We start from the raw sequence: 55,893 nt of genomic DNA, 5'->3' as shown, positions 1-55,893 counted from the left end.
CCGTACGCGCGGTACCCCTCAGGTGCTCAGACCTCGTAGACCGCGCCCGCGTACGCCAGCTCCGACGGCCCGTCGTACACCGCCCGCGCGTCCGCCAGGTTCTGCCGGCCGTCCGTCCACGGCGGGATGTGCGTGAGCACCAGCCGGCCCACCGAGGAGCGGGCCGCCTCCGCGCCCGCCTCGCGGCCGTTGAGGTGGAGGGCCGGGATGTCCTCCTTGCCGTGCGTGAAGGACGCCTCGCACAGGAAGAGGTCCGCACCGTCCGCGAGTTGGTGCAGGGATTCGCAGACCCCCGTGTCGCCGGAGTACGTGAGCGTCCGGCCGCCGTGCTCGATGCGGATGCCGTACGCCTCCACCGGGTGGCACACCTTCTCCGTACGGACGGAGAACGGGCCCAGCTCGAAGGTCCCGGACCTCAGGGTCTGGAAGTCGAACACCTCGCTCATCGACTTGTCCGAGGGGGTGTCGGCGTACGCCGTGGTCAGGCGCTGTTCGGCGCCCTCCGGGGCGAAGACCGGGATCGCGTCGCAGCGTCCGCCCTCGTGGCGGTAGTAGCGGGCCACGAAGTATCCGCACATGTCGATGCAGTGGTCGGCGTGGAGGTGGCTGAGGAAGATGGCGTCGAGGTCGTACAGACCGATGTGGCGCTGCAGCTCGCCGAGGGCGCCGTTGCCCATGTCGAGGAGCAGCCGGAAGCCGTCGGCCTCTACGAGGTAGCTCGAACAGGCCGAGTCCGCGGACGGGAACGACCCGGAGCAGCCGACGACGGTGAGCTTCATGGAGCGTGAACCTCCGAGGGCGGAGAGCGGCGGGGGAGGTCTTGCGATGCGTCGAGCGTAAGGCGCGTCGCGCTCCGTCGCTCCTCCGTGGCGGCCCGTTGTGGGCGAACTCACGGGCTCTGTCACCGGTTCGGATGGACCTGGGGCGAGAGAGCGCGGGGTACGTGCGGACGGTAACGTCGTGGGCTATGGACACGTCCTGGTGGCCGGCGCTCGTCGCGGTCGTGGTGATCGCGCTGGTCGCGGCGGTGGTGGACGGCCGGAAGCGCTCGGGCAGGCGGCGGCCCGGCGGCCGTACGGACGCGACGGGAGGCCGGAGCCGTACGCCGGGAGGCCGCGGTCGCGCACCGGGAGGCCGAACGCGGCCGCCCGCGCGGCCGGGCGCGCCCGCGAAAGCACCGTCGAAGGCGCCCGCGCGGCTCCCCCGTGCGGGCGAGATCTGGTGGGCGGACGTGCCCTACGAGGACGGGCCGGGATCCAAGGACCGGCCCTGCCTGGTGCTGGCGCTGCGCAGGAACTCCGCGCTGGTCGCCAAGATCACGAGCAGGTACCACGACGAGCGGCAGGGAGTCATCGCGCTGCCGCCGGGGTCCGTGGGCGACGCGCAGGGGAGGCCGAGCTTCCTGGAGACGGACGAGCTGCGGGAGGTCCCGGTGGCGGAGTTCCGCCGCAGAGTGGGGACGGCGGACCCGGTCGTATGGGACCAGGTCCGCCATCTGGCGACCTGAACGGGCCCGAGGGCCTCGGGGCCTAGGCCCAGAGCTGGCCCTGGACCGTCTCGATCGCCTCTTCGGTCGTCGCCGCCGTGTAGAGGCCGGTCGAGAGGTACTTCCAGCCGCCGTCCGCGACGACGAAGGCGATGTCCGCGCTCTCCCCCGCCTTCAGCGCCTTCGTGCCGACGCCGATGGCCGCGTGGAGCGCCGCGCCCGTGGAGACGCCGGCGAAGATGCCCTCCTGCTGGAGGAGTTCCCGGGTGCGGGTGACCGCGTCGGCGGAGCCGACCGAGAAGCGGGTGGTGAGGACCGAGGCGTCGTACAGCTCGGGGACGAAGCCCTCGTCGAGGTTGCGCAGCCCGTACACGAGGTCGTCGTACCGCGGCTCGGCGGCGACGATCTTGACGTCGGGCTTGTGCTCGCGCAGGTAGCGGCCGACGCCCATGAGGGTGCCGGTGGTGCCGAGGCCCGCCACGAAGTGGGTGATGGAGGGCAGGTCGGCGAGGATCTCGGGGCCGGTGGTGGCGTAGTGAGCGCCCGCGTTGTCGGGGTTCCCGTACTGGTAGAGCATCACCCAGGAGGGGTTCTCCGCCGCGATCTCCTTGGCGACCCGTACGGCCGTGTTCGACCCGCCGGCCGCGGGGGACGAGATGATCTCGGCGCCCCACATGGCGAGCAGCTGGCGACGCTCCTCGCTGGTGTTCTCCGGCATGACGCAGACGATGCGGTAGCCCTTGAGCTTGGCCGCCATCGCCAGCGAGATCCCGGTGTTGCCGCTGGTCGGCTCCAGGATGGTGCAGCCGGGGGTGAGCCGGCCGTCCTTCTCGGCCTGCTCGATCATGTGGAGCGCGGGGCGGTCCTTGACCGAGCCGGTCGGGTTGCGGTCCTCCAGCTTGGCCCAGATGCGGACGTCGTCCGACGGGGAGAGCCGGGGCAGGCGGACCAGGGGCGTGTTGCCGACCGCCGCGAGCGGGGAGTCGTAACGCATGTGGATCAGACCATGCCGCCGGCCACGGCCGGCAGGATCGTGACGTTGTCGCCGTCGGCCAGCTTGGTGTCGATGCCGTCGAGGAAGCGGACGTCCTCGTCGTTGAGGTACACGTTGACGAAGCGGCGCAGCTGGCCGTTGTCCACGATGCGGGCCTCGATCCCGGCGTGGCGCGTCTCCAGGTCGGCGAAGAGCTGGGCGAGCGTCTCACCGTTGCCCTCGACGGCCTTCTCGCCGTCGGTGTAGGTGCGGAGGATGGTCGGGATGCGGACCTCGATGGCCATGGCGTGGGCTCCTGTTTTCGGGAGTCGGGAGTGGCGTGGAAGGCGCGCGGCTGTCGGCCCCCGCGCGGGGTGGTGCTGCTGGGTGCGCCGTGGGCGCACCTGCTCACATCGCGCTGGCGAAACGGCACAGGTCGACGTGCAGTCGCGCCACGAGCAGCGCGCTGCCCGGCGTCGTCACTTCGCTCACGTCGTGGGAAACCATGCGGTCATCGTATCGATTCCCGGTCCGGGTTTCGGAATGTGATCTCACATGACGGACGGTTGGTGCTCGACTGGCGGACCCGGCAGGTAGAAGACGGTCGGCGTGCCGGTCCGCGGATGCGGGATGACCTCGGCTTCCACGCCGTACACCGCCCTGAACAGGGCCGGGGTGAGAACGTCGGCGGGTGTCCCCTCGGCGACGACGCGGCCGCGCTCCAGGACGTAGAGGCGGTCGCAGTAGGCGGCCGCGAGGTTGAGGTCGTGCAGGGCGAGGAGGTTGGTGGTGCCCAAGTCCCTTACGAGACGCAGGACTTCGAGCTGGTAGCGGATGTCGAGGTGGTTGGTGGGCTCGTCCAGGACGAGCAGCGACGGCTCCTGGACGAGGGTACGGGCGACGAGGGCGCGCTGGCGTTCGCCGCCGGAGAGGGTGGGGTACGGCCGGTCGGCCAGCTCGGCGATGCCGACCCGGGCCAGGGCGCTCTCGGCGCGGGCCAGGTCGGAGGCGTCGTCGCCCTCCCAGAAGCGCTTGTGCGGGGAGCGGCCGAGGGCGACGAGCTCGCGGACGGTCAGCTCGAACTCGGTGGCGCCCTCCTGGGGGACGACTCCGATCCGTCGGGCGCGCGCCCTGGGGCCGAGGGCGGTCAGGTCGTCGCCGTCGAGGAGGGCGCGGCCCGCGGTGGGGGTGAGGGTGCCGTAGACGCAGCGCAGGAGGGTGGTCTTGCCGCTGCCGTTGGGGCCGACGAGCCCGACGGTCTCGCCGGGGCGGGCGGTGAGGTCGGCGTCGCGCAGTCGGGTCCCGTACGAGAGTCGCTGGAGGCGCAGTTCGGTCATACCGGGCTCCCTTCCGCGCGGCGGCGCATGAGCCAGAGGAAGAACGGGCCGCCGGTGAGGGCGGTGAGGACGCCGACGGGGATGTCCTGGGGCGCGGCGACGGTACGGGCGGCGAGGTCGGCGAGGATCAGGGCGAGCGCGCCGCCGAGCGCGGCGACCGGCAGGAGGCGGCGGTGCGGAGCGCCGACGGCCATGCGGGCGGCGTGCGGGACCATCAGGCCGACGAAGCCGACGGCTCCGCTGACGGAGACCATGACGGCGGTGACGAGGGAGGCCAGGACGAAGACGACGGCGCGGAAGCGGGCGGTGTCCAGGCCGAGGACGGTCGCGCCCTCCTCGCCGACGAGGAGCAGGTCCAGGGGGCGGGCGAGGGTGAGCAGGGCGGCGACGCCGATGACGAGGACGGCGGCGGGCAGGGCGAGGGTGTCCCAGCGGGCGCTGCCGAGGCCGCCGAGGGACCAGAACATCGCCTCCTGGAAGTGTTCGGGGCGGCCCGCGAGGACGAGGAGCAGGGTGGTCAGCGCGGAGAGGATGTACGAGACGGCGACGCCGGCGAGGACGAGCCGGGAGCCGGTCATCGTGGAGCCGCGGCGGGCGAGCGCGTAGACGAGGACCAGGGCGAGCAGGGCGCCGGCGAAGGCCCCGGCGGGCATGGCGACGGTGGTGGTGATCCCGCCGCCGACGCCGAGGACGAGCACGAGGACGGCCCCGGTGGACGCTCCTGAGGAGATCCCGAGGAGGAAGGGGTCGGCGAGGCGGTTGCGGACGAGGGCCTGGAGGACGGCGCCGACGACGGCGAGCCCGGCGCCGACGACCGCGCCGAGCAGGACGCGCGGCAGCCGGACGTCGAGCACGATCGTGCGGTACGGGGAGGGGGTGGCGCGGCCGGTGAGGATCTCGGCGACCGCGCCCACGGGTATCCGTACCGACCCGAGGGCGACCCCGGCGACGACGGCTGCCGCGAGGGCGGCGACCAGCCCCCCGAGGACGAGCACGAACCGCGCGCGCCCGGCCGGCGCCGGAGCGGCAGGGGCCCGGCCCCTGGGGGCGGCGTCCTCTTCAGCTCCGGCGGCCGGGGGCGGGGGCGAGGTGGTGGTCATCGGGTCGGGTGGAGCTGGGTGGCGAGCTTCTCGATCGCCGCGGGGACGCGGACGCCGAGGACGGCGTCGGAGAGCGGCAGTACGGCGAAGCGGCGGTTCTTGACCGCCGGGACGTCCTTGAGGGCCGGGTCGTCGAGGAGGCGCTTCTTCTTCTGTTCGACGGTCGTGGAGCCGTAGTCGTAGATGACGATCACCTCCGGCTTGCGGGCGACGACCTGCTCCCAGGTCGCGTCCCCGAAGGGCTTGTCGAGGTCGGCGAAGACGTTCCGCCCGCCCGCGAGGGAGATCAGCTCGTTGCCGATTCCCTTGCCTCCGGCGGTGAACGCGGTCTTGTCGCCGCTGTCGTAGACGAAGACCGGGACCGGGGCGACCCCGCTCAGCCTCTTTTCGGTCGCCGTGACCGTCTTCTTCGCCCCGGCCGTCCACTCCGTGCCGCGCTCGGGGACGCCGAAGGTCCGGGCGACCTCGTCGACCTCCCGGTACAGGTCGGCGAGGGAGGAGGCGCCGGAGGGGCAGTACTCCATGTTCAGGCGGGTGTTGACGCCCGCCGCCTTCAGGTCGTCCCGGGCGCGTCCGGCCTTCGCGTCGAAGGCGGTGGAGTAACCGCCGTAGACGAAGTCGGGGTTCGCGGCGAGCAGGGCCTCCTTGGAGGGGTACTCCTTGGCGAGGACCGGCACCGATTCGTACGCCTTCTTGTACGCGGGCAGGATCCGGTCGTCGAGGTAGGCCGTGCCGACGAGGGACTTCTCCAGGCCGAGGGCGAGCATCACCTCGGTGACGTGCTGGTTCATGGTGACCGCCCGCTGCGGCGGGGCCTGGTACGTCGTCTTCACACCGCAGTTGGAGACGGTGTACGGGAACCCCGGTGCGGCCTTGGCGGCGGGGGCGTCCTTCTCCGCGGGGGCCGCGCAGGCGGCGAGCAGCGGGACGAGGGCGGCGGCGGGCAGCAGGGTACGGCGGGGCCAGGTCATGGCGGACGAGCCTCCTCCGGGGATTTCCACGTCCCCAGTCGGTGGTGAGAGGCGGCAGGTCAGTTCCTGGCTTCCGGCCCCCGGAGGGGCCGGTCACAGTGGCGGGACCGTGCCGGATTCGCACCGGCTTCCTGGGTCCTGCCGCCCTGATGGTCGCGTCAGTGTCTCAGACGTCGTACTCCTCGACGACCTTCACGTCCTCCTCGGTCACGACGCCCTCGACGATCCGGTAGGAGCGGAACTGGAAGGGGCCCGCGCCGTCGGTGTCGGCCGTGGAGACGAGGACGTAGTGCGCGCCGGGCTCGTTGGCGTACGTGATGTCGGTACGGGACGGGTAGGCCTCGGTGGCGGTGTGCGAGTGGTAGACGATCACGGGCTCCTCGTCCCGGTCGTCCATCTCGCGGTAGAGCTTGAGGAGGTCGGCGGAGTCGAACTCGTAGAACGTGGGCGAGCGCGCCGCGTTCAGCATCGGGATGAACCGCTCGGGGCGGCCGCTGCCGACGGGACCCGCGACCACGCCGCAGGCCTCGTCGGGGTGGTCCGCGCGGGAGTGTTCCACGATCTGGTCGTACAGGGCCCGGGTGATGGTCAGCATGTCCGACAGGATAAGCAGAGGGGCCGCCCCGTACCGAGGAGTGGTACGGGGCGGCCCGAATGCTGGACAGACCGGGTCAGGAGCGCTTGGCGAAGGCCGCGCCCTCCGGGTTGCGGGCCTTCAGGACCAGGTAGGAGACCCCGAGGATCAGGCCCCACAGCGGCGCGCAGTAGAGCGAGATCCGGGCGTCCTTGTCGATGCCCATCAGCACGATGACCATGCCGATGAAGGCGAGGGCGAAGAGGCTGCACCAGATGCCGCCGGGCGCCTTGAAGGACGACTGGGGCAGCTCGCCGCGGTCGGCCTTGCGGCGGTAGCGGACCTGGCAGACCAGGATCATGATCCAGGCCCACATGCCGGAGATGGTGGCGAAGGAGACGACGTAGTTGAAGGCGTCGCCGGGCCACTGGTAGTTGATCCAGACGCCCACCATCATCAGGCCGGCCGAGAACGAGGTGCCGACCAGCGGCAGACCGTTCTTGGTGAGCTTGGTGAAGAACTTCGGACCCTGGCCGTTGAGCGCGAGGTCACGCAGCATGCGGCCGGTGGAGTACATGCCCGAGTTGCAGGAGGAGAGCGCGGCGGTCAGGACGACGAAGTTCACGATCGCGGCGCCGACGCCGAGGCCCATCTTCTCGAAGGCCGCGACGAACGGGGAGACGCCCGGCTGGAAGTGGGTCCACGGGACGACCGACAGGATCATGATCAGCGCGCCGACGTAGAAGACGGCGATGCGCCACGGCACGGTGTTGATGGCCTTGGGCAGGACGGTCTTCGGGTCCTTGGACTCGCCCGCGGTGACGCCGACCAGCTCGACGGCGAGGAAGGCGAACATGACCATCTGCAGGGTCATCAGGGTGGAGCCGATGCCCTTGGGGAAGAAGCCGCCCTCGGACCACAGCAGGGTCATGGAAGCGGTGTCGCCGGCGTCGGAGAAGCCGATGGTGAGGATGCCGGCGCAGATGAGGATCATGCCGACGATCGCGGTGACCTTGACCATCGAGAACCAGAACTCGAGCTCGCCGAAGAGCTTGACGGAGATCAGGTTCGCGAGGAACAGCACGACCGTGAAGATCAGGGCGAACACCCATTGCGGCTGATTGAGGACGCCGTCGGTGTTCTTGGTCCAGTACTGCATGTACTCGGAGGCGGCGGTCACTTCGGTGATGCCGGTGACGACCCAGAAGAGCCAGTACGTCCAGCCGGTCACGAAGCCCGCGAAGGGGCCGATGAACTCCCGTGCGTATTCCGAGAAGGAGCCGGAAACGGGGCGGTACATGAGGAGCTCGCCGAGCGCCCGCATGATGAAGAAGATGACGAGGCCCGCGATGGCGTACGCGAGGATCAGGCTGGGCCCCGCCTTGGAGATGCCCTTGCCCGCGCCCAGGAAGAGGCCCGTGCCGATGGCGCCGCCGATCGCGATCATCTGGATCTGGCGGGCGCCGAGTGCCCGGTGATAACCCTCGCCGTCGGCGGAGTCCGCGGCCTCACTGCCGTCGTGCTGCTTGTCGACCTGCACTGAGGTCATGGTGGTGCGCCTTTCTCCATGCTGTTCCGCGCCGACTGCGTCTGACTGCGGATCAGGTCCTGATCCCCCCGGATATGGATGGAGTGCTACCGGCGGTCAGCCGGCCGAAGCGCCCCCGGGAACAGGGGTGGCGTCCCCGGGTGGTCGTGAAGATTTATCACGGGGGAAACAGTGATCGAGGAGGGGGAATGTGGCGCACGCCACATGAAAAAGCGGACAAAAGCCGCTCAAGAGGACCAGTAAGAAGACTTCTTTGACGTATTCGTTATGCGGATTTGAGTGTCCGCTGAGCGAACGACGCCCTACCGGCCGGTATCGGGGCGGCGGGTATCAGGCCCCGGACATCAGCGTCTCGACGAGTGACTCCTGAAGCGCGCCGAGCCAGAGGTATGCCATCACCATCGGCTTGCGCGGATCGGCGTCGGGCAGCCGGTACAGCTCGCCGCTCTCGTCCTCGTCGGTGACCTCCAGGCGGGTCCCGATGGTCAGCCGGAGGTCGTTGAGCGCGCCGAGCCACGAGCGGGACTCGTCGGGGGTGAGCTTGAGGACGGCCCCGCCCTCGTCGTCCGAGGCGAGCCCGTCGAGGCTGCGGATCACCGCGAGGGCGTCCTGCCGCTTGCGGGCCCGCAGGTCGTTCTCGGTGTAGCGGCGGAAGTCGGCTGCGGCCGCGCGCAGCTCCTCGTCCTCGTCCCCGTAGGCGTCGGGGAAGAGGCGCTTGAGCGCCGGGTCGCTCGGGGGCTCGCTCGGGCCCTCGGCGAAGAGCGCGGCGAGCGGGTCCTCGCCCTCGACGGGCTCGTCGCCCGGCCCGATCAGCTCCATGAGCTGGACGGCGAGGGAGCGCAGGATGGAGATCTCGACCTCGTCGAGCGCGACGGCGGCACCGCCGCCGGGCAGGGCCTCGAAACGTCCGGCCATCAGCCGCGGTCCTGGGTGAGGGTCGCCCACAGCCCGTATCCGTGCATCGCCTGCACGTCGCGCTCCATCTCCTCGCGCGTCCCGCTGGAGACCACCGCGCGGCCCTTGTTGTGCACGTCGAGCATCAGCTTGTGCGCCTTGTCCTTGGAGTAACCGAAGTACGCCTGGAAGACGTAGGTCACATAGCTCATCAGATTGACCGGATCGTTGTGGACGAGAGTCACCCACGGCACGTCGGGCTCGACGACGGCGAAGGTCTCTTCTGCCGATTCGGTGCGTTCGATCTCAATAGGCGCGACGCTCACTTACCCCATGCTGCCACCTCAGGTGGGGCGTCGCACAAACGGGTCAGCCCGCGAGCCGAGAAATCGTCAGAGTGACGATTTCTGCGGTAGCATCGCTGACATGAACGCTGCGGACCTTGGGCTCCCGGTGGACGTACCGTCGACCGCGCTCTTCACCGATCAGTACGAGCTGACCATGCTGCAGGCGGCCCTCAGGGCCGGCACCGCCGAGCGGCGCTCCGTCTTCGAGGTCTTCACCCGCCGGCTGCCCGAGGGGCGGCGCTACGGAGTGGTGGCCGGCACCGGACGGGTCCTCGACGCGGTGGAGAACTTCCGCTTCGACACGGACGTGCTCGGATTCCTGCGGGAGCAGCGCATCGTCGACGAGCCGACGCTGGCCTACCTGGCCGGCTACCGCTTCTCGGGCGACATCTGGGGCTACCCCGAGGGCGAGGTGTACTTCCCCGGCTCCCCGATCCTGCGGGTGGAGGGCTCCTTCGCCGAGTGCGTGCTCCTGGAGACCGTGATCCTGTCGGTCCTCAACCACGACTCGGCCATCGCGGCGGCGGCCTCCCGGATGTCCGGCGCGGCCGGCGGCCGGCGGCTGATCGAGATGGGCGCCCGGCGCACGCACGAGCTGGCGGCCGTCGCCTCGGCGCGGGCGGCCTACGTCGGCGGCTTCGACTCCACCTCGGACCTCGCGGCCGGCTTCCGTTACGGCATCCCGACCGTCGGCACCTCCGCGCACGCCTTCACCCTTCTGCACGACAGCGAGCGGGACGCCTTCCAGGCGCAGGTCACCTCACTGGGGCGCGGCACGACGCTGCTCGTCGACACCTACGACGTGGCCGAGGCCGTCCGTACCGCCGTCGAGGTGGCCGGACCGGAGCTCGGGGCCGTACGGATCGACTCCGGGGACCTGCTGCTCGTGGCCCACCGGGTCCGGGCGCAGCTCGACGAGCTGGGCGCCACGGACACCAAGATCGTGGTCACCTCGGACCTGGACGAGTACGCCATCGCGTCGCTGGCGGCCGCGCCGGTCGACGCGTACGGGGTGGGCACGCAGCTCGTCACCGGCAGTGGCCACCCGACCTGCTCCATGGTCTACAAGCTGGTCGCCCGCGCCCAGTCGGCGGACCCGAAGGCTCCGCTGACGGCGGTGGCGAAGAAGTCGGTCGGAGGCAAGGCGTCGGTCGGCGGCCGCAAGTGGGCGGCGCGGCGGGTGGACGCGGAGGGCGTGGCCGAGGCGGAGGTCCTCGGCACCGGACCGGTGCCCGCCGGGCTCGCCGACCGTCAGCTCCTCGTGGAGCTGGTGAAGGGCGGCGACGTGGTGGCACGGGAGCCGCTGGAGGAGGCGCGGGCGCGGCACTTCGCGGCACGGGCCGCGCTGCCGATGTCGGCGGTCCAGCTCTCCCGGGGTGAGCCGGTGCTGCCCACCGAGTACGTGTAACACCCTGCGAGGCCCCCTCCCGAAGGGAGGGGGAAGTCTCTAGGCTCGATGCCGTTCCCCGTGTCGACACCCCACCGTTCCCCCCGCCGGCCCACCGAAGGACACCCGCCATGCACCGCGCATTGATCGTCGTGGACGTTCAGAACGACTTCTGCGAGGGCGGCAGCCTCGCGGTGGCGGGGGGAGCGGATGTCGCCGCCGCCATCACCGACCTGGTCGGCGAGGCGGCGGGCGCGGCGTACCAGCACGTGGTGGCCACCCGCGACCACCACGTCGCCCCGGGGGACCACTTCTCCGACACCCCCGACTACGTGACGTCCTGGCCGGTGCACTGCGTCGCCGGTACGGAGGGCGTGGGCTTCCACCCGAACTTCGCGCCCGCCGTCGCCTCCGGCGCGATCGACGCGGTCTTCGACAAGGGGGCGTACGACGCGGCGTACAGCGGCTTCGAGGGGCGCGACGAGAACGGCGTCGCGCTCGCCGAGTGGCTGCGCGCGCACGAGGTGACCGAGGTCGACGTGGTGGGCATCGCGACGGACCACTGCGTACGGGCGACGGCGCTGGACTCGGCCCGCGAGGGCTTCCGTACGCAGGTCCTCCTCGACCTGACGGCGGGCGTCGCGAAGGAGACGACGGAACGGGCCCTGGAGGAGCTGCGCGGCGCGGGTGTCGAGCTCACGGGCAAGCCCGTCGTCTAGCAGGACATCCCGCGGGCGCGGGCGGCCCGGACGCCCTAGGAGGCCGTGGGCAGGGTCCGTATCGAGTGCCACAGCTCCTGGGTCGTGCTCGTCGTGGAGCGCCACAGGAGGCCGTCCGGGTGGTGCAGGACGGCGGTGATCTCGTCAGGCGTCGGCGGCTCCGCGTTGCCGCGGAGGTAGACCGCCCGCAGGCCCAGGTTCCGCAGCCGGGTCAGGGCGCGGGCGCGGTTGGCGGCGTGGACCAGGAAGCGGACCGTGACCCCGTCGCCCGCCGGGCTCGGGAGCCCTATCGCGACGACGACGCTCCCACCTGGCAACTTGCAGAAACCTCCACCGGGCATGCCGGAACCACTCCCCCTGTGCGTCTACTGTCAATAAGAACTTGGTCAGAGGCACCTAAACACGATCGGCCGCCGCCCGCTAGAGGGCGACGGCCGATCATGCTTTGACCTGCGGCGATGCAGATTACTTCTGCGACGGACCCACCTGGACGGTCATCGTCTGGCCGTCCTTCGGCTCCTTGACGACCGCGATCTTGGTGTTGGTGTCAGTTACCTGGACACCGGCGCGCTCGGTCTGGGTGTACCAGTACGTGCCCCGTCGGTCGTCGAAGACCGGGACGCCGGGCTGCGACTTCACCCACGCCGGCACGCCCGCCTTGTGCAGCCGGATCGCGTCGGTGCGGTAGGTGCCGAACGTCGAGTCGTACGCCTGGACGCGGTTGCGCATCAGGGTGCCGTCGGCGTTCTTCAGCGGCGTCGGGTGCGCGTCGATCGGAAGGATCAGACCCTGGCCGGGGTGGACGGCCGTGTTGTTGTCCTTCTGCGACGTGTCCCACTGCCAGATGAGCAGACCGTTCTGGTACGGGTAGTGCTCGACCCAGCTCGCCTTGTCACCCGTGAACCCGAAGTTGTACGGGCCGACCTTGAGGGTCGCGTCGTACGAGACGTACTGGCGGTTCTCCGCGATGTAGTACTGCTCGTACTCCTTCGTGAAGCCCTTGCCGATCCGCGAGAAGCCCTTCGACGTCCAGCCGTTGTCACCGTTCTCGACGTTGTCCGAGAAGACGGTGGCACCGTCGGCGGTCAGCGTGATGGCATCGGCCGCGAAGCCCTTGCCGCCGGCGCCGCCGTCCGTCTGGTAGCGGAAGCGGAGGTCGAACTTCTTGCCCGCGTAGGCGTCGAGCGGGAAGACGAGCGGCTTGTACGCACCGGAGACGTCGGTCAGCGCCGGGGCGCCGCTCGCGTCGCGGGGCAGCGGCTTGCCGTCCACCGTGCCGTCCAGGGCGGTCCAGTTGGCGCCGCCGTCCGTGGACACCTCGGTGTAGAGGTAGTCGTAGTCCAGCTCGATGTCGTACCAGCCCTTGAGCTCCAGGGTGGCCTTCGACTTGCCGGTCAGGTCGACGGAACGGGTCAGGGTGTTCTTGAGGTCGTCACCCATGTCGCTCCACCACTGCGTGGCACCCTCGGCGGGCGCGACGACATCGGTGGTGACCTTCTTCTTCGGCAGCTCGACGACGAGCGCCTGGGGGTTCTTGGTGTTGTACTCGGCCACGCCCAGCTTGTGGGTGGACTTCGTACCGCGCTGCTCGTTGCTCACCTTGGTGTAGTTGAGCCAGCCGAGCTGCAGCTTGTCCCAGGCGTTCATGTCGCCGGGCAGGTCGCCGATGGAGTCCTTGCCCCGGCCGAGCCAGGAGCCGGAGGACATCAGGGACCAGAAGCCGGTCGAGTTCTCGGCGCCGGCCTTGCCCGAGGTGTCGTACAGGTCGGGCAGACCGAGGTCGTGACCGTACTCGTGGGCGAAGACGCCGAGGCCGCCGTTCTCGGGCTGCATCGTGTAGTCGCCGACCCAGACGCCGGTGTTGCCGACCTGCGTGCCGCCGGACTTGTTGTTCGACGGGCCGGTCTTGCCCGCGTCCGTGCCGTACGCGTACCAGCGGTGGGCCCACAGGGCGTCGCCGCCCTGGACGCCGCCGCCCGCCGACTCGTCCTCGCCCGCGTGGACGATCTGGAAGTGGTCGATGTAGCCGTCGGCCTCGTTGAAGTTGCCGTCGGCGTCGAAGTCGTACCGGTCCCACTGGTCGTACTGCGCGATGTCGGCCTTGATCTGGGCGTCGGTGCGGCCCTTGGCCTTCTGGTCCGCGGTCCAGGCGGTGACACCGTCACGGACGGCGTCCCAGACGTTGGCGCAGTTGCTGTTGCCGCAGTAGTTCGAGCCGTAACGGGCCTCGTTGTACTCGACCTTGACCCAGTCCGAGACACCGCCCTCGACCGAGTACCGGCCGGAGGAGGTCTTCTCGTAGTACGTCTTCAGGGACTCCTTCGGCTGGCCCTTCTTGTCCTTGCCGGTGCCGAAGTACAGGTCCTGGAAGTGCTGCTGGTTGTAGTCCTTCTGCCAGGCCGTCGAGTTGTCCTTCGAGCGGTCCGGCTGGGCTATCTGGTTGTGCAGCGGGCCGGGCGTGCCGCCGAACTTCGGCTTCGGCTCGTCCGTCTCGTCGTCGGCGCGGTCGACCAGGGTGGTGTTGTCCACCTTGTCGCCGAACTCGACGAGGATCGTGAAGATCTTGTCCGTCTTCTCACGACCCAGCTCGACGTACTTCTTGCTGTCGAGCTTGACGACCTGGGAGCCTCCGCGGCGCTCGACCTTGCTCTCGCCGCTCAGCACCTGCTCGAGAGCAGCCTTGCGCTGCTGCTCCTGCTGCTTGCTGTACGGTCCCTCGAGATCGTGGTCGACCGCCGTCTTGTCGACACCTGCACCCGGAGCCGGGTCATGGCGCTCGATCGAGGCCGGTGCGCCCGGTCCCTTGTCTTCGGCGAAAGCGAAGGTCGATGCGCTGGCGGCGGTGGCCGCGAGCGCTACGACGACTGCGGACGCTCTGATCGCCCGTCGTCTGTTGGTCACTTGATGATTCCTCCCCGGCGCCCGCGACCGCGCGGACCGAGGGTGGGGTGTCCGCGGGCGGGGTCGCGCGTCACAAGTGACGACATTCGATCGGAGTTACGAGAGAAAAGACAGACCTTGACTTGAACAGGCCAACTGCACTATGCAGGAGTCGTTTTCCGTTATCCGGACGGCAACCGGGCGCACCTGAAGAGGTCGTTGGGAGAAACGATGACTCCATGCGCCCCCCGTGCATCCACACCGTGGGTTAGGTCACGCTTACTACCCGTTTCGCTCGGGCATCCAGCATCGTAGAGTCGCTCGCCGGGGGTCCCTCCGGCGCCAGCCAGGGGGGAGCGACGAGCCGATGCTTCGAGGGACGGAACCCGTCATGCCGCGTCCGAACGCCGCACAGCTCGCCTACGGTTCGGCCACCGTCGTCTTCTCGACCGTCGCCCTGCTGCTGCTGTCCCGCACCACGAACGCGCTGGGGATCGTCGTCATCAGCGCCGCCGGGCTGCTGGTCGGGCTGCTGGTCACGGTGACGATGCCGGTCCACCGCAAGCCCGCCGCCCCGGCACCCGTGACACCACTCCCCCGGACGGACGAGATCCGGGTACCGGCCGCCCGCGTCGGTGCGGGGGCCGATTCCCGGATCGGCACGTGACGCCGGCGCCGTAGCCCCCTGGCTACTGCGGGACCGACACCACCACGGTCTTGGCCGCCTTGTCGTGCAGGCCCTGCTTGTAGGGCTTGTCGACCAGGATCAGGATGAGCAGGAGCAGCGGCCACAGGCAGGCGCAGCAGATCAGCGTGGGCAGCCAGAGCACGACCGCGCGGATCAGCGAGGCGTTCGTCGGCGGTGTCGAGCCGTCGTTGAGCATCGCGACGCGCAGCTTCAGCCACTTCTTGCCGAGCGTCTGGCCGCTGTTCGCCACCATCAGGGTGTCGTAGGCGACATACGCCACGATGGTGATGAGCTGGAAGACGAGACCGCTGCCCGTGCTGGTCGCCGTGATGGTGTCACCGAAGTCGTCGCCGTCGGTGGCCCGGTCGTAGACGTTGAACGGGATGCCGATGAGGGCGAGCGGGATGGCGACGATCAGCCAGTCGATGATCCGGGCGAGGATGCGCTTGCCGGAGTCGGCGAGCGGCGGCATCCCCGCCAGCGGATCCACACCGCCGTAACCGCCCCCGCCGCCGTAGGGCTGGGAGCCGTACGGCGGGGGCGGCGGCGGCATGTTGTCGTACGGAGAACCGGGCGGCGGGCCTCCGGGAGGCGGACCCCCCGGCGGCGGACCCTCGGGAGGAGGGCCGCCCGGCGGCGGCGTCCCCTCGGGGGGTGGCGGCTGACTCCCGCTCCCGTACGGAGAGCCCCCCGACGGCGGCGAGGGCTCCTGCGGCTTCTTGACGAACGGGTCGTCCTCGGGCGGCTGGCCGGACGTCGGCTGGTCGTTGCTCATGGGGGCAGTGCATCCCGCGTGGCAGGGCCCCGCAATCGATCGCCGACCGTTCGGGGGACCGCCGTACGGGTCCCCCGGGCACGCCCTAGCCGGCCACGAAGGTGTGGGCCGCCTTGTCGTGCCAGCACTGCCGCCAGGGCCGGTCGAAGAGACACCACAGGACGTTCAGGACACCGAGGACGAGGAGTCCGAGCACGCTGTAGACGAGCCAGCGGCGCAGGGCCGCGCCGAACGTCGGCGGCTCGTGCGCCTCGATGTCCCGCACCTGGAGACCGCAGAGCTTCTTGCCGAGCGTGCGGCCCCACTTGGCCGTGGGCAGTGCCTCGTACAGCACGCCGAGGACGAGGAGGGCGCCGAGCGCGATCCCGAAGTTGAGCGAGGTGGTGCCGTCCAGGAGCCAGACCTGGACGGTGACACCGGACTGCTTGGCCGCCTCGATCTTGGCGTCGATGTGGTCGAGCGCCGCCATGACGAAGGGGAAGGACGCGCCGCCGGCGAGCGCGCCGAGGACGAGGGTGTCGATGAACCGGGCTACCAGGCGCTTGCCGAGGCCGGCCGGGCGAGCGGCGGCCTGGGCACGGGCGGCCTGGAGGAACGGGTCCTCGACGGGCGGCTTCCAGGGCAGGACCGGCTGCTCCTGGTCGGTGGCCTGCGGGGTCTGCTGGGCCTGCGGGGTGTGCTGCGCCTGCGGGGTCTGCTGGTGTGCCGCCGGGGCCGGGGCCGCCGCGGGCTGCGCCAGCTGGTGGACCTGCTGGGGCCACGAGGGGGCCCCGCCGCCGGGACCCGCGGTGACGGGGGCGGGTGCGGAGGCGGCCGGGGAGGGGCCGGGGGTCTGCGCCTGGGGCTGGGGCTGTCCGGGCACGTGCGGGAGGGGAGCCGGGGAGGGCTGCGCGGGCTGCGCCCCGCCTCCCTGAGGGGCCCTGAGGGCCTGCGGTCCCTGCGGCATGTGCGCGTCACGCGTGCCTTGCGGGCCCTGCGGACTCTGGGCGTTCTGCGGGCTCTGGGCGCTCTGCGGGGAGGCCGGTGCGCCCTGCGGGGAGGCCGGTGCGCCCTGCGACGGGAGCGCCCGGATCGTCATCGTGCCCTCCGGCACGGGCGTCTGACCCTCCGTCTTCGTCTGCCGTACGCCGGGCAGCGCGCCGCCCGTCGGGTCGGCGGCGGACGCCGGAGTCACCGGCATCCCGCCCAGCCGGGCCTGCGGACCGGACGGCCCGGCCGGCTTCGGCTCGGGGTCCGCGGCGCGGGCGGCGGCGACCCGGGGATCCTGCGCCGCCTGCTCGGTCTCGGGCGCACCCCAGGAGACCCTGCGGTCCCGGTCACCGCCGAAGCCGGTCTGCCGCGAGACGTCCGCCTGCCATGCCGAGGCCGGCTCGGGCGCGGCGGGATCCTCGTCGAGGAAGACGGGTCCCGTCTCCTCCACGGCGGGCACGGGGGCCTGCGAGGAGACGACGGGCGCCGGCGAGGAGACCACGGGCGCGGGCGAGGGGTTCGGGGCCAGGGCCGGACCCGGCGGCATCGCCGAGACCGGAGCCGCCGGCGGGAGTTCACCCTCACGGGGGGCCGGCCTGCTCGTCCCGGGCACCCAGGCGCCCCCGTTCCAGTACCGGATGTATCCGGGAATGGAGGGGTCCGGGTAGTACCCGGCCTGCGGTACCTCCCCGCCGGCTCCAGGAGGAGTAGCCACTGCCCCGACTCCGTTCCGTGACGACGCTTCTACGACCTCGGACCCACGGGCCCAAGGAGGACAGTAACGAAGAACGGCGCCACAAGAAGAAAGAGGCCGCGAGAAACCCGCCTTCGAGCGACATACCCACAGAACCCGCCACTCACCGTCACGCTCGGGCCGACGGTCCCGTCCGAGACTCCCGAAAAAACTTCTCCGAAGTCGCGTAATGGCGGGCCGCCGCCGCGCTCTCTCCCCGTGTGGGCCCGCCCCGGGCCCCGGACAGGGAGAGGACGTCAGCCATGCAGAACACCGAGAACACCGTCGTGGAGCGCGAGCTGGAGCTGAAGCTGGTGCTGTCGCCCGAGCGCTCCATCCCCGTCCCGGCGCGGCTCGCCTACCGCACCGACGACCCGTACGCCGTGCACATCACGTTCCACGTCGGCTCGGAGTACCCCGTCAACTGGACGTTCGCCCGCGAGTTGCTCGTCGAGGGCGTCTTCCGGCCCTGCGGCAACGGCGACGTCCGGATCTGGCCCACCAAGGTCGACGGCCACGACGTCGTCCTGATGGCGCTCTCCTCCCCCGACGGCGACGCGCTGCTGGAGGCGCCCTCCGCGCAGGTCTCCGCCTGGCTGGAGCGGACCCTGCGCGCCGTCCCGCCGGGCACCGAGTCCGAGCAGCTCGGTATCGACGACGGGCTCGCCGAGCTGCTCGCCACCACCTCGGTCGCCGACGACCTCTGGCTGCACGACCCGTGGCCGTCGGACGAGTCGCAGGACGGTGAGGCGTGAGGTGAGGAGTGAGGTACGGCGCGAGGTACGGCGTGAACGGAGCGGCGAAGAGATCAGAAGAGCTTTCCGGGGTTCAGGATCCCGAGCGGGTCGAAGGTCCGCTTGATGCCCTGCTGCAGCTCCACGCCCACCGGCCCCAACTCCTGCGCCAGCCAGTCCTTCTTCAGGGTGCCCACGCCGTGCTCGCCGGTGATCGTGCCGCCCAGTTCGAGCCCGAGCGCCATGATCTCGTCGAAGGACTCCCGCGCCCGCCGCGACTCGTCCTCGTCCGCGTGGTCGAAGCAGACGACGGGGTGGGTGTTCCCGTCGCCCGCGTGCGCGCAGACGCCGATGGTCAGGTCGTACTTCTCGGCGATGGCGGCCGTCCCGTCGAGCATCGCGGCCAGTTTCGTCCGCGGTACGCAGACGTCGTCGATCATCGTCGCGGACTTGATCGTCTCCAGGGCGGTCAGGGAGAGCCGGCGCGCCTGGAGGAGGAGATCGGACTCGGCCGCGGACTCGGCCGGTACGACCTCGGTGGCCCCGGCCGCCCTGCACAGCTCGCCCACGGCGGCCAGATCGGCCGCGGGGTCGGGGGTGTCGAAGGCACACAGGAGCAGCGCTTCGGTGGTGTTGGGCAGCCCCATGTTCGCCATCGTGTTGACGGCGCGGATGGTGGTGCCGTCCATCAGCTCCAGCAGGGACGGCGTATGGCCGCGCTCCATGATCGCGCAGACGGCCTCGCAGGCGGCCGCCGAAGAGGGGAACTCGGCGGCGAGCGCGAGCTGCTGGGGCGGCTGCGGGCGGAGCGCGAGGGTCGCGCCGACGATGATGCCGAGGCTGCCCTCCGAGCCGACGAAGAGCCGGGTCAGGTCGTATCCGGCGACGCCCTTGGCGGTGCGGCGGCCGGTGGAGAGCAGCCGCCCGTCGGCGAGGACGACGTCGAGGCCGAGGACGTACTCCGCCGTCACCCCGTACTTCACACAGCACAGGCCGCCGGACGCGGTGCCGATGTTCCCGCCGATGGTGCACGTCTCCCAGCTGGAGGGGTCCGGCGGGTAGGAGAGGCCGTGCTCGTTGACCGCGCGGGACAGGACGGCGTTGACCACGCCGGGTTCCACGACCGCGATCCGGTCGACCGGGTTGATCTCCAGGATCCGGTCCATCCTGACCAGCGAGAGCACGATGCAGCCCTCGGAGGCGTTGGCGGCGCCGGACAGGCCGGTGCGCGCGCCCTGGGGGACGACCGGGACGCGCAGCGCGGTCGCGGTGCGCATGACGTGCTGGACCTGCTCGACGGTGCGTGGGAGCACGACGGCCGCGGGGGTACCGGCCGTGCAGAAGCTCGCCATGTCGTGGGTGTAGGAGGCGGTGACGTCCGGGTCGGTGATCAGCGCCTCTGCGGGCAGACCCGCGCGCAGGTCCGCGTGGAGCCGCGTCAGAAGATCGTCCATGCGTCCAGCCTGGCACCCGGGGCCATCGGTGTGAACCCGCCGTCGTGGTCCTTCGTGTGCTCTTCGTACAGGCGCACAGTGAGCGGCATGAAGACGGAGAACGTGTCGAGAGCGGTCCTGGCCGCGGGGGTGGGTGCGGTGCTCGCGGCGACGGCGCTGCTGTACGCCCCCGATCTCGCACCCGGTCTGTTCGGCGACGGGAAGCGGCCCGCCCCCGGTCCCGCGGAGCGTGCGGTGATCGCGGCGAACGCCGGGGCGCAGGCCTCGCTGCCCGACCTGGGAGCGCTGATCGGCGACCGTGAGAAGTGGCTCGAGGACCATCCGGCGGACGAGGCGTCGTGGGCCGTGCTCGGGGCGGCGTACACCGAGCGGGGCGTGCGGCTCGGCGACGTGACGTACTACCCGCGGGCCGAGCGCGCCCTGAAGCGTTCCCTGGAGGTACGGCCCGCCTCGCGCGGGAACCTCGACGCGCAGCTGGGGCTCGGCGCCCTGGCCAACGCGCGGGGCGACTGGCGGACGGCCAGGACCTGGGGCGAGGCGGTGCGCGCGAAGGCCCCGAAGCGCTGGCCGGTGTACCCGGTGCTGATCGACGCGTACAACGGGCTCGGCGACTACAAGTCCGCCCAGCAGGCCCTTGCGGCCCTGGAGGAGCTGCACTCGGGTGCGGCGGTGAGCACGAGGGTCGCGCAGGGGTACCGCAACCGGGGCTGGCGCGAGGACGCGGCGGTGGCGGCGCTCGACGCGGTGGCGCGGGCGGAGACCGGCGCGGAGAAGGCGGCGGCGTACGCGCGGCTCGGGGATCTGGCGTGGGAGCGGGGCGAGCCGGAGGAGGCGGTGACCCAGTACGGGTCGGCCCTGCGTCTCGTCAGGGACCACGGGCCCTCGCTGGCGGGACGGGCCCGGGCGCTCGCGGCGCTGCACCGCACGGACGAGGCGATGCTCGACTACCGGGCGGCGCTCGCGCGGCTGCCCCGGCCGGAGTACGTCCTGGAGGCGGGCGAGCTCTACGAGTCGCTGGGCCTGGACGGCGAGGCGCACGCGCAGTACGAGCTGCTGCGGTCGGGCTCCTGGCCCGGCGGGGTGGTCGTCCTCGGCCTGTTCGAGGCGGACCACGGCGACGCGGCGGCGGCGGTGCGGACGCTGAGGGCGGAGTGGGCGCGCGGGCACCGGTCGGTGCAGATGGCGGACGCGCTGGGGTGGGCGCTCTTCCGGGCCGGGGAGCCGAAGGAGGCTCTGGAGTACGCGAGGAGGGCGACGGACGAGGGGCTGCGCAGCGCGCTCTTCGCGTACCACCGGGGGGAGATCGAGCGGGCGGTGGAGGAGTACGGGCCGGCGCGTCGGCATCTGACGGAGGCGCTGCGGATCAATCCGGAGTTCTCGCCGCTGCTGGCACCGAGGGCGAGGCAGTCGGTCCGCGAACTGGGCGACCCCCCGGACACCCTCCCGGAAGAACTCCGCGAGGCCCCTCCGGAGCCCCCGAAGGCGCAGACGGCTGCAACAGCCCCCGTTGCCGGCAATCGTTCCGCAGGGCGGACCGGGTCGGCCGAACCCACGACGGCGCCGCACCCTTAGCTTGACGTTTAACGTTTCAGGCTGAACAACGCCTCAATCCCCCAACGGCCTGGGGGCCGGGGCTCGGAGTCCCTGGATCAGTTGGTTTTGCCGATAGTGCTGCGGGCCGCGAGGCGGAAGTCCTTGACGGCTTCGTAAAGGGTCCGCTCTCGTTCGGCGGCAAGGGCGAGGTCTTCGGCCTTGTGGGTGGTGTTTCCGGCGTGGGCGTTCTCGGCCATCCGTCGCATGACGTGTGAGAGGTCGCCGGAGGCGACGGTGACGCGTTCCGCGACTTCCGCGAGAAGTGCCGGCCCTTCGAGGATGACGATTTCGCAGGCGCGGTGGACCTCGCGGGCCAGGGTGATGAAGCGGCCTGTCTTCTCGTCGATGTCGGGCAGGTCGGGTTGGTCCGAACGCAGCGCGTCAAGGACGGCGTCCATGGCGATGTCGCGGTCGTGGAGAGCGCTGAGGTAGCCGGCGTATGCGTCGCGGCGATGCTGGCGACTCCATTGCGCGTGCTGGGACCGTGCCTGAGCACGGCCGTTGACGATTGCGGCCCCGAGGGTGGTGGCGGAGCCGACGGCGGCGCCCAGCAACGCGGCAAGTCCTGAGTCCATGAGCCCTAGTCTGCCGTTCTTGCTGTTCATCCAGTTCGCCGGGGCTTCGTCCCCTTCTTGTGACTCCGGCGTGCGCTGTCCGACGAGGATGCACCGGGAGCCTGGGCCCGGGAAGGGCACCGTCCCGTGTGCCCCCCGTCCCGCCCCAGCGGGGGGATTGCCCACACGGTAGACGGGGCCGCGGCGCTCCGGCGCCTCCCCCGCGGGCGCCGGAGCGCGCGAGACGGGCCCGGGGCAGACACCCGCCCGGGCCCGCCGGTCTTCGCGGACTACAGGTTCCCGCGCTTCTCCTGCTCCCGCTCGATCGCCTCGAACAGCGCCTTGAAGTTGCCCTTGCCGAATCCCATCGAGCCGTGACGCTCGATCATCTCGAAGAAGACGGTCGGACGGTCCTGGACCGGCTTCGTGAAGATCTGCAGCAGGTACCCGTCCTCGTCGCGGTCGACGAGGATCTTCAGCTCACGCAGGGTCTCCACCGGCACGCGCGTCTCGCCGGCCCACTCGCCGAGCGTGTCGTAGTAGGAGTCCGGGGTGTCGAGGAACTGGACACCGGCGGCGCGCATGGAGCGGACCGTCGCGACGATGTCGTTGGTGGCCAGCGCGATGTGCTGGACGCCCGCGCCGCCGTAGAACTCCAGGTACTCGTCGATCTGCGACTTCTTCTTCGCGATCGCCGGCTCGTTGATCGGGAACTTCACCTTGAGGGTGCCGTCCGCGACGACCTTCGACATCAGGGCCGAGTACTCGGTCGCGATGTCGTCGCCCACGAACTCCTTCATGTTCGTGAAGCCCATGACCTTGTTGTAGAAGCCGACCCAGTCGTTCATCTTGCCGAGCTCGACGTTGCCGACGCAGTGGTCGATGGCCTGGAAGGTGCGCTTGGCCGGCGGCTCGACGATGGGGGCGGCGGCGACGAAGCCCGGCAGGTAGGGGCCGTCGTAGCCGGAGCGCTCGACGAGGGTGTGGCGGGTCTGGCCGTACGTCGCGATGGCGGCGAGGACGACGGTGCCGTTCTCGTCCTTCACCTCGTACGGCTCGGTGATTCCGGTGGCGCCGTGCTCGACGGCGTAGGCGTACGCGGCGCGCGCGTCGGGCACCTCGATCGCCAGGTCGACGACGCCGTCACCGTGCTCGGCGACGTGCTCGACGAGGAAGCGGCCCCAGTCGGTGGAGGCCTTGATGACGGAGGTGAACACGAAGCGGGCGGCGCCGTTCGTCAGGACGTAGCTGGCGGTCTCGCGGCTGCCGTTCTCCGGTCCGGAGTAGGCGACGAGCTTCATGCCGAAGGCCGTGGAGTAGTAGTGCGCGGCCTGCTTGGCGTTGCCGACGGCGAAGACGACCGCGTCCATTCCCTTCACGGGGAAGGGATCGGCCTGCCGCGCCGTGGAAGGGGAGTGATCGATGGTCTCAGTCATGACGGCAGAGTCCCGCCGATCGGCAAGCTGCGCAATAGTTCGCCGAGCGGCTGGGCAATCTGTACAGCCGCAGGTCAGTATGGCCGGGGGACTTGTACAGGATGACCATGAGGAGGCCTCTGTGGCGATCGATCATCTGGACGGCCGGCTGATCGTGCTTCTCGCACGCGAGCCGCGGATCGGGGTGCTGGAGGCGTCGCGCCGGCTGGGCGTGGCGCGCGGCACGGTGCAGGCGCGTCTGGACCGTCTTCAGGCGCAGGGGGTGATCCGCGGCTTCGGCCCGCAGGTCGATCCGGCGGCGCTCGGCTATCCGGTGACCGCGTTCGCGACGCTGGAGATCAAGCAGGGGCAGGGGCCGGACGTACGGGAGCACCTGGCGACCGTGCCCGAGGTGCTGGAACTGCACACGACGACGGGGCACGGCGACATGCTCTGCCGGCTGGTGGCGCGCTCCAACGCGGACCTCCAGCGGGTGATCGACCGGGTCGTCGGCATCGAGGGGATCATGCGGGCCTCCACGGCGATCGTGATGGAGAACCCCGTACCGCTGCGGATCATCCCGCTGGTGGAACAGGCGGCGGAGGACGGGCCGCTGTAGCCGCCTCCCTGCCCCTCACCGTCTTCCAAAGAAGTAGTTGCAAAGAACCTCTTGCAAGCCTTTCTTTGCAACTCTACTGTTGAGCCATGCCCGAGCCCGAGAAGCCCAGGAAGCCCGAGAGCCGCACACTCGACCCGCGCTCGCTGCGCGGGCTGGCCCACCCGCTCCGGATCCAGCTGCTGCGCGCCCTGCGCCACCACGGCCCCGCCACCGCCTCGCAACTCGCCGAGCGGCTCGGCGAGTCCAGCGGCGCGACCAGCTACCACCTCCGCCAGCTCGCGGCGCACGGCTTCGTCGAGGACGACCCGACGCGCGGGAAGGGGCGGGAGCGGTGGTGGAAGGCGGCCGTGCAGGGCACGACGTTCGACGAGTCGCTCTACCACGACCCGGACCCCGAGGTCAGGGGCGCCGTCGAGGTCTACCTCCACGAGATCGCGACCATCCACACCCAGGAGCTCAACACCTGGCTCGGCACCCGGCAGGAATGGGACGAGAGCTGGCTCGGCGCCTCCGACATGAGCGACTTCACCCTCCGCCTTCCGCCGGAGCGGCTGCGCGAACTCAGCGAGAAGATCCACGAGTTGATCGGCTCCTACAGCGAGGGCGCCGGCCCCGACACCCCGGGCGCCGCCCGCGTACGGATGCACCTGCACGCGTTCCCCCAGTACGAGAACTGAGAAGGGACCACGAGACCATGCACTCCGACATCCACCTCCGGCTCCACCACCTCGACGCGGCCGAACTCCACAGGGCCGCCGCCGAAGCCCTCCCCCACGTCCCGGTCCGCACGCAACTGGGCTGGGCACTGGTCACGTGGGGACTCCGGCTCGCCGTTCCCGCCCATCCCGCCACCGCCTGCCGGAAACCGCTCGCCGTATGAGCACCCCGGGGGGACGTGCTCCACTGGCCACCGTCCTGGCCGCCAACGCCATCTCCGTCACCGGCAATTCACTCACCCTCATCGGCGTCCCGTGGTTCGCGCTCGACACCACGGGCAGCCCCGGAAAGGCGGGGCTCGTCGCCTTCTGCGCGGCCCTGCCCGTCGTCGTCTCCGCGATCGTCGGCGGCCCGGTCGTCGACCGGATCGGCCGCCGCCGGGTCAGCGTCGCCTCCGACCTCGTCTGCGCCCTCGCGCTGGCCGCGATCCCGCTCCTCCACCGCGCCGGTGTGCTCCAGTTCTGGATGCTGTGCGCGCTGATGGCCGTGACCGGCCTCTTCCACGCTCCGGGCGAGACCGCCCGCTCCGTCCTCATCCCCGATCTCGCCGACCACGCCGGTACCCCGCTCTCGCGCGCCGCGAGCCTCTTCGACGCCGTCTCGCGGGGCGCCCGGATGGCCGGAGCCGCCCTCGCCGGCGTGCTCGTCGCGGTCCTCGGCGCCGACACCGTCCTGATCATCGACGCCGCCACCTTCGGGCTCTCCGCCCTGCTGATCCTCGTCGGCCTCCGGGGACTGCCGGCCGCGGCGCCGCTGCGGGACCCGGTCCCCTTCTCGCCCGCCCGCTACCGGGCCGATCTGCGCGAGGGCTACACCTTCGTCCTCCGGTCCCGGCTGATCCTCGGCATCGTCCTGATGGTGATGGTCACCAACGGTCTCGGCCAGGGCTGGATCGCGGTGCTGCTCCCCGTCCACGCCCGGGAGAACCTCGGCGGCCCCGCCGCCCTCGGCCTGCTCGTCTCCGTCTTCGGCGGCTGCGCTCTGCTGGGAGCGCTGGCGTACGGGGCGGTCGGCCACCGCTTCCCGCGCCGGGCGGTCCTCATCGCGGGCTTCCTGCTCTGCGGCGCACCGCCGTTCACCGTGGCCGCCCTCACCGACACCACGCTGCCGCTGCTCGTCACCATGGCGGCGGGCGGGTTCGGGGCCGGTGTGCTGAACCCGATCCTGACGACGGTGATGTACGAGGTGATCCCGGACGGGCTGCGCAGCCGGGTCTCCGGCGTGACCACGGCGGGGGTGCTCCTGGCGACGCCGCTCGGGGGCCTCGCCGCCGGGCAGCTCGTCGAGGGGACCGGTCTGGTGACCGCGCTGCTCACGCTCGCCGGGGTCTACTTCCTGGCCACGCTCGCGCCGATGGTCTTCCCGTCCTGGCGCACGATGGAGGCACCGGCGAAGGACGGACGGGTCAGCAGCTCCGGACCTTCGCTTCCTGGCCCTGCTCCAGCGCCCGGAGCGACGCCACGGCGTCGGTGAGCGTCGAGACGGGGATCAGCCGCATCCCCTCCGGCAGCTCGGCCTGGGCGTCGGAGCACTCCGCCTCGGGCACGAGGAAGACGCTCGCCCCGTCGCGCGCCGCGGCCTGGGTCTTCAGCGACACCCCGCCGACGGCGCCGACCGTGCCGTCCGGCTCGATCGTGCCCGTACCGGCGACGGTCCGGCCGCCGGTGAGGTCTCCGTCGGCGCCGTAGCCGTCGAGCTTGTCGACGATCCCGAGGGAGAAGAGGAATCCTGCGCTCGGCCCGCCGATGTCGGCGAGGTGGAGCGTGACCTTCACGTCCTTCGGGTCGAGCTTCAGATAGCCGAGGGCGGCCAGGGTGGCGGCGTCCTGCGACTCCTTCATCTCACCCAGGTTGTGCTCCTCCACCTCGGCGTCCGACTTGCCCGGCGGGTAGACGGAGTCGCGCGGCAGCACGGCCTGGTCCGTACGGAACCAGGCGTCGGCGATGTCGGCGAAGTCGTTGTCGACGCTCGGTCCGGTGGCCACGATCGTGGTCATCAGCAGCTCGCCCTCGGTGTCCCGGACGGGTGCCCCGCTGATCGTGATCACCTGACGCCCGTCGACCGACCCGAGCACGTCGGCGGTCGTTCCGGGCGAGGCGATGGCGTACGGCAGCGGCGCGAGCCCGACGGCGGCGAGGAGCGCGGCGACGGGCAGGGCGCAGAGGGCGAGCGCACGGGTACGCGTGAGACTGGTGAGCACGCCCCCAATCTACTGGGCGCCCGCCGGCACCCGACGGCCGAAGAACCCCCGCACCTGGTGACGCACGGCACGCACGGCCTCCCGCGCCCCGATCGCGCCGACGAGCCGGATCCGGTCGGCCGAGCCGATCAGCCCGGCGGCCTGGAGCTGGGGCACGAGCGCCGCGTAGTCGGTGAACACCCCGTGCGCCGCGTCGTCGAGCTGCCGTCGGCGGACCCGCCCCCCGGACCGTGCGAGCACCGCGTCCCAGGAGCGGTCGAGCCGGGCGTCGCGGTACCCGTCGGTGCCGAGCAGGAGCAGCGGCCGGTCGACGCCGTAAAGGGCCACGGGGAAGAGCGTGCCGTCCACCTGGTCCAGATACCCCTCCAGGTTCACGGCGGCGGCGAGCCTGGGGTCGTCGTAGAGGGCCTGCGCGGCGGCGGTGCCGCCCGCGGAGTGCCCGTAGATCCCGACCCGTTCCAGGTCGAGCGCGCGGCCGAGGGGCCCTCCCAGGGCTTCGAGCCGGTCGAGGACGAGACGGAGGTCCGCGAGCCGGGTGTCGATCATCGTGCGGAACTGCTCGGCGGTGGGCGGTCCGAGGAGGACCGTCTGCCGCACCCGGTCACGCCCCGGCCGCGGGCCGGGGAACTCCACCTGGCCGGCGTCGCCGGGGTGGTCGACGGTGACGACCACCCAGCCGTGACTGGCCAGCTCCTCCGCGAGCGAGGTGCCCATGGAGCGGGCCTCGCCGCCACCGGGGCTGTAGAGCAGCACGGGCCATCGGCCGGGCAGGACGGGGGCGCCGACGTGGGAGTGCGTACGGGTGGCCGCCCAGTCCACGCCGGCCTGGGGCAGCCCGTGGACGGCGTGGGCGAGGAAGGCGAAGAGTTCGGCCTCGCCCGAAGTCAGCTGCGGCGCGCGCGGGTATCCGCGGACCGTGCGGGCGGGGTGGAGGACGGTGACCATCACCTCCCGCACGCCGATCGCGGGCTCCCAGGGGTCGTTGCGGGAGGGGTCGACGAGGTGGAGGGTCGTGGCGCCGATCCGGTACGGGCCGGTGGGCGCGGGCAGCCGAAGCGCGAGCGCGGAGGCGGCGGAGTCGGGCGCGGAGGCGGCGGAGGCGGGCGCGGAGGCGCGGGCGGTGCCCGGCGCGAGCGCGAGCGCGGCGGCGAGGATGCCCGCTCGGGTGACGGTCCGTCGGGTCGGAGAGGTCGCTCGGGAAGGGGTCATGCGGACAGGCTGGCGCGGGGAGGGGGCTTCGGACGAAGGTTGAGGCTGTGATCGAAAGGCTTGCGGGGAGCGCGGAATGAGGCGACGGCGTTGACACGGATCCGGTTCACGGCCGAGGACCTGGCCCGGGTGCGGTTCGCCGCCCGGCCGGCCCCTCTGCCGGAGCTGAACGCGGCCTTCATGATGCTGTTCGCGGGCGGCGGCGAGCTGCTCCACGGCCGTTGGCGACGGCGGGTGCTGCGGTCCCTGCCGGACGCCGTGGCCCCGCTCGCGGACCTCGTTCCCGGCGGCGATCCCCCACTCTTCCTCGACGTGCTCGGCGAGACTCCGGCCGAGGGCCTGGACCTGGTGGAGGCGGCTCCGGCGGAGCTGGTGCGATCCGAGCTGGAGCGGGTCTACGCCGGTCGTCCCGCCCCGCGCTGGATCCGCGAGCTCCACGCGGGCGGGAAGGACGCCGGGCGTGTGCTGCGCCGGGCCCAGCGGGCGGCGTACGAGACGGTCGTGGCACCGGTGTGGCCGCTGGTGCAGGACCAGCACCGTGCGGAGTTCGCCCGGCACGCGCTGACGGTCGCCGAGCACGGGATCGGCGCCGCCCTGGAGGTCCTGGTCCCCGGCACCCGGCTGCATGACGGAGTCTGGGAATGGCCGGCGGTGTCCGCCTCTCCGGCAGCCGAGCGGGAGATCCGCCTCGCAGGGCGTGGCCTCGTCCTCCTGCCGACCTTCCACTGGACCGGCCGGCCGCTCGTCCAGGACCGGCCGGACCGGCCGGTGGTCGTGACGTACGCGGCGGGCCCCGGGCTGCCGCTCACTCCGGACATCGCACCTGGCACGGAGGAGTCCCTGGCGACCGTCCTGGGCCGCACCCGCCTCGAACTCCTCCGGGCCCTCAGCGCGCCGCACACGACGACATCGCTGGCCCGCCGTCTGGGCGTCAGCAACGCGACGGCCTCGGCCCACGCCTCGGCGCTGCGAGGGGCGGGCCTGGTCACGACGGCACGGGCGGGCAGAGCGGTGGCACACCGCAGAACGGCACTGGGCGACCTGCTGCTGGCTCCCGCGGCGGGCACAGGCCCCGGCGCACCCTAGCGCCCTAGCGCGGGAGCGCGGGAGCGCCCTGACACAGGGGCGTCCCGACACAGGGGCGTCCCGATGCAGGCGCGCCCCGACTCAGGCGCGCCCTGACCAAGGAGCGTCCTCACGCACGCGCGCCCCGACGCAGGGGCGTCCCGACGCAGGGGCGTCCCGATGCAGGCGCGCCCTGACCAAGGAGCGTCCTCACGCAGGCGCGCCCCGACTCAAGCGCGTCCCGACGCAGGGGCGTCCCGACGCAGGCGCGCCCCGACGCAGGCGCGGCCCGACGCAGGCGCGCCCCGACCCAGGAGCGTCCTCACGCAGGCGCGCCCCGGCTCAGGCGCGCCCTGACGCAGAGGCGCCCTGACCCAGGAGCGTCCTCACGCAGGCGCGCCCCGACTCAAGCGCGTCCCGACGCAGGGGCGTCCCGACTCAGGCGCGCCCCGACTCAGAGGCACCCCGACTCAGAGGCGTCCCCCCGCACGCGTGCCCCGACGTGGGCGCGCCCTAGCGCAGGGCGTCGGCGACCTCGCGGGCCGCGTCGACCACCCTCGGGCCCACCCGTTCCGGGACCGCGTCCGCGAGCATCACGACGCCCACGCTGCCCTCGATGCCGGTGATGCCGACCAGCGGGGCCGCGGCACCGCTCGCGCCCGCCTCCAGCTCGCCGTGGGTCAGCGTGAACCCCGGCTCGATCAGGCTGCCCTGCCGGGCCGCGAGGATGGCGCGGCCCGCCGCGCCCCGGTCCAGCGGGTGCCGGAACCCGGCCCGGTAGGCCACGTGGTAGTCGGTCCAGGTCGGCTCGACGACGGCGACCGCCAGCGCCTCCGCCCCGTCCACGAGGGTGAGATGGGCCGTCGCGCCTATGTCCTCGGCCAGGGAACGCAGCGCGGGCAGCGCCGCCTCCCGTACGAGCGGATGGACCTGGCGGCCGAGGCGGAGCACGCCGAGGCCCACCCGGGCGCGACCGCCCAGGTCGCGGCGTACGAGCGCGTGCTGTTCGAGTGTGGCGAGCAGACGGTAGACGACGGTCCTGTTGACCCCGAGTCGGTTGGACAACTCGGTGACGGTCAGGCCGTGGTCGGTGTCGGCGAGCAGTTTGAGGACTCTGAGTCCCCGGTCGAGCGTCTGGGAGGTTTCCGCGGTCACGACGCCCTCTCCTTCGGAGTGAGTGACGGCGGACCTTCAAACGAGAGCAGCGGCGCCGGTCCCGCGGCGACGCACGTCAGAGGCCGCCGGCAGGCCATGCGCACCGGCTGCGCTCCGCGGCGGCGCTGCCACGGGGCGTTTGCATTGCGGGGACAGTAGCGAGCCACTCCGCTCAGCGGAAGACCTCGTCCAGAATCCGGGCGCGAGCGGCTGAATACCGCCGGTCGGCGCGTGGCGGTGTGCGGTCCCGTCCGCTCAGCGGTGCACGACCGTCCTGAGCGACGCGGGACCGTCCGCTCAGCGGCACACGGGCCCGCCCGGAGGGGCGGACGACCGTGCGCTCGGCGGCACACGGACCGTCCTGAAGCGGCGCGCGCACGGCCCGTCCGAGCGGCACACGGCTGCCCGTCCGCTCACCTTCGTACGAGTGCCGGCGTCTGCGGGTTCAGCGCATCCGGGTGGCCCACTCCTGGACCTTCTTGATCCGCTCGCGGATCTGCCCGGCGGTCGCCTCCGCGCTGGGCGGGCCACCGCACACCCGCCGCAGCTCGGTGTGGATCACGCCATGGGGCTTGCCGCTCTGGTGAACGTACGCACCGACCATCGTGTTGAGCTGTTTCCTCAGCTCAAGAAGCTCCTTGTGGGAAACGACGGGCCGCCGCTCGGCCGGAAGCTCCAACAGGTCAGCCTCGGTGTCCGGCTTCTTGCGGCTGTGCGCGATCTGCCGGGCCTGCCTCTTCTGGAGGAGCAGCTGCACCTGGTCGGGTTCGAGGAGGCCGGGGATGCCGAGGTAGTCCTGTTCCTCCTCGCTGCCCGGGTGGGCCTGCATGCCGAACTCGGCGCCGTCGTAGAGCACGCGGTCGAAGACGGCGTCGGACTCCAGCGCCTCGAAGGGCAGCATGTCCTGCTCGCCGGTGTCCTCGTCCTGCTGCTTCTCGGCCTCCGCCATCTCCTTCTCGGACTCGGCGTACGGGTCCTCCTCGCCGTCCTTCTTCGGCTTGTCGAGGACGTGGTCGCGCTCGACCTCCATCTCGTTGGCGAAGCCGAGGAGGTTGGGGATCGTGGGAAGGAACACGGAGGCCGTCTCGCCGCGCCTGCGGGAACGTACGAAACGTCCGACGGCCTGGGCGAAGAAGAGCGGGGTCGAGATGGTCGTCGCGTACACGCCCACGGCGAGGCGGGGGACGTCGACGCCCTCGGACACCATGCGGACGGCGACCATCCAGCGTTCGTTGTTCTCGCTGAACTCGTCGATCCGCTTGGAGGCGGCGGCCTCGTCGGAGAGGACGACGGTGGCCTTCGTACCGGTGATCTCGCGGATGAGCTTGGCGTAGGCGCGAGCGGAGTCCTGGTCGGAGGCGATGACGAGGCCGCCGGCGTCGGGGATGCCCTTGCGAACCTCGGTGAGGCGCTGGTCCGCGGCGCGCAGGACGTTCGGCATCCAGTCGCCGCGGGGGTCGAGCGCGGTGCGCCAGGCCTGGGAGACGGCGTCCTTGGTCATGGGCTCGCCGAGGCGGGCGGCGATCTCGTCGCCGGCCTTGGTGCGCCAGCGCATGTTGCCGCTGTAGGAGAGGAAGATCACGGGCCGGACGACACCGTCGCCGAGGGCGTTGCCGTAGCCGTAGGTGTAGTCGGCGGACGACCGCCGGATGCCGTCGTTCCCCTCCTCGTACGTGACGAAGGGGATGGGGTTGGTGTCGGAACGGAAGGGCGTACCGGTCAGGGCGAGGCGGCGGGTCGCCGGGTCGAACGCCTCCAGGCAGGCCTCGCCCCAGGACTTCGAGTCACCGGCGTGGTGGATCTCGTCGAGGATGACGAGGGTCTTGCGCTGCTCGCAGCGGTTGCGGTGGAGCATGGGGCGTACGCCGACACCTGCGTAGGTGATCGCGACGCCGTGGTACTCCTTGCTGAGCGGCCCGGCGCTGTAGTCGGGGTCGAGCTTGATCCCTATCCGTGCGGCGGCGGCCGCCCACTGCTTCTTCAGGTGCTCCGTGGGGGCGACGACCGTGACCTGCTGCACGACGTGGTGGTGCAGCAGCCAGGACGCGAGGGTCAGCGCGAAGGTGGTCTTTCCGGCGCCGGGCGTCGCGACCGCGAGGAAGTCGCGCGGCTGCTCCTGGATGTACTTCTCCATGGCACCCTGCTGCCAGGCTCGCAGCTTGTTGGCGGTGCCCCAGGGGGCCCGCCCGGGGAAGGCGGGAGAGAGGTGATGGGAGGAGGTGGCGGTGGTAGTCACGGTCTCCGGTTCGACGCTCGTCCAGATATGACAACCGGGCCACCTTACCGGCGGCCCGGCCGGAACCTCGTACGAACGCCCCGGGGTCCGGCCGGGTGCGACTCAGCTCACGTCGCCTCGTGCAGACCGCGCAGCCGGCGCGCGATCAGGGTGACGTCCTCCAGATCGCCGGTGGCCACGTCGATGACGAGCTTGTACGCCTCGTCCTGGTCCACGTCGACCATCTCGGTGCCGTTGAAGTCGAGGAAGACGACCGTGCACATCCACGCCATGCGCTTGTTGCCGTCGACCAGCGGATGGTTCACCGCGAGCGACTGAAGCAACCCGGCAGCCTTCTCGAAGAGGTCGGTGTAGGCCTCGATCCCGAACATCTGGGACTGGGGCCGGTGCACCGCGGAACTGAGCAGCCCCAGGTCGCGCACGGCGATCTGCTGTCCCGCGCAGGCGAGCTCCGCGAGGTCCAGGACCTCCTGGACCGTCAGGTACTTCACCTACTCCCCCAGGCGCTTCAGCAGATCGGCATGGCGCACCGCGTACTTGGCGCCGAGCTTGCGAACGGCTTCACGGTCCGCCTCCTGCTCCAGGTAGCGGTCGATCGCCTGAAGCACTATGGCGTGCATGCTGCGGCCCTCCTCCTCAGCGCGGAGCTTGAGGGCCTCTTGCTGGTCGTCGCGGAGACGCAGGTTCATTGCCATACCAAAACGGTATCAGCTGTGGGGTCATCGTGATACCGGACGGTCACTCCCACTCGCGGGCACCGTCAAACGCCCGCCTTGGCCGCCCGCAGCCGGGTCGCGACCCAGGCCCCCGCCAGGGCCACCGCCGCCATCGGGAGGAAGACGGCCGCGAAGGCCACCGGGTGGCCCGCTCCGCCCGCGGTGACCGCGTGGCCGACCGCTCCTCCGCCCAGCGCCGCGAACGCCGCGCCGCCCACGGCGAGCAGCAGCACGTTCGACAGACCGTCCGAGATCTGCAGCGCCGCGGAGTTCGCGCCCGCCTCCTCCGGCGCGGAGAGCTTCAGGAGCAGCACGCTCGTGGAGGCGATCACCATGCCCATGCCCAGGCAGCCGTAGCCCCACGCGACCGCCACCACCCACACCGGGACCGCCTCGACCAGGACGGTCGGCGCCGTGCCGATCGCCGCCGCGACGAGCAGCATCCCGATCACGACGAGCCGTTCGCGGTACGGCTCCGTCCACGGCCGCGACTGGATCCACGACCCGAGCGCCCAGGTCGCCCCGCCGACCGCGAGCGACAGGCCGGCGAGCGTGGGGCTCATCCCCCGCTGGGTGACGAGCATGAGCGGTACGAAGGACTCCGCGGCGATGAAGGAGCCCGCCGCGATCCCCCGCAGCAGCACCACCGACGGCAGCCCCCGCGCGGCCCGGTAGGTTCCGCGCGGCAGCAGGCCGAGCACCGCCGGCACGAGCAGCGCCGCGCCCGCCACCGCCGGGAGGAGCGAGAGCCAGCGCAGCTCCTGACCGGCGTACTGGAGCAGCCCCGCGCCGGCCGAGATGCCGAGGGCGAGCCGGATCCGCCGGCGGTCGTACGGCGGGAGGGGCGCGGCCGGGTCGGCGGGACCGGAGGCGGTGCGGCGGATGGCGGGCAGGGCGAGGGCGAGGGCGGGGACGACGAGAACGGGGATCCCGACGAAGACCCAGCGCCAGCCCAGGTGCTCGGTGATCGTCCCGGAGGCGAGCGGACCGACGACGGACGGGATGACCCAGCTCGCCGCGAAGGCGGCCATGATCGCGGGTCGTAGCTGTTCGGAGTAGGCGCGGCTGACGATGACGTACAGCGCGACGATCACCAGCCCGCCGCCGAGGCCCTGGACGGCCCGTCCGGCGATGAAGAGCCACATCGTGCCGGCGGTCCCGGAGAGCAGCAGCCCGGCGGCGAAGGCGCTGATGCCGACGGCGAGCGGGGCGAGGGGCCCGCCGCGGTCGGACCACTGCCCGGAGAGGACCATGGCGAAGAGGCTGGTGGTGAAGTAGGCGGAGAAGGCGAAGGCGTAGAGCGGGATTCCGTTCAGCTCGCGCGCCGCGACCGGCATGGCCGTCCCGACAGCGGTCGCCTCGAAGGCGATGAGCAGGACGACGGAGACGATGCCGATGCTGAGCGCCCGGTGCTCGCGGTCGAGCACGGAACCGCCGTCCGGGGAGAGGACGGCGGCGGAGATGTCCGGAGCGACGCCGGGGTCGGCGTCACGGGGTTCGAGGGCGCTCATGGAGCCAGCGTAAGGGGCATAAAGCGGAATGGACCCTGTCCGGAGAAGGGTCTCGCCTGGTCCCTTGGTCGTAGGCCCGGCCCGGCGGCCGACCGCCGGAGCGGACGGCGGACCCGGCAGCGGACCGGGCAGCGGACCGGGCAGCGGACCCATCGCCGAACCGGTCAGCGGACCGGTCGGCGAACCGGCGGCGGACCGGCGGCGGACCGGCGGCGGATCGCCCACCGTGAACGCGGTATGGCAGTCGTGTTGCGGCCCCCGGGAATCCCTTGAGCCACGCCCGCCCCCGCCCTAGGTTCGAACTCGTCACCAACACGGCCGTGTGCCCGAGTGGTTCAGGGGCTCGCCTGCAAAGCGAGTTACGCGGGTTCAATTCCCGCCACGGCCTCTACCTGTCTGACCAGGAAGAACGAAAGGGCGGCACCCCGTCGGGGTGCCGCCCTTTCCGGCTGTCCGTCTCAGTTCCCGTCTCAGCTTAGGGATACGAGAGAGGAACCTGTGGCGCCCCGCACCGCAGGTATAAGGACAGCGGGAACTCTTCGGTGGTCAATTTTGCCAGTCGACGAGCGCCCTGGTGGCCGAGGCGAACGCCCGACCACCGGGCCACCCGGCCGAGCCGAAGCCCACCACCGGGCGCGGCCCGTGAGGCGCAGAACGAGCCCAGTCAGTCGGTGTCGCCCTTGGGCTTCGGCCATGCCTGTAGGGCGATGTGGGCAAGCCACAAGGTGCGCAGCTGAATCCGGTCCTCGTCCCAGCACTCGACCCAACGCTCGTTGCTCCACTTGTCCTGAAGCCCCTCCGGCGCGGAGAGCACTGACGAGGTCGTCAGCCGCAAAAGGCTGTGAGCACCCAGGCTGTCCTTCTTGTGAGGCCATTCCCGGTTACTCAACGACGGGTTGAGCTTCGTGGTGGTGAGCGTGAGATTGCCGAGCTGATGGACCGCCTCATGTCGCTTCTTCAAGGCCTCCTCGCTGTCAACGTCGTTCAGCGGCCAGTGCGTCTCCCATTTCTGCGGCAGAACATGCTCAATGTTCAGCCGGGAGTCCGCACTGGAAAGTGCCGGCGCGTGCTCGGTCTTCGGCGTCCGCAGGTGATTCTCCAGTCCGACCAGCAGAGCCTTCAACCGGGCACGGTAGGAACGACGGTAGAGATCGTTCGCGATCAGGGCTGCAAGGAACGTCCGGTCGTCAGGCCACAGCCGGGCGTCGGCCGTTTGATTCCGCAGGCTGCGCACGACGGCGTGACCGGCCCGAGCGGGATCGCTCTGCTGAGCATCGGCCAGTACCTGGACGAAGAGTCGGTTGTAGTCCTTCGTCGTCATCAGGCAGACGGCTCGCCGCATGAGAAAGGAGTCGATGGCGCGGGCCGCGATCGCTCGCTGGCCGTTCGGTACGTCGTCCGTCGCGTGCAGATAGAGCAGCACCGGCCACGGCGTCGTCGTCATGGTCTGCATGCGGTCGAGCAAACGGCCGGTGGGATCGGTCAGCGGCAATCCCCGAACCCGCTGATACGTCTCGGCATAATGCCTGATGTCCCGGATCACGTCCGAAGCCTGCCGGCCACTTTCCGGTAGCCACTTCTTGACGTCGGCGAACAGGTGCTCCACCAGGACGTCTTGACGCTTTTGAACAGTCAGCCAATAGGCCAGGAGCAGGTCGATCCGGGCCCGCCTGATGCGTCCGGTGGTGACCTGACCGCGCCAGGGTTCGGCATCCAGAGGCAGCCAGGCGTTCATCAACAGCTCCTCGGAGTGCTGATGCTCCCCCTGCGACTCGACGGTCTGGAAAAGGAGGTTCTTCACGAGGTCCGCAGCGTCGAGGCGCACTCCACGGTGGTTCAGCGCCTCGAAGATCACCTGCGGGTCGTCACCCGCGTCCAGGACGATCTCGACGAGCTGCATGCGCTCTTGAAGCGTGTAGAACAGGTCGTCGAGCCGCTGGGCCGGGTTGGGCGCGGCCTTGGCCCAGTCGCCGATCTCCTGCTCGAACCACACGCGGGCACGGACCAGCCGGTGGTCGGGGGCGGGCGCCGTACCGTCGTCGTCGCTCCCACGTACGGCCCAGAGGAATGCCGCACGGTCCTGAGGGAGCGGCCAGACCTTGTAGCGGTCGTCCGGGAACGCCTCGTGAACCGTCTCCGCCCGGTTCTCCAGCAGACTCGTGAAACGCCCGACGACGCTGTCGGCGGCAATGTCGTGGGCGACAGCCCGAGCCGCCGCGAAGAGGATCTGCAGCGTGGTCATGCGCTGCTGGCCGTCGATGATGTGGGACGAACCGAGGCGCCGGGGCGGCCGGTACCGCTCCTGTACGACCACGGCGCCCAGGAAGTAGGTGCGCGGCTTCGACTGCCCCGTACCGCTCTGGGGCTCTGTCTCCGCCTCCACCTCCTCCGCCGCCGTCCGGACGTCCATCCACAAGGGTTCCCAATTGTCCTCCTGATCCCATACATAGGGCCTCTGGAAGATCGGGATCACGCTCTGGTGGTCGTTCGCGAAGACCTTCCCCAGCTTGACGTCGCCGGCCTGCATCGCCCCTCCGGTCCCCCAGCACCTGCATGGTCATCGGAGCGTAACGGCGCAGCGCCGGATCCGATCGCCCTTCCGGTGAACGTCCGCACTCGCAAAGCCAATTGAGCTGACGGTGCTTGGGCCTGGCATCACGAGCGGTTCACCCTGGCGTCCGCCAGGAGAGCAGGAGAGGGCGAAGGAGGATCGGCGCTCATGTGGTTCCGGGTTCGGTTCCGATCACGGCCTCCATACGATCTTCACACCGACACGCCGCCTGTGTCACAGTCCGCTCATGACCGACATCGGTGTGAGACGCAGACTGGGCGCGCTCGTCGGAGCCGCCGTATCCGGCGCGGTGCTGCCGGGGATCACCCTCGAAGGCGACACCGCTGACGCGGTACTCGGCACGCTGCTGGCCGGGCTCGTGATCGCCGTCCTGACGCAGCTGATCCACATCGGCCCGTCCGAGCCCGTCCCCGCCCTCCCTCTGCTGGCCTTCGCCGCGGCGGGCTTCGTCCAGGACGCCCTGATCTGGTGGCTGCTGTCCTGGCTGGGCGACGAGATCGGGCTGATGCACGTGGAGGGCTTCGGCACGATCCTGCTGGCCGCCCTGATCACCCGCGCGTCGATCCTCGCCCTCTCCCTCCTCGGCGCCCGGCGCGGCACGGAGGACGCGGTCGCGGACTGACCCCCGTGCCGAGGGGAACCGGCCCTACGCCGTCACCGCTCCCACCGCCGCCTGCGGGCGGATCGGGAGGCGGTTGACCGGGCGGCCGGTCGCCGCGCGGACCGCCGAGGCCACCGCCGCCGGGGAGGTGACCACCGGGACCGCGCTCGCCGCCTTCGCCCCGAAGGGGGCCACCACGTCGCGCTCCTCGACGAGCTTCACGATGCGGATGTCCGGGGCGTCCAGGGCCGTCGGGAGCGCGTAGCCCGTCAGGTCCGGGTGCCGCAGCAGGCCGCGCGCCGTGCGGAGGTTCTCCGTGAGGGCCGCGCCGACGCCCTGCGTGACACCGGCCTCGATCCGGGTGGTCAGCTGCGCCGGGTTGAGGACGCGGCCGACGTCCTGGGCGACGGCCATCTCCACCACGCGGACCGCGCCCAGCTCGATGTCGACGTCCACCACCGCGCGGATCGCGCAGAAGGCGAGGCCCACGAAGGCGTCGCCCTGGCCCGACTCGTCCAGGGGCTCGGTCGGGTGCGGCCGGCACTGGGCGGTCGCCCAGAGCTCCTTGCCGTCCATCGCCTCCGTGACCGTGGTCGACAGGACACCGTCGTACGACGTGATCTTGCCGTCGGTGATCTGGAGCAGCTCCGTCGACATGCCGAACTTGTGCGCCAGGGGCTGCAGCAGCTGCGTACGGACCATCTTCGCCGCGCGCTCCACCGCCCCGCCCGACACCCAGGTGTGACGGCCGTGCGTCGCCGGACCGGCCGGCGGCTGGTCGGTGTCGACCGAGGCGACGTGGACCTCCTCCAGGCCCAGCGTCTCCTGGACGATCTGGCGGGCCAGCGTCGAGAAGCCCGAACCCGTGTCCACGGCGGCGCAGATGACCGTGGCCACGCCGTCCTGGACCTTCACCGTCGCCGTCGAGACCTCGTCCGCGCCCTCCGCGCCGAGCATGTGCACCATGCCGAGCGCGTAGCCGACGCCCCGGCGCACCGCGCCCGGTTCGCCCGCGCCCTCGGGCCCGCCCGGCAGCAGCCAGTCCTCCTCGGGGGTGTCCATCGGCAGGGACGGCAGGGGGAAGTCACGGACGGCGGCCAGCAGTTCCGCCACCGGCGCCGGGCACGTCACCGTCTGGCCCGTCGGGAGGATGTCCCCGGTGGCCAGGACGTTGCGCAGCCGTACGTCGACCGGGTCCACGCCCAGCTTCGCCGCCAGCTTGTCCATCTGTGCCTCGTACGCCGCGCAGACCTGCATCGCTCCCTCGCCCCGCACATGGCCGGACGGCGGGTTGTTCGTACGGACCGCCCAGCCCTCGATGAAGGCGTGCGGGACGACGTACGGACCGCAGGCGAAGGAGACGGCGGCGGCGAGGGACTCCGAGGACGCGTCCGCGTAGGCACCGGCGTCCAGCAGGATCTGCGCCTCCACCTTCACCAGCCGGCCCTCCGCGTCCGCGTGGTGGCGGTAGCGCAGCAGCGTCGGGTGACGGTGGGCGTGGCCGAGGAAGGACTCCTCGCGCGTGGCGGTCAGCTTGACCGGGCAGCCGGTGCGGAGCGCGAGCAGGCCCAGCGGGATCTGGAAGCCCGGGTCGTCACGGTCGCCCGTCGCCCCCGGAACGCCCGTCACGACGACCTTGACCTGGTCCGGCGTGAGGCCGAAGCAGGCCGCGGCCAGGTCGCGGTCGGTGTGCGGGTCGGTGGAGGCGGTGTAGATCTCGACCCCGCCGTCGGGGCGCGGGACGGCGAGTCCGGCCTCCGCTCCGATAGGGGCCGGGTCCTGGCGTCCGATCCGGTACAGGCCCTCTACCACGACCTCGCCCGTCGCCTCGGCGTCGCCGAACCGCAGCGGGATGTGGCGGATCAGGTTCCCGTCCGGGTGCAGCGCCTCCGCGGCGAAGGCCTTCTCCGGGTCCGTGACCGGCTCCAGGACCTCGTACTCGACGGCGATCGCCGCCGCCGCGAGCCGGGCGGTGTCCGGGTGGTCCGCGGCCACGGCGGCGATCGCCTCGCCGTGGTGGCGGACGAGCTCGGCCGCGAAGACCGGACGGTCGGCCACGGTCCGGCCGTACGTCGCCGCCCCGGGCAGGTCGGCGTGGGTCACCACGGCCCGCACGCCGGGCATGTCGGCCGCCGCCGTCGTGTCGATCGACACGATCCGGGCGTGGGGGTGCGGCGAGCGCAGGATCGCCGCCCACAGCAGGCCTTCGGCCCACAGGTCGGAGGCGTACGGGAAGGTGCCCTCGGTCTTGGCCCGGGAGTCGGCCGACGCGAGGGAGGTTCCCAGGCCGTGCGCCACGGGCTCCTGCTCGACGTCGAGCGCCGCCGCGGGAGTGGTGGCGGTGGTCGCGTCGCCGGTCACGCCGTGCCTCCGTCGTGCGGGTGGGGAATCTGGTGCGGGATGCGGGGTTCGTCGGCCGACGCGGCCGCCTGCGCGTCGCGCTCGGCGACGACCTCCCGGACGGCGTCGAGCACGCCCCGGTAGCCCGAGCAGCGGCAGAGGTTGCCGCAGAGCGCCTGGCGGGTCTCCAGCTCGGTCGGAGCGTGGTTCCCCTCCAGCAGGTCGTGCACGGTCATGGCCATGCCCGGTACGCAGAAGCCGCACTGGACGGCCCCGCAGCGGGCGAGGGCGCGCTGGACGTCGGACGGTTCGCCGTCGGTCGCCAGGCCCTCGACCGTACGCACCTCACTGCCGGCGGCCGTCGCGGCGGGCACCAGGCAGGAGGCGACGAGCCGGCCGTCGACCTGGACGTTGCACGCGCCGCACTCGCCCTGCGAGCAGCCGTCCTTGGCACCGGCCAGGCCGAGCCGCTCGCGCAGGACGTAGAGCAGCGACTCGCCGATCCAGGACTCCGTCACCGGGCGGTCGGCGCCGTTCACCCGCAGGACGTACGAGATGTGCGGGTGCTCGTCGCTGTCCGTGCTGGTGCCGGTCGAGACGGCAGGGACCTCGGCGACATCGGAGACGTCGGAGACGTGAGGGACGTCGGGGGCCTGAGGCGCCTCGTGGGGCTCCAGAGCCTCGTAGGTCTCCAGGGCCTCGTGCGTCTCCAGAGCCCCGGGTGCCCCGGAGGCGTCCAGGGCCTCGGAGGTCTCGGAGGCCTCCAGGCCGCCCGTGAACGCCTCCGGCCCGCCGTCCGCGGCCGGAGCCGCTCCGTCCCCCTCCGTCGGCTCCGTGGCCGGTTCCTGGACCGCCCACGGCGCCTGCGCGCCGCCCGGCAGGGTCGCCGGGGCGCTGCTCGCGTACTGCGCCAGCATCGACGTCGTGTACTCGCCGGATTCGTCCGAGGTGTCCGAACCGTCCGTCACCACCGGGATCTTCCACTGCCCGGTCGGCGAGGGGTCGGGCGTCTCCCCCGCGTCGAAGCGCCACTGGCCGGTCGTGTGCGGATCGGGCTCCGCGCTCTCCGCGAAGCTCCACTGCCCCGTCGCGTGCGGGTCCGGGTCGACGGGCTGCTCCGGCGCGTCCGGAGCCGTCGTCTCCGCGGCCGTCGGGACCTGCACCACCCACTGCCCCGTGGCCGCCGGGTCGGTCCCCGCGGCCGGGGTGAGCGGAGTCAGCGGCATGATCATCGGCGGTACGTAGCCGTGACCCGGCGCCTCCAGCGGGACGCCGTCGAGCATGAACTCGGGGGGCAGCTGCACGAACGCCGTGGCGTCGCCGTCGTACCCCTCGCTCTGCGGGATCGGCTCCCAGCCGCCCCCGCCCGCGTTTCCGTTCGGTTCTTCGCTCACGACAGCGCCCTCCCCAGTGCCCGTCGAGCCAGCGCGGCGACCGTGCGCCGCAGGTGCAGTACGGCCGGTGGCAGCTGCTCGTCGCCCGGCGGGTCCGGGATGCACGCCGCCGCCACGTACTCGCCGAACGCCGTCAGCGCCTCCGGCGCGAGGCCCCGGTCGCCGTCCCAGTCGACCAGCGAGGCGATCCAGTGCTCCGCCTCCAGCGGCCGCAGCGGCATCGGGGCGATCGCGCCGACCGCGCAGCGCACCCCGCGCCGCGCCGGGTCGAGGACGACCGCGACGGAGGCGGTGGCGCGCGCCGGGCCGGTGCGGCCGGTCGCCTTGAGGAAGACCTGCGGGGCGTGCAGGAGGGGTACGCGGACGAACGCGACCAGCTCGCCGGGGGCCAGCAGGTCGCGGCCCGCCAGCAGATGGGAGACGGGGATCTCGCGCGTGCCGAGCGGGCCCATGACGACGAGGTCGGCCTCCAGGGCCGCCAGGACGGGCAGGGAGTCGCCGGTGGGAGCCGCGGTGACCACGTTGCCGCCGAGGGTGCCGGCGTTGCGGATCTGGGGCGGCCCTGCGGCGCGCGCGGCGGCGGCGAGGGCGGGGATGAGGGCCGCGAAGTCGGGGCGGCCCATCCGGGCGTGGGTCAGACCGGCGCCGAGGAGCGCGTGGCCGTCCTGGTACTGCCAGCCGCGGATCTCGTTGATGCGGCCGAGGCCGACCAGACCGGCGGGCCTGAGCTGTCCCTTGTTGACGGCGGCCATCAGGTCCGTGCCGCCCGCGACCGGTACGGCGGCGGGCATGGCGGCGAGTGCCGCCACGGCCTCGTCGAGCGAGGCGGGCAGCGTCACGGACTGCGCCGTCTGTGGTGCGTGCGTGGTCAACCCGCTGCCCCTTCCCGGTGTCCCCGGCGGTCCCCGACTCGTCCCCGGCTGTCACGCCTGTGTGGCCGTACCGTACGTGCTCACAGCCCGGACGTGGCAACTCTGGCACATCTTCCGAGCCGTCCGACGCGAGGGTCCGCGAAGGACGGTTCCGTCCGGGAAGCCGTACCGGAGACGGTAACTTCCGTGTTGCCGCTCTTGGGTGACGTGGGGACGCGACCTGCCTCACACGTTCGGGGGCGCTCCCTCCAGGGGCCGCCCGAGCACGCCAGGGCGCCGCTGCCAGGGGTGCGGCCCGGCGGGCGGCCGGTAGCCGACGCCGAGGGCGTCCAGGCGCCGGTAGTGGGCGGTCATCCGGTCCTCGAAGCCGGCGAAGTCCCGCTCCCGCGGTGCGGGCAGCGCGGACCAGGCCACCTCGGCGAAGGCGACGAGGCGCGGGAAGACCTGGTAGTCGACTCGGGAGCGGTTCTCCATGACCTCGGTCCAGACGTTGGCCTGGGCGCCCAGGACGTGGGCGGCGGCCTCGGGGCTCAGGCCGGGTGGCAGCGGCTCGAAGCGGTAGACGTCCTCCAGGGTCCGCACGTACCCGATGGGCATCGGCTCGTCCTCGCCCGGCGCCTGACGGTGGTCCAGGTACACCTGTTGCTCGGGGCACATCACGACGTCGTGCCCGGCCTCGGCGGCGGTGACCCCTCCCCCGTACCCCCGCCACGACGACACGGCCGCACCCGGCGCCAGGCCCCCTTCCAGGATCTCGTCCCAGCCGATCAGCCGCCGGCCCCGGTCGGCGAGCCAGCGGTCGAAGTGGCGGACGAACCAGGACTGCAGCTCGTCCTCGTCGGCAAGCCCCAGCTCCTTGATCCGGGCCTGGGCCGTCGGGGACGCCTTCCACTGGTCCTTCGGGCACTCGTCGCCGCCGATGTGCACGAAGGTCGACGGGAAGAGTTCCAGGACCTCCTCGAAGACGCCCTCGTAGAAGCGAAGGGTCGCCTCGGTGGGCGCGAGGACGTTCGGGTTGACGCCCCAGGTGTCCCAGACGGTGAGCGCCGCCGTGTCGACGACGTCGGTGTTGCCCAGCTCCGGGTAGGCGGCGACGGCGGCCTGCGAGTGGCCCGGGACGTCGATCTCCGGGACCACGGTGATGTGGCGCTCGGCGGCGTACGCGACGATCTCGCGGATGTCGTCCTGGGTGTAGAACCCGCCGTGCGGCGTCTCGTTCCACAGCGGCGAGGCCCGGTGCCCCCACTTCGTACGGGCGCGCCAGGCGCCGACCTCGGTGAGCCGCGGGTGGCGCCTGATCTCCACGCGCCAGCCCTGGTCGTCGGTGAGGTGGAGGTGGAGGACGTTGAGCTTGTGCGCGGCCATCAGGTCCAGTTGGCGCAGGACGTCGTCCTTGGGCATGAAGTGCCGGGCGACGTCGAGCATGAGCCCGCGCCACCCGAACCGCGGGGCGTCCTCGACGGTGAGACGGGGAAGGTCCCGGCCGCGGGCGGCCGGGCCGACGGGCGCCTTCCGGTACGCGTCGGGCCCGAGGAGCTGACGGAGCGTCTGGAGGCCCCAGAACACCCCGGCCGCGCCGCCGCCCTCCAGGAGGACGGCGGCGCCTTGGTCGCGGGAGCCGTCGGTCGAGAGCCGGTAGCCCTCCGGGCCGTACGCCTTCTCGACCTCGGCGCTGACGCGCAGCCGGATCGCCCGCGGGCCGCCGCCCGGCGCGAAGGGCAGCCCGGTGGCGGCGCCGAGTGCCTGGCGCAGCCAGCGCGCCGCGCCCTCGGTGCCGGGCCCGGCGTCCAGGGTGGTGTCCTCGTCCAGCGTGACGTGGCCGGCGCCCGGCGCCTGGACGTCGAGGGCGCGCGGCGCGGGGATCAGCGGCTCGTGACGGTCGCCATGCATGGCATCGGCCTTTCGGAGGCGGCTCTCGTGGGAGGGGAGGCCAGGGAGGTCGGCGGGATCGAGAAGGTCAGGGGCCAGGGGGCCAGGGGGGCAGGGGGGCACGGAGATCAGGGGGTCGCGGAGATCAGGGGGCTCAGTCCTTCACCGCCCCGCCGAGTCCCGAGACCAGGCGGCGCTGCACGAGGACGAAGAAGACGAGCACCGGGACCGTCATCACGGTCGACCCCGCCATGATGCCGCCCCAGTCGTTCTCGTCCGGCTTGAAGAACACCAGCAGCGCCATCGGGAGGGTCGACTGCGAGGTGTCGCTGATGAGGAACGACTTCGCGAACAGGAAGTCGTTCCAGGTCGAGATGAACGAGAAGACGCTCGTCGCCACGAGCCCCGGGAAGACCAGCGGGAAGAGGATCTGCCACAGGAACCGCGTACGGCTCGCGCCGTCGAGCGCCGCCTGCTCGTCCAGCGCCTCGGGAACGGCCTTCACGAAGCCGCGCAGCATCCAGATCGCGAACGGGAGCGAGAAGGCGATGTGCGGCAGGACCAGCGAGCCCAGCGTGTTGAGCTGGCCGAGGTCCCTCATCAGGAAGAAGAGCGGGATCGTCAGCGCCTCGATCGGCACCATCTGCGCCACCAGGAACATGACCAGCAGCGTCGTCCGGAAACGGAAGCGGAAGCGGGTCACCGCCGTCGCCGCCAGGAAGGCGATCAGCGCGGAGGCGACGACGACCGCGCAGGCGACGATCAGCGAGTTGAGGAAGTACCGGCCGAACTCCTGCTGCTCGAAGACGCGCCGGAAGGAGTCGAGGGACGGGGACAGGGTCCACGGCCGCGGATGCGCCGACTGGACCTCGCCGGCCGGCTTGAAGGCCGAGAGGACCATCCAGTACACGGGAAAGGCGACCACGGCCGCGACGAGGAGGGCGGCGGCCTCGGCCGCGAGCCGGCCGGGGCGGCGGATGCGTATGGAGGTCACAGTTCCTCTCCCTGACGGCGGAGCAGACGGAGGTAGACCAGCGTCACCGCCAGCAGGATCAGCAGCATGACGACGCCGATCGCCGAACCCAGGCTGTACTGGGAGGAGGCGAAGGCCTTCTGGTACGCGTACACGTTGAGGACGAGGTTCTGGCCGGCGATCCCGCCGCCGGCCGTCATCACGTAGATCTGGGTGAAGAGCTTGAAGTCCCAGATGATCGACTGGATCGTGACGACGACCAGGATCGGCCGGAGCATCGGCGCCATGACCGAGCGCCAGATCCGCCACTGCGACGCGCCGTCGAGCGCCGCGGCCTCCAGGACCTCCGACGGGATGGCCTTGACTCCCGCGTAGACGGTGACCATCACGAACGGGAACGAGCACCAGACGACCTCGAAGAGGACCAGGGCGAAGGCGCTGTAGCGGCCGTACGTCCACGAGAAGTCGCCGAGCCCGAGCAGCCGGTTGACCGGGCCGTGGTCGGGGTCGAAGAGGAAGACCCAGACCGTGGAGCCGGTGACCGCCGGGGTGGCCCAGGCGGCGAGCGCGGCGAGCATGAGCGCGAGCCGGGGCACGGCCCGTACGCGGGTCAGGAGCACCGCGAGCGCGCAGCCCACGGCGAGCGTGGCGACGACGCAGGCGGCGGCGAACAGGATCGTGGCGAGGAGGACCTGCCAGAACTGCGGGTCGGAGAAGAGCGCGGTGTAGTTGCCGAAGCCCTGGAAGGAGGTGGGCTCGCCGCCGCTGACCTGGGCCTGGGTGTACTCCAGGAAGGAGATGAGCCCGAGCTGGTAGATCGGGTAGACGAGGAGCCCGCCGAGGACGACGAGGGCGGGGAGCAGATAGAGCCAGGGCGTCCAGCCGGACCGGCCGCGGGGGCGGCGGGACGCGCGCGGGGCGGGCGGCGTCTCCACCGCCCCGGCCTTCTTGGTGGCGGTCAGGGTCATGCCGGTCAGCCCGCGGCCGCGAACGCCGCGTCCATCTTGGCCGCCGCGGCCTCCGAGGCCGCCTTCACGTCCTTACGGCCGCTGACGATCTCCTGGAACATCGTCGGCAGCACCAGCGAGGCGTCGATCTGGGCCCAGCCGGGGGACGCGGGGACGAACCTGGTGCCGGCGCCGAGCGTGTCGGTGAACGGCTTCACGAAGGGCTCCTTCTGCGCCGCCCGCGTCCGCACGTCGGTGAAGGTCGGCAGGAAGCCCATGGCGTCGAAGAGCTTGCCCTGCGTCTCCTTGCCGGCGAGCGACTTCATCAGGTCGACGGCGAGGGTGCGGTGGGAACTGCTCTTCATCACACCGATGTTGTTGCCGCCCGCGAACGCCGGGGCGATCGAGCCGGGCGTCAGGCCGGGCAGCGGGACGACGGCGTACCTGCCCTTCGCCTCGCCCGCGTCGACCGCGGCGCGTACGAAGTCGCCGCCGATCACCATCGCCGCCTTGCCGGAGGCGAAGGCGGCGACGGTGGCGTTGCCGCCCATCTGGGCGCACTTGGCGGCCGGGCAGTTGTCGTCGCCGAAGAGCGAGGTGTACGAGGTGATGCCCCTGCGGGCGGCCTCGGAGTCGACGGCGCCGCGGTACGCAGCGCCGTCCTGAGTGGCGAGTTCGCCGCCGTTGGCCCAGAGGAACGGCATCGCGCCGTAGGTGTTGGCACCCCCGACCGCCATCCCGTACAGCTCGGGCCTGGCCTTGCGGATCTTCTTCGCGGTGGAGATCAGTTCGCCCTGCGTCCTTGGCGGGGTGAGGCCGAGGTCCTTGAAGACGTCGGTGCGGTAGTAGAGCGCGCGGACGCCGACGAAGAGGGGCGCGCCGTAGATCTTTCCGCCCACGGTGACGGAGGACCTGGCGGTGGGGTCGGTGTCCTCGGCCTCGGACCAGGCGCCGAACTCGGCGCTGACGTCGGCGAGTCCGCCGTCCTTCACGTAGCCGGCGGTGTCGGTGTTGCCGTACTCGATGACGTCGGGGGCGGACCTCGGGTCGTTGAAGGCGGCCTTGACGCGCTGGGCGCGGGTCTCGACGGGGATGTACTCGACCTCGACGCGCGCCCCCGAGTGGCGCTTCTCGAACGCGGCGATCGCGGCGTCGACGACCTGCTTCTTCGGCGTGTTGTCGACCTCCTGGAAGAGCCAGACGCGCAGGGTGCCGGTCTTGTCGTCCGCCGAGGCGCCGCCGTCGGAGGTCTGCGGGGCGCAGGCGGTGGCGGTGAGGGCGGCGAGCACAAGTGCGGTGACGGGGGCGGCGATTCGGGCAGGAAGCTTCATGACGGGTCCCCTCCGATGGTGTTGCAACATACGCAACGGGCGTTTCGTGCTGCACAACACGCGAGAGGTTAGGGGTGGACCAACGCCCGGACAAGTGGTCTCAACCACTCTGTGACCGGCCGAAGCGCCCCGTGCAACGCGCGACCGGAGCCCCCCCCAACGCGGACGGCCCCCGGCACACGCACCGAAGTGCGCGCGCCGGGGGCCGTCCCGACCGCCAGGACCGTCCTACTTCTTGTCCTTGCCGCCCTTGTCCTTGTCTCCGCCGCCGGAGCCCATGGACTCGTAGATCTCCTTGCACATGGGACAGACGGGGTACTTCTTGGGGTCACGCCCCGGCACCCAGACCTTCCCGCACAGTGCCACCACGGGAGTGCCGTCGAGGGCGCTCGCCATGATCTTGTCCTTCTGGACGTAATGGGCGTAGCGCTCGTGGTCACCGTCACCGTGGGACACCTGCGGCGTCGGCTCGACGAGGGTTCCCGTACCTGCCCCGCGCTCGGGCTCGAGAGTGCTCATGGATACCAAGGGTACTGGGGACCGGCCGGGTCAGTTGAGCGACGGGTCGTCCGGGTACGTCGCCACCATCGCGAGGTCGCTCCGCTGACGGCGGAGGACCTCGCGCCAGAGGGTCTCGGGGCGCGGGGAGGAGACGTCGCCCGGCTCGGACTCGACCACATACCAGGCACCGTCGCCCAGTTCCGTCTCCAGCTGGCCCGGGCCCCAGCCCGCGTAGCCGGCGAAGATCCGGAGGGAGCCGAGCGCGGGCCCGAGCAGTTCGGGCGGGGTCTCCAGGTCGACCAGGCCGATCGCCCCGAAGACCCGGCGCCACCCGAGGGGGCCCTCGTCGCCGGGGATCACCGCGAGGCCGAGCGCCGCGTCCAGGGAGACGGGCCCGCCCTGGAATACCACGTCCGGCTCGCCGGCCAGATCGGCCCAGGGAGCGAGGATGTCGCCGACCGCGACCGGGGTGGGCCGGTTGAGGACCACGCCGAGGGAGCCCTCGTCGTCGTGGTCGAGGAGGAGCACCACCGCGCGGTCGAAATTGGGGTCGGCCAGGGCGGGGGTGGCGACGAGCAGCCGTCCTGTGAGCGAGGACACCTCGGTCATGCGACACATGATCCCGCATCTTCGCCCTGCGCGGGGGTCGACCGGCAGAGTACGGACAGACCGGCGACCCGTGCAGTTCAGAGGGGCCGCGCCGAGCGTCCGGGGCGACAAACGGACGGTAACACTCCGCAAGATCGCGTGAACGGAGGGTGTTGTGCCGAATTCATTACATCTGTGAGGGGCCCTCAGGCTTCCAAGCGGGGGGACTATGACCCTTACCCTTTTCCCTGGCCCCCTGCCCGACCTCTCCGGAACGCGAGATTCATGACCGGCACAGACGATGTACTGCTTGTCCACGGCGGAACCCCGCTGGAGGGCGAGATCCGCGTCCGCGGCGCGAAGAACCTCGTGCCCAAGGCGATGGTCGCCGCCCTGCTCGGCAGCGGGCCGAGCCGGCTGCGCAATGTGCCCGACATCCGTGACGTCCGCGTGGTCCGCGGACTCCTCCAGCTGCACGGGGTGACGGTCCGCCCCGGCGAGGAGCCGGGCGAGCTGGTCCTCGACCCGACGCACGTCGAGTCCGCCAACGTGGCTGACATCGATGCCCACGCCGGTTCGTCGCGCATCCCGATCCTCTTCTGCGGCCCGCTGCTGCACCGCCTCGGCCACGCCTTCATCCCGGGCCTCGGCGGCTGCGACATCGGCGGCCGGCCGATCGACTTCCACTTCGACGTGCTGCGTCAGTTCGGCGCCACGATCGAGAAGCGCGCCGACGGCCAGTACCTGGAGGCCCCGCAGCGGCTGCGCGGCACCAAGATCCGGCTGCCGTACCCCTCGGTCGGCTCGACCGAGCAGGTGCTGCTGACCGCCGTCCTGGCGGAGGGCGTCACCGAGCTCTCCAACGCGGCCGTGGAGCCCGAGATCGAGGACCTGATCTGCGTCCTGCAGAAGATGGGCGCGATCATCTCCATGGACACGGACCGGACGATCCGGATCACCGGTGTCGACAAGCTCGACGGCTACACGCACCGCGCGCTCCCGGACCGTCTCGAGGCCGCGTCCTGGGCGTCGGCGGCGCTGGCGACCGAGGGCAACATCTACGTCCGCGGCGCGCAGCAGCGGTCGATGATGACCTTCCTCAACACGTACCGGAAGGTGGGTGGCGCCTTCGAGATCGACGACGAGGGCATCCGCTTCTGGCACCCGGGCGGCTCGCTCAACGCGATCGCCCTGGAGACGGACGTGCACCCCGGTTTCCAGACCGACTGGCAGCAGCCGCTGGTGGTGGCGCTGACGCAGGCCGCGGGGCTCTCCATCGTCCACGAGACGGTGTACGAGTCGCGGCTCGGCTTCACCTCGGCGCTGAACCAGATGGGTGCGCACATCCAGCTGTACCGGGAGTGCCTGGGCGGCTCGGACTGCCGCTTCGGCCAGCGGAACTTCCTCCACTCGGCGGTCGTGTCGGGCCCGACGAAGCTCCAGGGCGCCGACCTGGTCATCCCGGACCTCCGGGGCGGCTTCTCGTACCTGATCGCGGCGCTGGCGGCCCAGGGCACGTCCCGGGTCCACGGCATCGACCTGATCAACCGCGGCTACGAGAACTTCATGGAGAAGCTCGTCGAGCTGGGCGCGAAGGTCGAGCTGCCGGGCAGCGCGCTCGTCTGAAGCGCGACGCGTGGCGCCTGAACGGCGCGAGGCCCCCGTACCCCCATAGGGGTGCGGGGGCCTCGTCGCGCGCGCCGCGGCCGGGCGCGTGACTGCCGGCCGGGCACAGGGCCGCCACATGCGGGCGGTGTGGGCGGGCGGTGCGGCGGGGCGCCGCGGCCGGGTGCTGCCGACAGGCGCGCGCACGGGCGTGCCCCACGACCGGGTGCTGCCGACAGGCGCGCGCACGGGCGCGCCCCACGGCGAGGTACCGACGGCGCCCACCACACGGGCCCGCCCCACGGCGAGGTACCGACGGCGCCCACCACACGGGCCCGCCCCACGGCGGGGTACCGACGGCGCCCACCACACGGGCCCGCCCCACGGCGGGGTACCGACGGCGCCCACCACACGGGCGCGCCCGTGTATGGCGCTCAGGCGGGCGCACAAGAGGGCGGCCACCCCTGGACAGGGTGGCCGCCCTCTCTGTCGCCTAGAAGCCCGCCTGGGCGGCTTCGGCGGTGTGCCTGCAGGCTTACTTGCCCTTGGCGGCTTCCTTGAGCTTCGAGCCCGCGGAGACCTTCACGCTGTAGCCGGCCGGGATGTTGATCGGGTCGCCGGTCTGCGGGTTACGAGCGGTGCGAGCGGCACGGTGGGTGCGCTCGAAGGTCAGGAAGCCGGGGATGGTGACCTTCTCGTCGCCCTTGGCGACGACCTCGCCGACGGTCTCGGCGAGAGCGGCCAGCACGGCGTCGGCGTCCTTGCGGGTCACCTCGGCGCGGTCGGCCAGGGCGGCCACCAGCTCACTGCGGTTCATGTTGTTACTCCCGTGTTCTTCTTGCCTGTGAGGCGTGCCATGCGGCGGAGCCGCATGTATGGGCACAGCGAAGCCGATGCTGCCAGGGCCCTCGGACAGTCCCCGGACCCGGGTCTGGTGACAGACCCTCGCGCCCGAATAGGCATCCTGCCCCCACCAGCGGCGGGAACGCCAATCCGGCACCCTCTGGGGTCACACGAAAAGCGCCACGGGCTCTGGCGTGGTGACGTTCCGTCGACTCCGCCGAAACTCTTTGGAGCCGAAGCGTCACCCTACGGCGGATCTACGGCGCGGCGCCTTCCGACGCGCCGTTTCGGCGGCGGGCCCGGGACCTGTCCAGGCCCCGTTCAGGCCCGCCGCACATGGTGTCCGGGCCCTCTCAGAGCCCGTTCGTCCCGTTGCCGGCACCCGCGCCGGCCGCCTTGGCGGCGGTGCGGACGGCGCCCGCGACGGCGCCGGCGACCTTGTCGTTGAAGACCGACGGGATGATGTAGTTCGGGTTGAGCTCGTCCTCGGTGACGACGTCGGCGAGCGCGGAGGCGGCCGCGAGCATCATCTCCGTGTTGACGGTGCGGGACTGGGCGTCCAGCAGACCGCGGAAGACACCGGGGAAGACGAGCACGTTGTTGATCTGGTTCGGGAAGTCGGAGCGGCCCGTGGCCACAACGGCCGCCGTCTGACGGGCGATTGCCGGGTCGACCTCGGGGTCCGGGTTCGCGAGCGCGAACACGATCGCGTCGTCCGCCATGGCGGCGACGTCGTCCGCGCCGAGCACGTTCGGGGCCGACACGCCGATGAAGACGTCGGCGCCGACGACGGCCTGCTTGAGGGTGCCGGTGACGCCCTCGGGATTGGTGTTGTCGGCGATCCAGCGCAGCGGGGTGCCGGGCGCGGCCTCGACGAGGTCCTCACGGCCGGCGTGGACGACGCCGTGGATGTCGGCGACGACGGCGTGCTTGACGCCCGCGGCGATGAGGAGCTTCAGGATGGCCGTACCGGCGGCGCCCGCGCCGGACATGACGACCCGTACGTCTCCGATGCCCTTGCCGACCACACGCAGCGCGTTGGTGAGCGCGGCGAGCACGACGATGGCGGTGCCGTGCTGGTCGTCGTGGAAGACGGGGATGTCGAGGGCCTCGCGCAGCCGGGCCTCGATCTCGAAGCAGCGCGGGGCGGAGATGTCCTCGAGGTTGATGCCCGCGAAGCCGGGGGCGATGGCCTTGACGATCTCGACGATGGCGTCGCTGTCCTGGGTGTCCAGGCAGATCGGCCAGGCGTCGATGCCCGCGAAGCGCTTGAAGAGGGCCGCCTTGCCCTCCATGACGGGCAGGGCGGCCTTGGGGCCGATGTTGCCGAGGCCGAGTACGGCGGAGCCGTCCGTCACGACTGCGACGGAGTTGCGCTTGATGGTGAGGCGGCGGGCGTCCTCGGGGTTCTCGGCGATCGCCATGCAGACCCGGGCCACGCCCGGGGTGTAGATCATGGAGAGGTCGTCACGGTTGCGGATGGGGTGCTTGGACGCCATCTCGATCTTGCCGCCGAGGTGCATCAGGAACGTACGGTCGGAGACCTTGCCGAGGACGACGCCCTCGATGGTGCGCAGCTGCGCGACGATCTCGTCGGCGTGCGCGGTCGAGGTCGCGGCGATGGTGACGTCGATCCGGAGCTTCTCGTGGCCGGAGGCGGTCACGTCGAGGCCGGTGACGGAACCGCCGTGGGACTCCACCGCCGTGGTGAGCTGGGAGACCGCGGTTCCGCTGGCGGGAACCTCCAGCCGGACCGTCATCGAGTACGAGACGCTGGGCGCCGTTGCCATGGCCGAGTTCCTCTGCTTTCCCTGAGCTTCGTTGCTACGCCGCCCCGGCTGGTTGCCCGGCGGCGCCCTCCGATCGTCGCACCTACCAGCCGGTAGCAGGTAATGCGGTCATTTTGTTTTCGGAAAGTAGTTTCCACCATACGAGAAGCTGCGGGGAAACAGAAGAGGTCCGCGATCACCCGTGGGTGACGCGGACCTCTTCTGTATGTACGTACAAGATGGCACCGACCCGCCATGCTCGCCTCGCGGCAAGTGGTCCCTCTAAGGGACGAAGGTTGGGCCCGGGGGCTTGGATCGAGCCGGTGCCATAGACAGGCTAACAAACCACCCTGGTAAGTGATTCCTGCGACGCAGGTTGACCTGAAATCAGTCTCTGAGCAGGTCCGGAACACCGTCCGCGTCCGGTACGTCACGGGCGCCGGAGACCACGGTGAGCTGCTGCGTGGCGCGGGTGAGCGCCACGTACAGGACCCGCAGACCGGCCGGGGACTCGTCCGCGATCTCCGCGGGCGAGGCCACCACGGTGGCGTCGTACTCCAGGCCCTTGGCCTCCAGGGAGCCCAGCGCCACGACCCGGTCGCCGAGGTCCGCGAGCCAGCCGGCGGCCTGCTCACGGCGGTTCATGGCGACCACGACACCGACCGTGCCGTCCACCCGTTCGAGCAGCCGCTGTGCCTCGGCCCGTACGGTTCCGGCCAGATCGCCCTTGCCGGACACCGCCACGAAGCGGGGCTCCACACCGGTCGACCGGACCGCGCGGGGCGACTCCTTGCCGGGCATGGCGAGGGCGAGCACCTTGGCGGCCAGTTCGGCGATCTCGGCGGGGTTGCGGTAGTTCACGGTCAGCTCGAAACGGCGGCGCGGGCGGGAGCCGAGCGCCTCGTCGCGGGCCTCGGCGGCCTCGTCCGGGGTCGACCAGGAGGACTGCGCCGGGTCGCCGACGACCGTCCAGGTGGCGGTGCGGCCGCGCCGTCCCACCATCCGCCACTGCATGGGCGTGAGGTCCTGGGCCTCGTCGACGATGACGTGCGCGTACTCGGTGCGCTCCGCCGCCAGCCGTTCGGCCCGCTCGCGCTGCGTCTCCTCCCGTACGGGCATGAGCTCCTCCAGGCCCGTGAGCTGGTCCAGCGGGTCGTACTCCCGCTTTCTCCGCGGTCTGACCGGAGCGCCCAGAAGGGTGTTCAGCTCGTCGAGGAGCGCCACGTCGTGCACGGAGAGGCCGTCGCGGCGCAGCGAGCGGGCGAGCCGCCGGACCTCGCCCTGGTTGAGGACGCGCCGGGCCCAGCGGCCGAGGCGCTTCTCGTCGGCCATCGCGCCGAGAACCTGGCGCGGGGTGAGCTCGGGCCACCAGGCGTCGAGGAAGCCGAGGAAGGAGTCCTCGGTGGAGACGTCCTCGTCGAAGGAGGAGCGCAGCTCGGCGGCGAGCTCGGGGTCGCTGTGCCGGCCCGCGGAGCCGGACTTGGCGTACAGGGCGTCGAGCAGCAGCCTGCGGGCGCGCGGGCGCAGCAGGTTGACGGGCGCGGAGCCGCCGAGCACGTTGTGGCGGATGCGCTGGAGCTCGTCCGCCTCCAGCTCCAGCCGGCGGCCGAAGGCGACGACCCGGAGGCGGGTCGGGGTGCCCGCGGGGGCCGGGGCGGCCTCGTCATCGTCCTCGTCCAGGGTCGGCTGGGCCCGGTGCTGCGGAGCCGGGGTCTCCAGGGCGCCGCGGGCCGCCTTGCGCAGGACGGCGAGCATGCGGGAGGAGCCCTTGATCCGGGCGACGGCCGGTTCGTCGTACGTGGTGGCCTCGACGCCGTCGACCAGCGAGCCGAGCGCGCGGATCGCGACCTGGCCCTCCTCGCCGAGCGAGGGCAGGACGCCCTCGGTGTACGAGACGAGCAGCGGTGTCGGGGAGACGATCAGGATGCCGCCCGCGTACCGGCGCCGGTCCTGGTAGAGCAGGTAGGCGGCCCGGTGCAGGGCGACCGCCGTCTTGCCGGTGCCCGGGCCGCCCTCGACGTACGTGATGGAGGCGGCGGGCGCGCGGATGACCAGGTCCTGCTCCGCCTGGATGGAGGAGACGATGTCGCGCATGGTGTGGCTGCGGGCCTGCCCGAGCGCGGCCATCAGGGCGCCGTCGCCGATCACCGGCAGCTCGCGCCCGTCGAGGGTCGCCGTCAGCTCGGGGCGCATCAGGTCGTCCTCGACGCCGAGGACCTTGCGGCCCTTGGAGCGGATGACGCGGCGGCGCACCACGCGGCCGGGGTCGACCGGGGTGGAGCGGTAGAAGGGCGCGGCGGCGGGGGCGCGCCAGTCGATGACGAGCGGCGCGTAGTCGGAGTCGAGGACGCCGATCCGGCCGATGTGGAGGGTCTCGCCGATCTCGGCCGTGTTGTCGGGCCGTACGGCGTCCTCGGCGGGTTCGACGGAGGTGTACGCGCCGTCGGGGCCCTTCTTGCCGTCCTTGCCGTACAGCAGGTCGATGCGCCCGAAGAGGAAGTCCTCGAACTCGTTGTTGAGCCGGTTGAGGTGCACGCCGGCCCGGAAGACCTGGGCGTCCCGCTCGGCGAGCGCGCCGGGGGTCCCGACCTGGCCGCGTTTGGCGGCGTCGTTCATCAGGAACTCCGCCTCGTGGATCTTCTCCTCGAGGCGGCGGTAGACCTTGTCCAGATGTTCCTGCTCGACACCGATCTCACGGTCCCGGACCGTATCGGTGGCGTCCATGGCGGCCATGGCCTCCACGGCTTCCTGCGCGGCCACTGAGGCCCCCTTCTGACGTGCACTGGGCAGCCGTCGAGCGTACGCCACAGGGGGGCAGAATGTCAGGCCTCGACCTCCACGAGGCGTTCGCCGTCGAAGGTCCTGACCTCGAAGTGGTCGATGTCGTTGCGGTCCATCGCCGCGCCGCCGTGGACGTACAGCGGGTTCTTGGCACTCTCCATGGTGGCTCCGGGGATGCCGTACCCCCACTTCGGGACGGCCCAGGAGGTCACGGTCTCCTCCTCACCGCTCTTGGAGACGGCGACCAGCCGGCACTTCAGGGGTCCCTTGACGTTCTTGAGCTCCAGGACGGTGTGGGTGCCCCAGCCCTTCTTCTCCAGGCCGACGGTGGCGCTGACCTTGGTCGT

General features: G+C 71.6%; 52 protein-coding genes, 1 tRNA gene and 1 riboswitch (1 of these 54 running past the window's edge). Of the genes, 14 read left to right on the top strand and 39 right to left on the bottom strand.

All coding sequences use genetic code 11. From position 1 onward, the window contains the following. Positions 1-26: 26 nt before the first annotated feature. Complete coding sequence (locus ACF1G2_RS06105; RefSeq protein WP_391797124.1) at positions 27-779, bottom strand: MBL fold metallo-hydrolase; 753 nt, start codon at positions 777-779, stop codon at positions 27-29. A gap of 188 nt (positions 780-967) precedes the next feature. On the opposite strand from ACF1G2_RS06105, the gene ACF1G2_RS06100 reads away from it, so the two are divergent. Continuing rightward, entirely contained in the window at positions 968-1,507 is a 540-nt protein-coding gene (locus tag ACF1G2_RS06100; RefSeq protein WP_391797123.1) for a type II toxin-antitoxin system PemK/MazF family toxin, read from the top strand. Positions 1,508-1,529: 22 nt separating this feature from the next. On the opposite strand, the gene ACF1G2_RS06095 is transcribed toward ACF1G2_RS06100, so the two are convergent. The 10 genes from ACF1G2_RS06095 to clpS form a co-directional block, all read right to left on the bottom strand. Beyond that, a complete protein-coding gene (locus ACF1G2_RS06095) occupies positions 1,530-2,480 on the bottom strand; it encodes a PLP-dependent cysteine synthase family protein (RefSeq protein ID WP_383164509.1) in 951 nt (316 codons plus the stop codon). A gap of 5 nt (positions 2,481-2,485) precedes the next feature. After that, entirely contained in the window at positions 2,486-2,764 is a 279-nt protein-coding gene (locus ACF1G2_RS06090) for a MoaD/ThiS family protein (protein WP_391797122.1), read from the bottom strand. 103 nt (positions 2,765-2,867) lie between these two features. Then, positions 2,868-2,966 carry a putative leader peptide gene (locus tag ACF1G2_RS06085; RefSeq protein ID WP_352187453.1) on the bottom strand — a complete coding sequence of 33 codons (99 nt, stop codon included), beginning with the start codon at positions 2,964-2,966 and terminating at the stop codon, positions 2,868-2,870. 44 nt (positions 2,967-3,010) lie between these two features. After that, on the bottom strand, positions 3,011-3,796 hold the full coding sequence (locus ACF1G2_RS06080) for an ABC transporter ATP-binding protein (protein WP_391797121.1): 786 nt from the start codon (positions 3,794-3,796) through the stop codon (positions 3,011-3,013). Beyond that, on the bottom strand, positions 3,793-4,896 hold the full coding sequence (locus ACF1G2_RS06075; RefSeq protein ID WP_391797120.1) for a FecCD family ABC transporter permease: 1,104 nt from the start codon (positions 4,894-4,896) through the stop codon (positions 3,793-3,795). Before ACF1G2_RS06075 ends, ACF1G2_RS06080 begins: the two co-directional genes overlap by 4 nt. Beyond that, positions 4,893-5,867, bottom strand: coding sequence for an ABC transporter substrate-binding protein (locus ACF1G2_RS06070; RefSeq protein ID WP_391797119.1), 975 nt, complete (start codon positions 5,865-5,867; stop codon positions 4,893-4,895). The genes ACF1G2_RS06075 and ACF1G2_RS06070 overlap by 4 nt, the downstream gene beginning before the upstream one ends. A gap of 60 nt (positions 5,868-5,927) precedes the next feature. Further along, positions 5,928-6,001: riboswitch (cobalamin riboswitch) on the bottom strand. Positions 6,002-6,033: 32 nt separating this feature from the next. Beyond that, positions 6,034-6,462, bottom strand: coding sequence for a Mov34/MPN/PAD-1 family protein (locus tag ACF1G2_RS06065; RefSeq protein ID WP_391797118.1), 429 nt, complete (start codon positions 6,460-6,462; stop codon positions 6,034-6,036). A 76-nt stretch (positions 6,463-6,538) separates the two neighbouring features. After that, positions 6,539-7,990: an amino acid permease gene (locus ACF1G2_RS06060; RefSeq protein WP_391797117.1), complete on the bottom strand. Its 1,452-nt coding sequence runs from the start codon at positions 7,988-7,990 to the stop codon at positions 6,539-6,541. A gap of 330 nt (positions 7,991-8,320) precedes the next feature. Beyond that, positions 8,321-8,905, bottom strand: coding sequence for a DUF2017 domain-containing protein (locus ACF1G2_RS06055; RefSeq protein ID WP_391797116.1), 585 nt, complete (start codon positions 8,903-8,905; stop codon positions 8,321-8,323). Beyond that, positions 8,905-9,210, bottom strand: a complete 306-nt coding sequence (gene clpS / locus ACF1G2_RS06050) for an ATP-dependent Clp protease adapter ClpS (protein WP_352187447.1) — start codon at positions 9,208-9,210, stop codon at positions 8,905-8,907. The genes ACF1G2_RS06055 and clpS overlap by 1 nt, the downstream gene beginning before the upstream one ends. 100 nt (positions 9,211-9,310) lie before the next feature. Here clpS and ACF1G2_RS06045 point away from each other — a divergent pair, with 100 nt between their 5' ends. Further along, a complete protein-coding gene (locus tag ACF1G2_RS06045; RefSeq protein WP_391797115.1) occupies positions 9,311-10,639 on the top strand; it encodes a nicotinate phosphoribosyltransferase in 1,329 nt (442 codons plus the stop codon). Between the two features lie 110 nt (positions 10,640-10,749). Further along, complete coding sequence (locus ACF1G2_RS06040) at positions 10,750-11,337, top strand: isochorismatase family protein (protein ID WP_391797114.1); 588 nt, start codon at positions 10,750-10,752, stop codon at positions 11,335-11,337. 35 nt (positions 11,338-11,372) lie between these two features. Here the strand turns inward: ACF1G2_RS06040 and ACF1G2_RS06035 are convergent, their stop codons facing one another. Both ACF1G2_RS06035 and ACF1G2_RS06030 read right to left on the bottom strand, forming a co-directional pair. Then, positions 11,373-11,678: a hypothetical protein gene (locus ACF1G2_RS06035; protein ID WP_352187444.1), complete on the bottom strand. Its 306-nt coding sequence runs from the start codon at positions 11,676-11,678 to the stop codon at positions 11,373-11,375. A 124-nt stretch (positions 11,679-11,802) separates the two neighbouring features. Then, positions 11,803-14,238, bottom strand: a complete 2,436-nt coding sequence (locus tag ACF1G2_RS06030; RefSeq protein ID WP_391797113.1) for an immune inhibitor A domain-containing protein — start codon at positions 14,236-14,238, stop codon at positions 11,803-11,805. Positions 14,239-14,608: 370 nt separating this feature from the next. Here ACF1G2_RS06030 and ACF1G2_RS06025 point away from each other — a divergent pair, with 370 nt between their 5' ends. Beyond that, positions 14,609-14,884: a hypothetical protein gene (locus tag ACF1G2_RS06025; RefSeq protein ID WP_391797112.1), complete on the top strand. Its 276-nt coding sequence runs from the start codon at positions 14,609-14,611 to the stop codon at positions 14,882-14,884. Between the two features lie 22 nt (positions 14,885-14,906). Here the strand turns inward: ACF1G2_RS06025 and ACF1G2_RS06020 are convergent, their stop codons facing one another. Next, positions 14,907-15,680, bottom strand: a complete 774-nt coding sequence (locus tag ACF1G2_RS06020) for an RDD family protein (RefSeq protein ID WP_391797111.1) — start codon at positions 15,678-15,680, stop codon at positions 14,907-14,909. Between the two features lie 85 nt (positions 15,681-15,765). Then, on the bottom strand, positions 15,766-17,364 hold the full coding sequence (locus ACF1G2_RS06015; protein WP_391797110.1) for an RDD family protein: 1,599 nt from the start codon (positions 17,362-17,364) through the stop codon (positions 15,766-15,768). Positions 17,365-17,645: 281 nt separating this feature from the next. Between ACF1G2_RS06015 and ACF1G2_RS06010 the strand changes: the two genes are divergently transcribed. After that, positions 17,646-18,137: an SsgA family sporulation/cell division regulator gene (locus ACF1G2_RS06010; RefSeq protein WP_391797109.1), complete on the top strand. Its 492-nt coding sequence runs from the start codon at positions 17,646-17,648 to the stop codon at positions 18,135-18,137. A gap of 53 nt (positions 18,138-18,190) precedes the next feature. Here ACF1G2_RS06010 and ACF1G2_RS06005 read toward each other — a convergent pair whose 3' ends face one another. After that, the gene (locus ACF1G2_RS06005; protein WP_391797108.1) at positions 18,191-19,570 is read right to left on the bottom strand and encodes an FAD-binding oxidoreductase; all 1,380 of its coding nucleotides are present in this window, start codon (positions 19,568-19,570) and stop codon (positions 18,191-18,193) included. Between the two features lie 87 nt (positions 19,571-19,657). Here ACF1G2_RS06005 and ACF1G2_RS06000 point away from each other — a divergent pair, with 87 nt between their 5' ends. Then, entirely contained in the window at positions 19,658-21,142 is a 1,485-nt protein-coding gene (locus tag ACF1G2_RS06000; RefSeq protein WP_391797107.1) for a tetratricopeptide repeat protein, read from the top strand. A 77-nt stretch (positions 21,143-21,219) separates the two neighbouring features. Here the strand turns inward: ACF1G2_RS06000 and ACF1G2_RS05995 are convergent, their stop codons facing one another. Together ACF1G2_RS05995 and hppD are read right to left on the bottom strand one after the other, a co-directional pair. Further along, the gene (locus ACF1G2_RS05995) at positions 21,220-21,738 is read right to left on the bottom strand and encodes a proline dehydrogenase (protein WP_391797106.1); all 519 of its coding nucleotides are present in this window, start codon (positions 21,736-21,738) and stop codon (positions 21,220-21,222) included. A gap of 269 nt (positions 21,739-22,007) precedes the next feature. Further along, on the bottom strand, positions 22,008-23,153 hold the full coding sequence (hppD, locus tag ACF1G2_RS05990; protein WP_391797105.1) for a 4-hydroxyphenylpyruvate dioxygenase: 1,146 nt from the start codon (positions 23,151-23,153) through the stop codon (positions 22,008-22,010). Between the two features lie 121 nt (positions 23,154-23,274). Between hppD and ACF1G2_RS05985 the strand changes: the two genes are divergently transcribed. The 4 genes from ACF1G2_RS05985 to ACF1G2_RS05970 all read left to right on the top strand — a co-directional run bounded on the left by ACF1G2_RS05985 (position 23,275) and on the right by ACF1G2_RS05970 (position 25,941). Next, positions 23,275-23,751 (top strand): Lrp/AsnC family transcriptional regulator, encoded by a 477-nt coding sequence (locus tag ACF1G2_RS05985; RefSeq protein ID WP_391797104.1) that lies wholly within the window; start codon positions 23,275-23,277, stop codon positions 23,749-23,751. Positions 23,752-23,837: 86 nt separating this feature from the next. Then, a complete protein-coding gene (locus tag ACF1G2_RS05980) occupies positions 23,838-24,428 on the top strand; it encodes an ArsR/SmtB family transcription factor (protein WP_391797103.1) in 591 nt (196 codons plus the stop codon). A gap of 17 nt (positions 24,429-24,445) precedes the next feature. Further along, positions 24,446-24,631 carry a hypothetical protein gene (locus ACF1G2_RS05975; protein ID WP_391797102.1) on the top strand — a complete coding sequence of 62 codons (186 nt, stop codon included), beginning with the start codon at positions 24,446-24,448 and terminating at the stop codon, positions 24,629-24,631. Next, positions 24,628-25,941, top strand: a complete 1,314-nt coding sequence (locus tag ACF1G2_RS05970; RefSeq protein ID WP_391797101.1) for an MFS transporter — start codon at positions 24,628-24,630, stop codon at positions 25,939-25,941. Before ACF1G2_RS05975 ends, ACF1G2_RS05970 begins: the two co-directional genes overlap by 4 nt. On the opposite strand, the gene ACF1G2_RS05965 is transcribed toward ACF1G2_RS05970, so the two are convergent. Both ACF1G2_RS05965 and ACF1G2_RS05960 read right to left on the bottom strand, forming a co-directional pair. Next, the gene (locus ACF1G2_RS05965; protein ID WP_391797100.1) at positions 25,874-26,668 is read right to left on the bottom strand and encodes a S16 family serine protease; all 795 of its coding nucleotides are present in this window, start codon (positions 26,666-26,668) and stop codon (positions 25,874-25,876) included. The genes ACF1G2_RS05970 and ACF1G2_RS05965 overlap by 68 nt on opposite strands. Positions 26,669-26,677: 9 nt before the next feature. Beyond that, entirely contained in the window at positions 26,678-27,877 is a 1,200-nt protein-coding gene (locus tag ACF1G2_RS05960) for an alpha/beta hydrolase family protein (protein WP_391797099.1), read from the bottom strand. Positions 27,878-27,967: 90 nt separating this feature from the next. On the opposite strand from ACF1G2_RS05960, the gene ACF1G2_RS05955 reads away from it, so the two are divergent. Then, positions 27,968-28,963 carry an ArsR/SmtB family transcription factor gene (locus ACF1G2_RS05955; RefSeq protein ID WP_391797098.1) on the top strand — a complete coding sequence of 332 codons (996 nt, stop codon included), beginning with the start codon at positions 27,968-27,970 and terminating at the stop codon, positions 28,961-28,963. 492 nt (positions 28,964-29,455) lie between these two features. Here the strand turns inward: ACF1G2_RS05955 and ACF1G2_RS05950 are convergent, their stop codons facing one another. From ACF1G2_RS05950 to ACF1G2_RS05930, 5 genes are all read right to left on the bottom strand, one after another. Further along, positions 29,456-30,097: an IclR family transcriptional regulator gene (locus ACF1G2_RS05950; RefSeq protein WP_260229619.1), complete on the bottom strand. Its 642-nt coding sequence runs from the start codon at positions 30,095-30,097 to the stop codon at positions 29,456-29,458. Between the two features lie 445 nt (positions 30,098-30,542). Further along, on the bottom strand, positions 30,543-32,333 hold the full coding sequence (locus tag ACF1G2_RS05945; protein WP_391797097.1) for a DEAD/DEAH box helicase: 1,791 nt from the start codon (positions 32,331-32,333) through the stop codon (positions 30,543-30,545). 107 nt (positions 32,334-32,440) lie between these two features. Next, the gene (locus tag ACF1G2_RS05940) at positions 32,441-32,824 is read right to left on the bottom strand and encodes a type II toxin-antitoxin system death-on-curing family toxin (protein ID WP_391797096.1); all 384 of its coding nucleotides are present in this window, start codon (positions 32,822-32,824) and stop codon (positions 32,441-32,443) included. Beyond that, on the bottom strand, positions 32,825-33,022 hold the full coding sequence (locus ACF1G2_RS05935; protein ID WP_351576789.1) for an Arc family DNA-binding protein: 198 nt from the start codon (positions 33,020-33,022) through the stop codon (positions 32,825-32,827). It lies immediately after the preceding gene. A 71-nt stretch (positions 33,023-33,093) separates the two neighbouring features. Beyond that, positions 33,094-34,560: an MFS transporter gene (locus ACF1G2_RS05930; RefSeq protein WP_391797095.1), complete on the bottom strand. Its 1,467-nt coding sequence runs from the start codon at positions 34,558-34,560 to the stop codon at positions 33,094-33,096. 316 nt (positions 34,561-34,876) lie between these two features. Between ACF1G2_RS05930 and ACF1G2_RS05925 the strand changes: the two genes are divergently transcribed. After that, positions 34,877-34,948, top strand: a tRNA-Cys gene (locus ACF1G2_RS05925). A 276-nt stretch (positions 34,949-35,224) separates the two neighbouring features. Here ACF1G2_RS05925 and ACF1G2_RS05920 read toward each other — a convergent pair. Further along, positions 35,225-37,087 carry a DUF262 domain-containing protein gene (locus tag ACF1G2_RS05920; RefSeq protein ID WP_391797094.1) on the bottom strand — a complete coding sequence of 621 codons (1,863 nt, stop codon included), beginning with the start codon at positions 37,085-37,087 and terminating at the stop codon, positions 35,225-35,227. Positions 37,088-37,358: 271 nt separating this feature from the next. Between ACF1G2_RS05920 and ACF1G2_RS05915 the strand changes: the two genes are divergently transcribed. Continuing rightward, a complete protein-coding gene (locus ACF1G2_RS05915) occupies positions 37,359-37,754 on the top strand; it encodes a hypothetical protein (RefSeq protein WP_391797093.1) in 396 nt (131 codons plus the stop codon). Positions 37,755-37,778: 24 nt separating this feature from the next. Here the strand turns inward: ACF1G2_RS05915 and ACF1G2_RS05910 are convergent, their stop codons facing one another. From ACF1G2_RS05910 to ACF1G2_RS05870, 9 genes are all read right to left on the bottom strand, one after another. After that, positions 37,779-40,094 (bottom strand): xanthine dehydrogenase family protein molybdopterin-binding subunit, encoded by a 2,316-nt coding sequence (locus tag ACF1G2_RS05910; RefSeq protein WP_391797092.1) that lies wholly within the window; start codon positions 40,092-40,094, stop codon positions 37,779-37,781. Then, on the bottom strand, positions 40,091-41,467 hold the full coding sequence (locus ACF1G2_RS05905; protein WP_391797091.1) for a 2Fe-2S iron-sulfur cluster-binding protein: 1,377 nt from the start codon (positions 41,465-41,467) through the stop codon (positions 40,091-40,093). Before ACF1G2_RS05905 ends, ACF1G2_RS05910 begins: the two co-directional genes overlap by 4 nt. Continuing rightward, positions 41,464-42,339 (bottom strand): FAD binding domain-containing protein, encoded by an 876-nt coding sequence (locus ACF1G2_RS05900; RefSeq protein ID WP_391797090.1) that lies wholly within the window; start codon positions 42,337-42,339, stop codon positions 41,464-41,466. The genes ACF1G2_RS05905 and ACF1G2_RS05900 overlap by 4 nt, the downstream gene beginning before the upstream one ends. 225 nt (positions 42,340-42,564) lie before the next feature. Next, on the bottom strand, positions 42,565-44,229 hold the full coding sequence (locus ACF1G2_RS05895; RefSeq protein ID WP_391797089.1) for a beta-N-acetylhexosaminidase: 1,665 nt from the start codon (positions 44,227-44,229) through the stop codon (positions 42,565-42,567). Between the two features lie 133 nt (positions 44,230-44,362). Then, positions 44,363-45,202, bottom strand: a complete 840-nt coding sequence (locus ACF1G2_RS05890) for a carbohydrate ABC transporter permease (protein WP_391797088.1) — start codon at positions 45,200-45,202, stop codon at positions 44,363-44,365. Then, positions 45,199-46,149, bottom strand: coding sequence for a carbohydrate ABC transporter permease (locus ACF1G2_RS05885; protein ID WP_391797087.1), 951 nt, complete (start codon positions 46,147-46,149; stop codon positions 45,199-45,201). The genes ACF1G2_RS05890 and ACF1G2_RS05885 overlap by 4 nt, the downstream gene beginning before the upstream one ends. 5 nt (positions 46,150-46,154) lie before the next feature. Continuing rightward, on the bottom strand, positions 46,155-47,459 hold the full coding sequence (locus ACF1G2_RS05880; RefSeq protein WP_391797086.1) for an extracellular solute-binding protein: 1,305 nt from the start codon (positions 47,457-47,459) through the stop codon (positions 46,155-46,157). A 228-nt stretch (positions 47,460-47,687) separates the two neighbouring features. Beyond that, positions 47,688-47,978 (bottom strand): DUF3039 domain-containing protein, encoded by a 291-nt coding sequence (locus ACF1G2_RS05875; protein WP_260229605.1) that lies wholly within the window; start codon positions 47,976-47,978, stop codon positions 47,688-47,690. A gap of 30 nt (positions 47,979-48,008) precedes the next feature. Further along, entirely contained in the window at positions 48,009-48,569 is a 561-nt protein-coding gene (locus tag ACF1G2_RS05870; RefSeq protein ID WP_352187418.1) for a YqgE/AlgH family protein, read from the bottom strand. 264 nt (positions 48,570-48,833) lie between these two features. On the opposite strand from ACF1G2_RS05870, the gene murA reads away from it, so the two are divergent. Beyond that, the gene (gene murA, locus ACF1G2_RS05865; protein WP_352187417.1) at positions 48,834-50,174 is read left to right on the top strand and encodes a UDP-N-acetylglucosamine 1-carboxyvinyltransferase; all 1,341 of its coding nucleotides are present in this window, start codon (positions 48,834-48,836) and stop codon (positions 50,172-50,174) included. Positions 50,175-50,688: 514 nt separating this feature from the next. Here murA and ACF1G2_RS05860 read toward each other — a convergent pair. The 4 genes from ACF1G2_RS05860 to ACF1G2_RS05845 all read right to left on the bottom strand — a co-directional run. Beyond that, positions 50,689-50,970 (bottom strand): HU family DNA-binding protein, encoded by a 282-nt coding sequence (locus ACF1G2_RS05860; protein WP_017237029.1) that lies wholly within the window; start codon positions 50,968-50,970, stop codon positions 50,689-50,691. Positions 50,971-51,349: 379 nt separating this feature from the next. Beyond that, positions 51,350-52,786 carry an NAD-dependent malic enzyme gene (locus ACF1G2_RS05855; RefSeq protein ID WP_391797085.1) on the bottom strand — a complete coding sequence of 479 codons (1,437 nt, stop codon included), beginning with the start codon at positions 52,784-52,786 and terminating at the stop codon, positions 51,350-51,352. A gap of 366 nt (positions 52,787-53,152) precedes the next feature. Next, complete coding sequence (locus tag ACF1G2_RS05850) at positions 53,153-55,498, bottom strand: HelD family protein (protein ID WP_391797566.1); 2,346 nt, start codon at positions 55,496-55,498, stop codon at positions 53,153-53,155. Between the two features lie 89 nt (positions 55,499-55,587). Next, positions 55,588-55,893: the final stretch of an anti-sigma factor family protein gene (locus ACF1G2_RS05845; protein ID WP_391797084.1), read on the bottom strand. It continues 564 nt past the right edge of the window; only the last 306 of its 870 coding nucleotides appear in the window; its start codon lies beyond the right edge, outside the window; it ends in the stop codon at positions 55,588-55,590.

Origin of the sequence: Streptomyces sp. NPDC013457 (assembly GCF_043089925.1) — a bacterium.
Classification (GTDB): Bacteria; Actinomycetota; Actinomycetes; order Streptomycetales; family Streptomycetaceae; genus Streptomyces.
Note: the sequence above shows the minus strand (reverse complement) of the source record. Positions and strands in the feature narration are given on the sequence as shown.

Coding starts and splice junctions, on each gene's coding strand:
- ACF1G2_RS05980 (WP_391797103.1), top strand. CDS start 23,838: ATGCCCGAGCCCGAGAAGCCCAGGAAGCCCGAGAGCCGCACACTCGAC.
- ACF1G2_RS06080 (WP_391797121.1), bottom strand. CDS start 3,796: ATGACCGAACTGCGCCTCCAGCGACTCTCGTACGGGACCCGACTGCGC.
- ACF1G2_RS05930 (WP_391797095.1), bottom strand. CDS start 34,560: ATGAGCGCCCTCGAACCCCGTGACGCCGACCCCGGCGTCGCTCCGGAC.
- ACF1G2_RS06075 (WP_391797120.1), bottom strand. CDS start 4,896: ATGACCACCACCTCGCCCCCGCCCCCGGCCGCCGGAGCTGAAGAGGAC.
- ACF1G2_RS05855 (WP_391797085.1), bottom strand. CDS start 52,786: ATGGCAACGGCGCCCAGCGTCTCGTACTCGATGACGGTCCGGCTGGAG.
- ACF1G2_RS05880 (WP_391797086.1), bottom strand. CDS start 47,459: ATGAAGCTTCCTGCCCGAATCGCCGCCCCCGTCACCGCACTTGTGCTC.
- ACF1G2_RS06010 (WP_391797109.1), top strand. CDS start 17,646: ATGCAGAACACCGAGAACACCGTCGTGGAGCGCGAGCTGGAGCTGAAG.
- ACF1G2_RS06060 (WP_391797117.1), bottom strand. CDS start 7,990: ATGACCTCAGTGCAGGTCGACAAGCAGCACGACGGCAGTGAGGCCGCG.
- ACF1G2_RS05970 (WP_391797101.1), top strand. CDS start 24,628: ATGAGCACCCCGGGGGGACGTGCTCCACTGGCCACCGTCCTGGCCGCC.
- ACF1G2_RS06095 (WP_383164509.1), bottom strand. CDS start 2,480: ATGCGTTACGACTCCCCGCTCGCGGCGGTCGGCAACACGCCCCTGGTC.
- ACF1G2_RS05935 (WP_351576789.1), bottom strand. CDS start 33,022: ATGAACCTGCGTCTCCGCGACGACCAGCAAGAGGCCCTCAAGCTCCGC.
- ACF1G2_RS06035 (WP_352187444.1), bottom strand. CDS start 11,678: ATGCCCGGTGGAGGTTTCTGCAAGTTGCCAGGTGGGAGCGTCGTCGTC.
- ACF1G2_RS05895 (WP_391797089.1), bottom strand. CDS start 44,229: ATGCATGGCGACCGTCACGAGCCGCTGATCCCCGCGCCGCGCGCCCTC.
- ACF1G2_RS06065 (WP_391797118.1), bottom strand. CDS start 6,462: ATGCTGACCATCACCCGGGCCCTGTACGACCAGATCGTGGAACACTCC.
- ACF1G2_RS05915 (WP_391797093.1), top strand. CDS start 37,359: ATGACCGACATCGGTGTGAGACGCAGACTGGGCGCGCTCGTCGGAGCC.
- ACF1G2_RS05870 (WP_352187418.1), bottom strand. CDS start 48,569: ATGACCGAGGTGTCCTCGCTCACAGGACGGCTGCTCGTCGCCACCCCC.
- ACF1G2_RS06090 (WP_391797122.1), bottom strand. CDS start 2,764: ATGGCCATCGAGGTCCGCATCCCGACCATCCTCCGCACCTACACCGAC.
- ACF1G2_RS05860 (WP_017237029.1), bottom strand. CDS start 50,970: ATGAACCGCAGTGAGCTGGTGGCCGCCCTGGCCGACCGCGCCGAGGTG.
- ACF1G2_RS05885 (WP_391797087.1), bottom strand. CDS start 46,149: ATGACCCTGACCGCCACCAAGAAGGCCGGGGCGGTGGAGACGCCGCCC.
- ACF1G2_RS05920 (WP_391797094.1), bottom strand. CDS start 37,087: ATGCAGGCCGGCGACGTCAAGCTGGGGAAGGTCTTCGCGAACGACCAC.
- ACF1G2_RS06070 (WP_391797119.1), bottom strand. CDS start 5,867: ATGACCTGGCCCCGCCGTACCCTGCTGCCCGCCGCCGCCCTCGTCCCG.
- hppD (WP_391797105.1), bottom strand. CDS start 23,153: ATGACTGAGACCATCGATCACTCCCCTTCCACGGCGCGGCAGGCCGAT.
- ACF1G2_RS06020 (WP_391797111.1), bottom strand. CDS start 15,680: ATGAGCAACGACCAGCCGACGTCCGGCCAGCCGCCCGAGGACGACCCG.
- ACF1G2_RS06005 (WP_391797108.1), bottom strand. CDS start 19,570: ATGGACGATCTTCTGACGCGGCTCCACGCGGACCTGCGCGCGGGTCTG.
- ACF1G2_RS05960 (WP_391797099.1), bottom strand. CDS start 27,877: ATGACCCCTTCCCGAGCGACCTCTCCGACCCGACGGACCGTCACCCGA.
- ACF1G2_RS05875 (WP_260229605.1), bottom strand. CDS start 47,978: ATGAGCACTCTCGAGCCCGAGCGCGGGGCAGGTACGGGAACCCTCGTC.
- ACF1G2_RS06105 (WP_391797124.1), bottom strand. CDS start 779: ATGAAGCTCACCGTCGTCGGCTGCTCCGGGTCGTTCCCGTCCGCGGAC.
- ACF1G2_RS06045 (WP_391797115.1), top strand. CDS start 9,311: ATGAACGCTGCGGACCTTGGGCTCCCGGTGGACGTACCGTCGACCGCG.
- ACF1G2_RS06025 (WP_391797112.1), top strand. CDS start 14,609: ATGCCGCGTCCGAACGCCGCACAGCTCGCCTACGGTTCGGCCACCGTC.
- ACF1G2_RS06040 (WP_391797114.1), top strand. CDS start 10,750: ATGCACCGCGCATTGATCGTCGTGGACGTTCAGAACGACTTCTGCGAG.
- ACF1G2_RS05850 (WP_391797566.1), bottom strand. CDS start 55,498: ATGGCCGCCATGGACGCCACCGATACGGTCCGGGACCGTGAGATCGGT.
- ACF1G2_RS05975 (WP_391797102.1), top strand. CDS start 24,446: ATGCACTCCGACATCCACCTCCGGCTCCACCACCTCGACGCGGCCGAA.
- ACF1G2_RS06100 (WP_391797123.1), top strand. CDS start 968: ATGGACACGTCCTGGTGGCCGGCGCTCGTCGCGGTCGTGGTGATCGCG.
- ACF1G2_RS06055 (WP_391797116.1), bottom strand. CDS start 8,905: ATGGCCGGACGTTTCGAGGCCCTGCCCGGCGGCGGTGCCGCCGTCGCG.
- ACF1G2_RS06085 (WP_352187453.1), bottom strand. CDS start 2,966: ATGGTTTCCCACGACGTGAGCGAAGTGACGACGCCGGGCAGCGCGCTG.
- murA (WP_352187417.1), top strand. CDS start 48,834: ATGACCGGCACAGACGATGTACTGCTTGTCCACGGCGGAACCCCGCTG.
- ACF1G2_RS05995 (WP_391797106.1), bottom strand. CDS start 21,738: ATGGACTCAGGACTTGCCGCGTTGCTGGGCGCCGCCGTCGGCTCCGCC.
- ACF1G2_RS06000 (WP_391797107.1), top strand. CDS start 19,658: ATGAAGACGGAGAACGTGTCGAGAGCGGTCCTGGCCGCGGGGGTGGGT.